We start from the raw sequence: 57,671 nt of genomic DNA on the forward strand, positions 1-57,671 counted from the left end.
CTTGAAGAGGCAACGGTCTCTGCTCTTAAAAATGGTGATGATTCGATTACTGAATATGATTTATATACTGCTTTTAAATCTATTTCATTATCAACAAGACCTTTCGTTATTAACCCTTTTGAAAATGAAAATTTCAATCTGTTAGATTTCTATGAACGAGAGAAGAGATTGGCGCAATCAAGTTAACGCGAGTTATTGGATAATGGAAAGGAGGATTCTAGGGAGGGAAATCCATGCAAAATAATAATAAGTTTAGTAATATACCTGACGGTGTTTACCATTTAAACATTGGTATCAATCTAACCGAGGGAACCGTACAAGATGATACCTTCATATTACCCATTTATTGCGAAGAAAAATATTTAGAATTAAAAAGAAATTCTAAGGAAGTACCAGTATTATACAATAAATTCACCAGTAACATGACAGTGAAATCGCTTGTTCTTAACCAGTTATCGGCTATTGAAAAGGGATTATCTTTTAATCGATTACCTATCCCCTCACTAGTCAATAGATTAACTGAACTTATAAAAGCGCACAACATCCAGTTTATTATTTTTGATAATTGCGAGGAATTAATTAATCAAAGTTCCGATCATTCATTTAAAAGTATTTTAGATTTGTTAGAATTCGAAACAAAAGGTCAAAATATTCCTGTTGTTCTTTGTGGTCAACCTTCTTTTAATAATATTTTAGGAATCAAAAATTACTTAAATAATAGATATAATGTATATGAAAAAGGACTTAACATTTCATTAAATGGGCAAAGCCTATATTTCCATGTTTCGTAAATATTAGTTATATATATAGGGTATCCCAAAAGGTTTGGGGTACCTTAAATGTTTGTTATCGTTCTTTCGTCCTTTCAATAGGACTCAACACCGGAATATATTGATGCATTTTAACTTTTTGAAGAGAAGTCCTGATTGTTATTGACTATAACAATTATTTATTGAAGTTGAAGTACTTTTTAGCCGAATGTAAATATTATGTTAAGAATGGTTCGCTTTTATTGATTATATAAGTAGTTAGTTATATGATTATAGTCGAAAATGAAAATTACAAAGAATGAATTAAATACTAAATCGTTAGGGAGGTGTAAACTGACATGCAGCAAACAACAGTAGAAATTGTGAAAGCAGCCCAAGTTTTAAAGCTTCTTGGAGATAAAACAAGACTTACCATTATCTCTGTTTTGCAAAAACAGGAGTGTTGTGTATGTGAACTTGTCGAGTTATTTGAAATGAGTCAGCCTTCGATTAGTCAGCATCTACGTAAACTTAAAGATGCAGGACTCGTTGCTGAAGAGAGAAAAGGGCAATGGATATATTATTCCTTGAATAAATCCAGTGAATTCTATCCACTTATTGAAAACATCTTGCAGCATGTACATGATCAAAATGAAAACATCGAAAAGCTAGACGGGAATAATACTAAATTACGTTTTGATTGTTAGTAAAGTGGAAGAGAAAGGGATGAAAAAATTATGAGTAAAGAAATTGGAAGGAAGCGACTTTCCTTTTTGGACCGATATCTAACCCTTTGGATTTTTCTAGCTATGGCAGTTGGAATTGGTGTCGGTAATGTTGTTCCCGGCTTTGTTGATGGATTGAACAGCTTACAGGTAGGTACAACTTCAATACCTTTAGCCGTTGGTTTAATCCTGATGATGTATCCACCATTAGCAAAAGTTCGTTATGAAGAGATGGGTAGAGTTTTTAAGGATGTAAAAGTATTGCTGTTATCACTAGTTCAAAACTGGATAATTGGTCCTGTTCTTATGTTTGTGTTAGCGATTATTTTTTTACCAGATAAACCAGAGTATATGGTAGGGTTGATTCTCATTGGTTTAGCACGTTGTATTGCTATGGTTATTGTCTGGAATGACCTTGCCAAAGGTGATACAGAATATGCAGCAGGATTAGTTGCCTTTAATGCGGTATTCCAAACCTTGTTCTTTTCTGTTTATGCATACGCATTTGTAACCGTAATTCCAAAATGGTTTGGGATTGAAGGGGCTATTGTTGATATTACGATGGCTGAGGTTTCCAAAACAGTCTTCATTTATTTGGGCATTCCTTTTATTGCTGGTATGTTAACAAGATTTATTTTAGTAAAAGCTAAAGGAAGACAATGGTACGAGAAAATCTTCATTCCTAAAATCAGCCCCATTACATTGATTGCCTTACTGTTTACGATTGTTGTGATGTTTTCATTAAAAGGGGATGTCATTGTTAGCTTGCCGTTAGATGTCGTACGCATTGCAATTCCATTGTTAATTTATTTTGTTATTATGTTCTTTGTTTCCTTCTTTATGGGGAAGAAAATTGGTGCCGGATATCCTGTGTCAACGACATTAGCATTTACAGCTGGTAGCAACAACTTTGAATTAGCGATTGCCGTGGCGGTTGGCGTATTTGGTATTCATTCAGGTGCTGCATTTGCAGCCGTAATTGGTCCTTTAGTTGAAGTGCCGGTGATGATTGCACTCGTTAGTGTTGCCTTATGGTTTCAACGTAAGTACTTTACGACACAAGCAAATCAATAATTATAAAAGGAGATTCATACTATGGGAAATAAAAAAACAATTTACTTTTTATGTACAGGTAATTCATGCCGAAGCCAAATGGCAGAAGGATGGGCAAAGAAATATATAGGCGATGAGTGGCGTGTGTTGAGTGCTGGAATTGAAGCTCATGGTTTAAATCCTAACGCTGTAAAAGCAATGAAGGAAGCTGGCATCGATATTTCAAACCAAACATCTGATATCATTGACCCTGAAATCTTAAATAATGCAGATTTTGTTGTAACACTGTGCGGTGATGCGGCTGACAGATGTCCGATGACACCACCACATGTGAAACGTGAGCATTGGGGATTTGATGACCCTGCCAAAGCAGAGGGAACAGATGAAGAAAAATGGGCATTCTTCCAACGTGTTCGTGATGAGATCGGAGACAGAATTAAACGTTTTGCTGAAACTGGGGAATAAAACAAATAATAACCAAGAGAGTTTTATCTCTTGGTTTCCTTCAAAGTTATATATAAGTATTTGCTTATGCGAATGACTATGTTTTTTAAATATAATGAATATTAATATGTGGGTGATAGTATGGAAAAGGTAATTATTTTGGGTAGCGGTCCAGCAGGACTTACTGCTGCTATCTATTTAGCACGTGCCAACATGAAACCAATTGTAGTTGAGGGGGATCAACCCGGAGGACAGTTGACTTTAACAACAGAAGTAGAAAACTTTCCGGGTTTTATAGATGGTATTAATGGTCCAGAATTAATGGAAAACATGAGAAAACAAGCGGAGCGTTTTGGAGCAGAATTTAAAAGAGGTTGGGTAACAGACGTGGATTTATCTCAAAAACTTTACCGCCTACAAGTTAGTGATTTAGGAATTATCGAGACCGAAACACTTATACTATCTACCGGTGCTTCAGCAAAACTTTTGAATATTCCGGGGGAAAAAGAAAATATTGGCCGAGGCGTTAGTACGTGTGCAACATGTGATGGTTTTTTCTACCGCGGTAAAAAGGTAATCATTGTTGGTGGGGGAGATTCGGCAATGGAGGAAGCAAATTTCTTAACGAAGTTTGCGAGTGAAGTAATTGTTGTTCATAGAAGAGATGAGCTCCGTGCTTCAAAAATTATGCAAAACCGTGCAAGAGAAAATTCGAAAATATCTTGGGAACTTAATAAAACTCCATTAGAAGTGGTAGCAGACGAAAATAAAGTAATCGGTTTAAAGGTGAGAAACAATGAAACCAATGTGGAAGAAATTATACAAACGGATGGCATTTTTGTTGCTATAGGCCACACTCCGAATACCTCATTCTTGAAAGGTCAAATAGACACTGATGAAACAGGGTATATAAACGTTATAGCTGGAACAACTAAAACAAATATAGCTGGCGTTTTTGCATGTGGAGATGTACAGGATAAAAAATATCGTCAAGCGATTACTGCTGCGGGTTCTGGTTGTATGGCGGCATTAGATTGTGAAAGATACTTAGAAGGAAATGCTGTTCAAGATTGGAGTAAATCACTATAGGCAGGAGGATTAATAATGAGTAAAATTGAAATTTTTGATCCAGCGATGTGTTGTCCAACTGGTGTTTGTGGGCCAAGTGTTGATCCGGAATTAACAAGAGTGGCAACAGCTGTTTTTTCGTTAGAAAAGTTAGGTGTTGACATTAAAAGATACAATTTAACGAGTGAACCTGATCCATATATACAAAATCCAGAAGTAAATAAATTGCTAAATGAAAAAGGACCTGATTGTCTACCTGTAGTTATAGTAAATGGTGTAGTTGCAAAGACAGGGGAGTACCCAACAAATGAGGAATTAGCAGCATGGGCTGGAGTTGAAGTAAAGGAGCTTACGCCTCAAAAGCCCAAAAATACTTTGAACATTAAGTTGAATTAAATCAAATTAAGGGAAGTGGCATTTTGTTTACTACATTTGATCCTAGTAATCTAGAGCTAACACATTATATATTTTTTACAGGAAAAGGCGGAGTTGGAAAAACGTCTACTGCTTGTGCAACCGCTGTTGCTCTTGCCGAACAGGGGAAAAAAGTGCTGATTGTTAGCACAGACCCTGCCTCAAATCTTGAGGATGTTTTTGAAATTCAGCTGAATTCTGAACCTACACCAATTAAAGGTATTCCTAATTTATATGCTTCTGACTTGGATCCTGAAGAGGCAGCAAAAAAGTATCGGGATAAAACAATTGGACCTTATCGTGGAAAGCTCCCAGAAGCTGTGATTGCAAATATGGAGGAACAACTATCAGGAGCTTGTACAGTTGAAATTGCTGCATTTGATGAATTTACAAATCTTTTAGCAAATCCAAAAGTAAAAAGCCAATATGATCATATCATTTTTGATACAGCACCAACCGGACATACACTCCGTCTATTACAGCTACCAACTGCATGGACTGGATTTTTAGAGGATAGCACACATGGCGCTTCTTGTCTTGGACCACTTTCAGGATTAGATGAGAAAAAACAATTGTATGCAGAAACAGTTGAAGCTTTAGCCGATGGGGAAAATACAACATTAGTATTAGTGGCAAGACCTGACAGTTCCTCTCTAACTGAAGCAGCACGGGCATCGCAAGAGTTAAAGGACATCGGTATTCAAAATCAACTATTAATTGTGAATGGGATGTTAAGTAATTTTGTGGAAAATGACGAAGTTTCAACAGCATTTTATACTCGACAACAAGAGGCATTAAAAACAATTCCGGAAACATTAAAGAACGTGACCACCTATGAACTGCCACTTGTCCCTTATAATTTAACTGGAGTACAGAATATAAAAAAATTGTTTTCGAATGAATTTAATGAGATTGAACAGGGAGATGAAGAAATTCCAAGTAATCTATTAGGTTTGAAAGATGTAATTGCTGATTTTGCTCAGAAACAAAAGGGTGTCATTTTTACAATGGGAAAAGGCGGAGTTGGAAAAACAACAGTCGCTTCGGCCATCGCGGTGGGATTAGTAGAAAAAGGCCATCGTGTTCATTTAACAACCACTGATCCTGCGGCACATTTATCCTTTGTTTTTGAAAATGGAAGTATGGGAGACAATTTAACTATAAGTCGAATTGACCCTCGAAAAGTGGTCGAGGATTATCGCCAAGAGGTATTAGATAAGGCACGAGAAACAGTGGATGAAGCAGGACTTACGTATCTTGAAGAAGATTTAAATTCTCCTTGCACAGAGGAAATAGCCGTGTTCCGGGCGTTTGCGGATGTAGTTGACAAAGCCCAGAATGAGTTTGTAGTCATTGATACAGCACCAACTGGACATACGTTATTATTGTTAGATGCTGCACAGTCGTATCATAAAGAACTTGCGCGCTCTACGGGTGAAATTCCTGAGTCTGTAGTAAAGCTTCTACCTCGGTTACGGAATTCAGAGGAAACAAACGTAGTTATTGTAACCCTCGCAGAAGCTACACCTGTCTTCGAAGCCTCAAGACTGCAAGATGACCTTCGAAGAGCTGGTATTGACCCAGAGTGGTGGGTTATTAATCAAAGTATGTTCGCAACCAATACCAAAGACCCAATATTAAACGGAAGGGCTAGTTCTGAAATAGGATGGATTAATAAAGTACAACATGACTTAGCAAAGAAATGTGCAATTATCCCATGGAAGCCAGAAGCAACAATTGGTTATGAAAATCTAATTGAATTATCCAAATAAGTGAGCAATAGGAGCAACAATGATGAACAATGGTAAACAACTATTGTTAATATAATTTATATCAAAAAGAAAATCACTAAATTAAGTAGGTGTCTAATATTGAATATTACAAATGAAGCAAAGGAACTTATTCAGTCTATTTTAAAAGACAATAATGCAGAAGGTATCCGTGTTTATTTTGCAGGAATGGGCTGAGGTGGTCCCAATGTGGGATTGGCTCTGGATGAGCCAGAAGAGAATGATATTGTTGAAACAATAAATGAAATTAGAGTTGCAATTGATTCAATGGTTGTTCAATTCACAGGGAACTTAACGTTAGATCGTCAGGATACTCAAGATGGTGCCGGACTTGTTATATTAGGAAATGAAAGCAATTGTTGTTAAAAATAAAAAAATTATAATGTTACTTGTGAAAAAATCTCCATTTAATTTGGAGATTTTTTTTATAGCGATTAATCAATTTTTTTTGATAAAGTTGTTGCATTTTTGGAATAGAGGAAATATAATACAATATATCAAGAATATTTGATTTAACAAAGGAGCAATTATGATGGAACATATAATTCCTTTAAATGACGAATCTGTGGAAAAGGTATTTGAAGAATATGAAGGTAAATTTAAAGCCTTAGCCGATCAGAAGCGGTTACAAATTTTAAACTTATTGTGTCAACAAGATTCTATATGTGTATGTGATTTAAGTACTTTAATCGACATGCCACAATCTAAGCTATCTTACCATTTAAAAATACTTCTTGACGCAAATTTAATCATTAAAGAAACAAGAGGTACATGGAGCTATTATCAAATTAATAATGATGAAATAAATCAATTACTTTCACCGAGTTTGTGTTGTTTATTCAGACCTAGCTGTTGTTAGGTCTTTATAAAAAGACATTAAATCAATTTTTTTTGATTAATAAATCAAGAAATTTTGATTTAATAATTGAGCAGGTTTTGAGATTAGGGATTCGTACTTAAAATTATTGGGAGGAATTTTAATGATTGATATTTTAAAAGATTTTGCGTGGATTTTATTAGAATTAACTTTTTTATTTGTTGTTATTTCTTTCATCATTAGTTTACTGCAGGGGTTTATTCCATATGAAAAAATTGAAAAAAAACTATCTGGTAAAAACAAAATTACAGCAAGCATAGTGGCGATTTTTTTTGCATTTGTTACGCCTTTTTGTTCCTGTTCAACGATACCTATAGTCGTAAACATGCTGAAAAATAAGATTCCATTTTCAATCGTTATGATTTTTCTATTTTCCTCCCCAGTTCTTGATCCAACAATTTTGACAATTATGGGTGTTGTTATGGGATGGAAGGTTGCAGTAATTTATTCCGTTGTAACAGCTGTTTTTTCAATCATAATTGGCTTCACTTTAGATAAATTTGGCTTTCAACAATATGTAAAAAAGGTTATCATGACTGGTTATGAAGGAAATATACAAAAATTCAACTGGAAATATGCCATAACAGAAACATGGTCATTAATGAAAACTGTATATCCCTATCTTTTTATAGGTGCAGCAATAGGTGCTGTAATACATGGTTTTGTTCCAACTGAATTTATTGCAAAATGGTTTGGTCACGATGCTTGGTGGTTAATACCTGTAGCAGCTATTGTAGGAATTCCTTTATATATTCGATTGTCTAGTATGATCCCGATTTCTCAAATTCTTATATTAAAAGGAATGGCTCTTGGACCTGTTATGGCTATGATGATAAGTTCAGCAGGGGCGAGTTTACCTGAGATTATCTTACTTAAATCAATATTTAGAAAGCAATTGGTCGTAGCATTTATTCTATCAGTGATAACAATGTCAACAATATCTGGCTTTATCTTTTACTTTATTTAAATGAATTCAAAGGGAAATTAAAGGAGGTGATTTTAGTGATAAACCTTTTAAAAAAAATCACATCTAAAAAAGAAAGTTCAAAGTGCTGTTCAGTTGAAATCAAAGAAGTAAAAAGTAATGAAGAAAATTCCTGCTGTGAGGCGGATAATTATGTGGGTGAAACATGCTGTAATCCTAATAACATACATGAGAATAATTGCTGTGGAAATTAGTAGTGTAAGAATCTAAATGCCGAGGTGGAGTAAAAAATGAGTGATCAAACAAAAGATCAAATCCGTCAAAATGTTCGAAGTAGGTATAAAGAAATTGCATTACAGGAAGTAAATCAAAATAGTTGCTGCTCATCTGGTTCAACATGTTGTGGTACCTCTAATGATAATAAAGAAATATCAGCTAAATTAGGATATTCAGATGTTGAATTGTCCATGGTCCCTGAAGGAGCAAATCTAGGATTAGGATGTGGAAATCCACAAGCAATTGCAGATCTAAAACCCGGAGAAGTTGTATTAGATTTAGGGAGCGGTGGTGGTTTTGATTGTTTTTTGGCCGCCCGACAAGTGACTGAAACTGGCTTTGTAATAGGTGTAGATATGACTCCTGAAATGATTAGCAGGGCGCGCGATAATGCAGAAAAGGGTGGATTTACAAATACTGAATTCAGATTAGGAGAAATTGAGTATCTTCCTGTCGCAGATAATTATGTAGATGTAATTATATCAAATTGTGTGATTAACTTATCCCTCGATAAGCCCCAAGTGTTTAAGGAAGCGTTCCGAGTACTAAAATCAGGAGGACGTATCGCAGTTTCTGATATTGTTGCAACTATTGAACTACCATTAGGAAATAAAGATGAATTGGGGGACTTTTACTCTGGGTGCGTTTTAGGTGCTTCTTCCGTGGATGAATTGGAATTAATATTACAGCAAAGTGGTTTTTCTCAAATTAGTATCGAACCAAAGGATGAGTCTAGAGAATTTATTAAGAACTGGGTTGCTGGTGCAAACATTGAGGATTATATTGTCTCAGCAGTAATTAAAGCCGTAAAACCCTAAAAGATACTAAAGCCGGTTTAATTAAAGCCGGCTTTTTTCTTAGTTTTGGAATACTTACCGAACCGAAATTTTATGCAATATGAAGATTTCAGAGGCAACCTACCTCATTTTAGATGGCATTTGTCAGCCACCTTCAACACAAGTCGCTGAAGAACTGCCAACAATTTCATTCAATTCTTTTAGAAGGATAGTTAGTTCAATAATTCCAACAAATGTCTCCAATGACTTATCAACAAGAGGTATATTGTGCTTTTCAAAAATAGTTGTAGTATTTTCCCAAACTTCAACAATTGCTTTTGGTGACATATTAGTTTGAATGACCATATAATCTTAATCTCCTTATTAATTTAATAGTAAGATTTGCAAAACCAATTCAACATATATTGGCGAAAAAAGCTGTGATTACCGATGTTATAGAAGCAATTTTTGTTTTCACTTTCCGTTATCCCCTTATAGCTTAGTTGGAAGTTGCTTTCCAATGTTCTCTTCATTCATTAAGTTTTCGATAATTGGACATTCATGGAGGGATTTTTCGTCAGGACAACACTCTTTCAATTGAAAAAGCATGTATTCTATTCTTTTTAAATCCCTAATTTTCTTTTGGACTTCTTCGATTTTTTGAACAACAAAATCATACATATCCCTACATCGATCATCGTCTTTATCAACAACTCCGAGTAGCTTATCGATCTCGGCTAAAGAAAAACCTAAATCTTGCATTCGTTTAATAAACTGTAGGCGATCCACAAACTCTTCTGAATACATCCTATATCCAGCTTTTGTGCGAAAAGGTTCAGAAAGGAGGTCCAACCTTTCGTAATATCTTATGGTTTCTTTATTGACCCCACACCTTTCTGCAAGTTCGCTTATGCGATATTTCATTTCATTCACCTCAGATAAATTATAAACCCTGTACCATAGTACGGAGTAAAGGGTAGATTTAAAAAAAATTATAACTTTTATACTCACTTCTCGTTAGTAAAAATAACACAGCTTCACATATATGAATAAATCAAAAAATATTACAGAATTAGGATTACTTTAAAAAACGATATAAAATTGAAAACTTTTATTTTATTAATTAAACATAGTTATCAAAAATTAAAATCATTTACCGTGGTAAATTTAACAAAAATTCATAAAATATGGAAAATTGGTAAAAAAATCTATATAATATGAATAACATGGAAAAAACTACATCGCTTGTTTTATGTATATAAAAACATAAGTATATATTAATATATCGATTTTCTAATATCTCCGAGTATTTTAAGCCTAAAGTAAAAAATATTACTATGGACGAATACCGATAGGGTGAAGTTAGAAATAGCTTTGCCTCCCATTTGGAAAGGAGAAGCAACGTAAAAATTTATTGAAGGGGGAAACGTTGTGAAAGAAGAAAAGTCAGTGGAACAAAATGAGAAAGAAAAAACAAAAGTAATTAGTCGAAGAAACGCAGTAAAGTTATTTGGGGGGAGTATCGCGCTAAGTGCATTATATTTAGCAGGATGCACAGCAGAAGAGACAAAAAAAGTCGAACAGAAAAAGACCGAATCGGACGGTTATCCAGTTACAAAGATTGCTAACCTGCCAGAAATTAAGGTCAACGAACCGATTACATTTGATTATCCTCTAAAAACTCAAAGTAACTATTTAGTTGATATGGGAGTTGAAGTACCCGGTGGTGTTGGTCCAAACAAAAGTATTGTAGCTTATAATCGTGCCTGTCAACATATGGGGTGTCCTTCAAATTACGATAATACGAGAAATACGTTCTTTTGCCCATGCCATCAAACTGTATATGATCCGGCTTATAATGGAAGCGTTGTCATTGGACAAGGGAAAGCATCATTACCTCGTATTCTATTAAAAGTAGAAAATAATGAGGTTTTTGCAGTTGGTGTTGACGGTTTAATTTATGGTTATCGAAACAATCTTTTGGATGGAGAAAGAGTTTAAGATTGGGGGGATATGAATGGATTTTTTTAATAGTAAAGTAACGAGAAGACAAGCACTAAAAACCATTGGTGCAGCAACGCTGGCTGGAAGTACTGCATCTTTTTTACTAGATAAAGAGGTATTAGCTGAAGAAATTACAAGAAATGGACTGAAAGATACTCAATCTTTACCGATACCGCCAGAAACAGCTAAAAAGTTTACAACCGTTTGTCAATATTGCTGTGTGGGTTGTGGCTATAATGTAACGGTTTGGCCTGTAAGTGAATCTAAAACGGATGGCGGTGCATGGCCGAAACCTGTAATGGGGGAACCATGGGCTGGTCCTGAAACAATTGCTGTAACAACAATAGAAGGTGTAGAAAGCTACGTATCTATTGTTCCTGATCAAGAGTGTGTTGTAAATAAAGGTGACCACTCGATTCGCGGTGGGAATAACGCACAGGCCATTTATTCTGATAGTAAGCAACCCTTAACAGATACAACAAACAGAGTTAAAATGCCTAAAATTAAAAAAGACGGAGCATTTGTTGAAGTAAGCTGGGATGAAGCATTAGACTTAATTGCGGATAAAATGGCTGAAACGATAAAAGCCCATGGACCGGGTGGGATTGGTATTTGGCAGGCTGACCATGAAAACCCTGAAAATAATTATGTAGGATGTAAATTTGCATTTTCACCTAAACCAGTTGGACTATATGATCCTTCGCTTCCGCCCAAAAAAGGGATTCCACATCGTGCAATTCATAATCGTCCAAAGTTTGCATCTGAAGTACCATCTTACGAGGATATTTTCGGTTCTACTGAATTTATGATGTATTCTTACGAGGATGCAGAAATTGCTGAAGTAGTTTTATTAGCTGGTGCGAATACATATGAAACAGGCTCTGTCTTATATGATCGCATTTTTAATTCAAGAAAAGATGGAAAAAAACTGATTGTTGTTGATCCACGCAAAACATTAGCATCCCGAAATGCAGAGAAAAATGGATATCATTTACAACTTGTGCCGGGTACTGATGTAGTGCTAGTAAACTCAATTATGCATCACATTATTGTGAATGGTCTTGATAACAAGCAGTATATTCAAAATAGGGTAGATTCTGCTTCATTTGATGCCTTAAAAGCAGTCGTAACAAAGGATAAATACAAACCTGAAAATGTTGAAAAAGTTACCGGAGTTCCTGCAAGCGCAATTAAAGAGGCAGCTGAACTGATAGCAAATGCAAAAGGTGTATTAACTATTTTTGAAAAAGGTGTTATTTGGCAAGGTTCACAAAATGACGAAGTTGTGGGTGTATATGCAAACTTAAATCTTATTACAGGTAATATTGGAATTGAAGGTGGTTCAATTGGTAGACAAGGGGGTCACCAAGAAGCAATCTTGAACGGTGTTCCTCATCCAGTTGTAGATTCCAAAGACCGTCCAGATGTTTGGGATTCTGTCGTAGATGGAAAGGTGAAATTGTTGTGGGTAATCGATTCTAACCCAATGTCTACAACACAGAATGTTAACCAATTCCGCAAAGGATTGGAACAATTAGATTTTATGATTATTAACGAAATTTATGAAAATGAAACGTCAGAGTTGGCAGATGTAATCCTACCATCAGCTGCATGGGGAGAATGGGATTATTTAAGAGTAAATTTAGAACGAAGGTTGAGGATGTATTCTAAATTTATGAATGCACCGGGTGAAGCAAAGCCAGATTGGGAAATTATTGCTATGGTGGCACGTAGATTAGGCGAAAAACATGGTTTAATAGATGCTAATGCGTATCAATGGAAAAACAGCTCGGAGGTATTCGAAGAGTATAAGCTAACTGGTGATGGCAAGCATATAGGTCTTGATCTAGTAGATTATGAATGGATTCGCAGTCTTGGTACTAGCGGAATTCAAATCCCATTAGTGAAACAAGGAAATGACATTATTGGAACACCAAGGCTTTATACTGAAAAATTTGCAACAAAAGATGGGAAAGCAAGATTACAACCATATGATCAAAACTGGGAAGGGGATCAACCATCATTTTTACCTGCTGAAATACGTCCAAATAATAATTATCCATACTATCTTACAACTGTTCGTTATAATGTTATTTGGCAATGCGGTTATACATTCCGGTGGATTCCACACCTTGTTCAACAATTACCAGAAGTGGAACTACAAATAAATCCAGATGATGCTAGTAAAGCAGGCATCCAATCTGGAGATTGGGTAAAACTTCATAATGAATTAGGTGAACTAGAAGTTGTTGCAGATATAACAGATGTGGTTCCAAAGGGTGTACTAGGTGTTGTTTTTGCTTACCCATATAAATATGTGAATCAACTTCAATCTAGCGTTCGTTCAAAGCGAAATGGTGCACATTTTAAAAATACTCATGCTGCTATTCAAAAGATTTCAAAAGGACCTTTTAAGAATAAAACAATGGCTGAAAGATATTAGAATTTAAGGTGGTGCGTTAATGTTATCCAATATAGGAATACCGGGGTTGATTTTGATATTAATTATTGCCTTAGTTGTTTTTGGCCCTAAAAAACTTCCGGAAATAGGAAGAGCTTTTGGTCAAACTTTAGGAGAATTTAAAAAGTCAACTAGAGAGTTAACGTCAGACATAATGGAAGAAGTGAAAGATAAACCGGAGGAAAAGAAACAAAATATTAACTAATGAAAAAGGTAAAGGTAAAGGGTTTCTTTTAACAGAGAAACCTTTTATCTTTACAAGGCTGTTCACGAAAACTACCTTTTACTTTTTAAAAGCTTTCTACTATATTGGGTAATAAATTAATCGGTATTAATAGATCGATTTCAAAATAAATAAAGGAGTGCCGGTTATGAATTCAAAAAATAGTGTAGTAGATTTCTATAATAGGCCATTACATGATTTGCGAATTTCTGTTATTGATCAATGTAATTTTCGGTGTTCGTATTGTATGCCCGAAGACGTTTATGCACATAGAACTTTTTTAACAAAAGATCAACTTTTATCCTTTGGTGAAATTGAAACAATTGTAAATTCATTTGCTATCCTTGGTGTAAAAAAATTGAGATTAACTGGCGGCGAACCTTTACTTCGTAAAAATTTGCCAGACCTAATCCGAAAAATATCCCCAATATCTGGTATTGAGGATATTGCATTAACAACAAATGGAATTATATTACCTAAGTATGCAAAGAGCTTAAAAGAAGCTGGATTAAAACGAGTTAATATAAGTTTGGATGCACTGGATGATGAAATATTTGGGAAGATGAATGGTCGAAATGTAAAAGTGCAAGATGTATTGAAGGGAATCTACGCTGCAAAAGACGCAGACCTTGAGATTAAGATAAATATGGTTGTACAGAAGGGTGTTAACGACCATCAAATTATGCCTATGGTGCAATTTTTTAAAGATAATGATATGAATCTTAGATTTATAGAATTTATGGATGTTGGAAACTCAAATGGTTGGAACATGGATCAAGTAGTCACAAAAAAAGAGATTTACCAAATGATTCAAGAGACCTTTCAATTAGAACCGGTATCAAGGCAATATTATGGAGAAGTAGCAAAACGTTACAAACATATAGATTCAAAGGCTGAAATTGGATTTATTTCTTCCGTTTCCGAAGCATTTTGTTCAACATGTACAAGAGCTCGTCTATCAGCAGATGGGAAAGTTTATACTTGTTTATTTGCAGATAAAGGTTACGATTTGCTACATTTGGTAAGAGAAGGCACTTCACAAGAATTGTTGACACACTACATCAAGCAAGTATGGAATAAAAGGGTCGATAGGTATTCAGAGGAAAGAACAAATCTAACTGCCCAAAAAGAAAAAATAGAAATGTATTATATTGGTGGTTAAAGATTAAGTTGTATCCGATTTTGAAAGGATAGATACGATTGAGTGAACAATTATTTTTAATAACAAAAGACCCTATTTCAATTGAAGAAGTTACAAACAAGGTTGTACGCCGCGAAGCAGGGGCAATTAATACATTTATTGGAACAGTGCGTGAATTAACAAAAGGTAAAAAAACACTCTATCTTGAGTATGATGCTTATCAATCAATGACTGAAAAAAGTTGGCACAAATCGTTGATGAAATAATTGAAAAATGGCCGGAAGCCGTTGTTGCGATTACACATCGAATTGGCAGGCTTGAAATTTCCGATATTGCGGTTGTTATTGCCGTTTCAACACCACATCGGGCTCATTCACATGAAGCAAGTAGATATGCTATTGAACGAATTAAAGAAATTGTGCCTATATGGAAAAAAGAACATTGGGAAGATGGCGAGAAGTGGATTGGTGATCAACTTGAAACGAAAGCATATCCTTCTGGAAAGCCTGAAAAGGAGGATTTAGGTAATGATTAAGATATTATTTTTTGCTCATCTTCAAGAGGCTATTGGTGAGGCAAGCCTTACATGGACAGAATTGCCGATAACGGTAGGAAATCTAAAACAAAAAATAACGGAAACGTATAAATTACCGCTTCAATCAGTGATGGTTGCTGTAAATGAAGAATAGGCAGAAGATCTTTTACAATTAAAAGATGGAGATACAGTTGCTTTAATACCGCCTGTAAGTGGCGGTTAAGAAGCACATAAACTAGTAAAAAACCAACTAACCAAATGGGTAGTTGGTTTTTCTGTTTATTTATTATCATTGTTTTTCGTTTTTTAGACAAAACTTCGCTTTTTCCTTACATAATATGCTTGAATTACTTATATTTTTCTATAATTACTTCGAGCATAATAAACTGTGGAAGGTATCATTTTTTCGATCAAATCAAAATAGAATAGGGTGGTGTTTAGATGTTGTCCAATATTGGAATCCCCGGCTTGATATTAATATTAATAATTGCTCTAGTCATTTTTGGACCAAAAAAACTTCCCGAAATTGGAAGGGCTATTGGTCAGTCTTTAGGTGAATTTAAAAAATCGACTAGGGAATTAACAGAAGATACTTTTGATGAAGTTAAAGAAAAACAAGATGATGAGAAATTATAATTTTATGTAAATATAATTATTCTGTATACGAGGTTGAAAAATTAAGTCTCTCTTAATTGAGAGGCTTTTTTATTATTCATTGGTTTGACATAAGTCCTTCAATTTTTCGCCATAACTTCTCTTTTTCCCTACAAAGTTTGCCGTTATTACTGATATTTTTCTGAAATACTATACATCATAATAAGCTTATAGATCAATCAATCAATCACTCATTCTTTTAACAACAAAAAAAGGAGGTACCAGAAATCTATCAAGCATCGTTCCTAAATAAATGAACAATTAAAAGGAGGTTAATCAAAATGGAAGCACAAGTAGTACATGCAGTCTGGGATTTTCGGGTTGTCATTGATTTGTTTCTTGGTGGAGTTGGAGTTGGGCTTTTCCTTTTAGCAACGTATTTTAGTTTTACTGCTAAGGAAAAACATTGGACGGTCATTAAAACAGGCTACATCTTATCACCAGTCTTTGTTGGAGCCGGAGTTTTATCTCTAATGACTGAACTTGGGAAACCGTTAAGAATGTTTTCAACTTATATCCATTTTAATCCTACTTCAATCACTTCATGGGGTGGATACATTCAAACATTGTTTATATTAGCGAGTTTTCTTATCATCTATTTCTTATTTAAAACAGGGATTGCAAGTTTTAGCAACAATACCTTTAAATTCATTCAGATTACTGGCTTGTTATTAGCGGTTGGAACAGGTATGTATCATGGTTTACTTTTAGCTTCATTAGGCCGTCCGCTTTGGATGAATGGATTAATACCAGTCTTATTTTTCCTTTCTTCCATAATTGCAGGTGCAAGTTTGTTAATCGTTCTTGGATCGGTATCATCTAAAGTATTTCATTCAGTAGAAGATGTAGCTATTGCCGAAGTTGCAGCAACTAGTAGATCTTCCAAGTCAGACCAACCATTAACTTACCTGTTTACAATTCTTCTAGTATTGCAAGTGGTATTAATGATTGTTTGGAGAGCGACCTTACAAGCTACAGGTCTTGAAGCAGTTGGTAATTATCAATTAATGATGGAACATTACGGCTCGATTTGGTGGATAGCGGCTATAGGATTAGGATTAATTGTTCCATTAGCAATAAGTATCAACGCTAGTATCCGAAAAGTAAGTTTTTCAATGGGATCTGCTGTTATTTTAATGGTAAGCACGTTAATCGGTAGTTATGCATTTAAGCACATCATCGTTTACGCTGGGCAATTAAATGTACCGAATCCATTTATGTAATATTTAATCTGGAGGTGTATTGTCATGGGTATTACAAGAAGAACGTTCTTAAAGGCAACTGCCATTACAGGAGCTGCAGTAGCAGGTATTAAAGCTAAAGAACCTGTATTGAAGGCATTTGCTGAAAATAAAAATACAAAAGCTGAGTCAAATGGTAAGTGGGTAGCAAGTACTTGTCAAGGCTGTACATCATGGTGTCCCGTTCAGGTTTATGTAGAAGATAATCGAGTGACAAAAATAAGAGGAAATGTAAATTCAAAAGCCAATCATGGGAATATTTGTCCACGTCCACATTTAGCAATCCAACAAATGTATGATCCGGATCGCATTAAAGTTCCATTGAAGCGGACAAATCCCAAAAAAGGTCGAAAGGAAGACCCGAAATTTGTACCTATTTCATGGGATGAAGCTTTAGATACAATTGCAGATAAATTGATGGAATTACGAAAAAATCATGAAACACACAAGTTTGCCTTACTACGTGGCCGTTATACAGAAGCGACAGAAATTATTTATAAGGCATTTCCGTCCATCTTTGGGTCACCAAACGGAATCTCTCATAGTTCCATTTGTGCGGAAGCTGAAAAATTCGGGGCTTATTATACAGAGGCAATGTGGGATTATCGAGATTATGATCTGGCAGAAACTCGTTATATTATTCTTTGGGGTGCTGACCCAATTGCTTCCAATCGTCAAGTCCCACATGCGATTAATATGTGGGGTCATGTAATGGATAATGCGAAGCTAGCGGCTATTGACCCACGTCTTTCCGCAACTGCTGCAAAAGCAGATGAATGGTTACCTGTTATTCCGGGTGAAGATGGTGCATTGGCTACAGCAATGGCTCATGTCATTTTAAGAGAAGGCATGTGGAGTAGAGAGTTTGTTGGTGATTTTATCGATGGAGCTAATCACTTCGTTCCGGGTCAAACGGTTGATGAAGCCTTGTTCGTTGAGAATTTAACGAATGGTGTTGTGAAGTGGTGGAATTTAGAGTTGAAAGATCGTACACCAGAATGGGCGGCAGAACGTTCAGGAATACCGGCCGAACAAATTACCAGAGTAGCAAAAGAGTTTGCAGCTGCAGCACCTCGTGTTATTTCATGGCTATCACCGGGAACAGCGATGCAAATCCGTGGTGGCTATAGTGCAATGGCAGCCCATGCTTTGAATGGTTTAGTAGGCTCTGTGCAAAATGTCGGGGGCACATTAGGTAAAACAAAGATTCCAGCGAACAAGACACCTGATTATAAAAAGTACCAAGATGAAATTGCAGAGCACGGTTATCACGAGAAGAAAATTGATAGAGTTGGAACACTAGAGTATCCGGCTCTAAAAGATGGGAAGTCCGGTGGCGGAGTCGTAACGAACGCTGTCGCTGATAGTATCATAAATGAAGATCCTTATGTATTAAAAATGGCTATTGGTTATTGGAATAACTGGGTATTCTCCTGTACAGGTGCAGACCGTTGGGAGAAAGCATTGGAGAAACTTCCTTTCTTTGTCCACATTACAACAAACCCGGCTGAAATGACTCAATATGCTGATATCGTTCTACCAGCAGCCTTCCATTTATTCGAAAGATGGGGCGTTTTATACAATAAATACAATAAACATGGCTATCTAACAATCCAACAGCCTGTAGTTAAACCATTATGGGACGTTAAAATCGATGAAACAGAAGTTATGTGGCTTCTAGCAGAAAAGTTAGCAGAAAAAGGTTTCCGTAATTTACTAGATTATTATACAAATGAATTTAAAGATCCGGAAACAGGAAAAAAACCTACATCACCTGAAGAATTTGCACTATATGCAGTGAAGTTTTATTCACAACCAGTTTGGGATCCTACTATTGAGAAAAAAGGTGACCAACTTAAAGGCTGGAACGAGCTTTTAGAAAAAGGTGTTTGGAATTCAGAACCATTTAAATATAAAGCCAAATGGGAAGATTTCGGAACAAAAACGAAAAAATTTGAATTTTATAGCGAAACTTTAAAAGAAGCATTAGAAAAACATGCAGAAAAGCATGAAGTAACAGTTGATAAAGTTATGGAAGTAACAAAATATTTAGCACGCGGGGAACTCGCATTTGTGCCACATTATGAAGAGCCATTCCGCCATGGAGATGAAAAAGAATTCCCGATAATTTTTTCTGAACATCGTTCAAGATTAAATCGTGAAGGGCGTTCGGCGAATACAACTTGGTATCAGGAGTTTAAAGACGCTGATCCGGGGGATGAGAAGTGGGATGACGTACTTAAAATAAACCCTATTGATGCCAAAAAATACGGTGTTAAGAACGGTGATAAAGTTAAAGTATCCTCTGCCTTCGGCTCCATTGAAGTTAAAGTGAAAGAATGGGAAGGCGTGAGACCGGGTACTGCTGTAAAATGCTATGGTCAAGGGCATTGGGCTTACGGAAGAACTGCTTCTCTTGATTATCAAAAGAAAATGCCACGCGGTGGTAATAATAATGAACTTCATCCATCTGATTTTGAGCGTTTGAGTGCTTCAACTGCTCGTCATGGCGGATTAACTAGAATAAAAATTGAGAAAATCTAGATAAGGAATGAATAGTAGATTCATTGATGGCTAGATTAAATCGTTGGAGGTGCTAATAAATGGCTAGATACGGAATGGCAATTGATTTGCACAAATGTGTAGGTTGCTCGGCCTGTGCAATTTCTTGTAAAAGTGAAAACAACGTTGATGTAGGTATGTTTTGGGCAAATTATAAACACCGCACGACAGGGCAGTTTCCAAATGTAAAGTATGAATATATTCCAACTTTATGTAATCACTGTGAGGATGCAGCGTGTGTTCGTGCATGTCCGACAGGTGCAATGTATAAAGATGAAAATGGTTTAACTCTTCATGATCCAGATAAGTGTATTGGCTGTAAATCTTGTATGCAGGCTTGCCCGTATGGTGTTATTAACTTTAACAAAGATAAGCCACATCGCTACTGGCGTGATGAAAATAATCTAATTACAGATGGTACAGCTTCAGGTAAAGAAATGCAGGATTTACTAGGAGTAGAAGTTCCATACTACAACCCGGACCGGGCATCTACCTATGAAGGAATCCGTTCAAAGGGTATTGTTGAAAAATGTACATTCTGTGATCACAGAGTCAAAGACGGTCTTAATCCATATTGTGTAGACTCCTGTCCGGCAGATGCTCGTACATTTGGTGATTTAGATGATCCAAATAGTGAGATTAGTAAACTTTTAGCAAAATATGAAAGTGAGACTTTATTGCCACATAAAGGTACAAAACCAAAGGTTTTCTACCTAAGAGGATATAACAGTTAATTTGCTCCCCCTCCCTTTTATATAGGTGAAACTACTCATCAGATGGTGAACAGACTTCTGGTGAGTAGTAAACCATATTTTTTTAAAAAATTAGAGGTGATTTGGATGAATTCGATACAACAGGAAGATAGAGAGGTAATATACCAAATATTATCTTCTCTTTTTTATAAACCAACGGAGGATTCCCTTCAATCTTTAGAAATTCTCCAAGAGATATTTTTTGAGACAGATCAAGATCTTTACTTACTGGCTTCTACACTATTGAAAGAATCAAAAAAAAAAAATATAGATTCACTAACTTTAGATTTTGGTAGATTATTTGTTGGATCATCTCGACCTTTAGCATCACCCTATGCCTCCATTTATTTAGAAGGAAAATGGGAAGTAATGGGGCAAAGTACGATTGATACTTTGCAATATTATAAAGAGGCAGGCTTAGAAATAAAAGAAGGCTTTCATGAGCTTCCTGATCATATCGCAGTTGAACTAGAATTTATTTACTACTTGATTTACAAATATTTGGAAGAAAAAGATGAGAAATATCTTTTAAGTCAGCAAAAGTTTGTGGAAAAAATATTAAATAAATGGGTTCCTTCCTTTACAAAGTTAATAAAGGAACACGCAGAAACTGATTATTATAAATTTATTGGTACTTTATTAGAAAAATGGGTTGAAAAAGATGCAAAGGAATTACAAAAAATTCCCTTGTAATAGGAGGTGAAGGACATGGTTCTTGCAGAAAGATGGATATCACGATGGATGGATTCTAAACAACTAACAGTAGAAAAGAATCGATGTACACATGCAAAAAATCAAAAATCTTCTTGCAACATTTGTGTGGAATCATGTCCTGCATCGGCTATTAAGATTGATGGGAAATTACAGGTGGATTTTGAAACATGCAGGGAGTGCATGATTTGTACAGCGATATGTCCTAGTGATGTATTTACTGATAAGAAGTATAAAAGCTACCTTGAACAAATGAAAGGACGTGCAATTGTTGAAATAGCATGTCAAAAGCAGGATGTTAATGATCATTTTGTAACGGTCCCTTGCCTGAGAATGTTAGATGAGACAATCTTATTATACGGTTTACAAGAAAATAAAAAAATTCACATTAGATTGAATGAATCAAAGTGTGAAACATGTCCTTTTAAAATTGCTAATATTTCCTCATTTATTGAGGAATTAATCCATAGAGTAGAGCTGATTAAACAAGAAAAGGTTGAAGTCTATATCAATAGTCAAGAATACAAAGTCGGAGAGCAACAGCAGTTTTCGAGACGGGATTTATTTTCGTTCCTTTCAAATAGAATGCAATCAAATATTGTAATACCTTTATTAGATGAAGAGGAAGTAACAAACAAAGAGAGGGAAAAAATCGCATTAAGTGAAAAGCAGCGTTTTTTTATACAACTGTTGAAAAAACAAAAACAAAATCCCGTACTTAGTAGTGATGTGGTAAAAACTGCAATGGTAATGATAACAGACCATTGTACAGGTTGCCTAAAGTGCACGTATGTATGTCCAACTGGGTCCTTATATAGTGATGAAGATGAAAATCAGATTATTATAAAGCAAAATTTACTTACATGTGTAGAATGCAAGTCATGTCAGGATATATGTCCTGAAGAATCCCTTTCTTTAGAAAGCTATTCCAGTTATTTGAGAACCTATTTAGAAAACAATGAGGAACTTATTTATTCCTTTGATAAAAAAAGGTGTACAACCTGTGGCGAGAAGTTAGATGATCTCCATTCTACAATATGTATTGAGTGCCAAAATAAACTAAAACAATCCGAATCTGTTTTATCATTTTGGTAGAAAAGAAAGGCTGTTCACAGAATAGTCTTCTTTTTGTGCTTTTTTATAAATTTATGCTTTTCATTTTTCTTTTATAATAAATGTGAATAATAAATTGTAAATTGGGGTGAATTCCATGAACTATAATCTATACAAAAGATTTAATTTAATATTTTTGACTTTGATCTTGATACTACTAACTTCATGTACACCTCAAAATGGAACGACTAAGATCAAACTATATACAAATGAAGTTCAAAATGTGTCTGAGCCTTCTAAATATGGTGAAGATACTTTAATTATTGCTATTGCCTCTGTTGTATCCCCAAAGGAATCCTTAGAAAAGTATCAAGGGTTAGTTGCTTATCTTGAAGAAAAATTAGGTCAGCCCGTGAAAGTTATACAAAAACAAACATATAGCGAAGTCAATCAACTTCTAAAAGATGGGAATGCTGATATCACTCTTACTTGCTCCTTAGCTTATCGGATAGGCAGTAAGGAAGGGTATATGGAAGGACTGGTAGCACCTGTTGTTAAAGGAGAAAGTCTGTATCAATCCTATATAATCACGAATAAAAATAATCCTTACGATAGTTTAGATGATCTAAAAGGAAAAAAGTTTGCCTTTGTCGATCCAATTTCTTACTCTGGTAGACTTTCTGTGCTGGATATGCTTAATGAAAAAGGCTATAAGGCTGATACTTTTTTTGAAAAAACTTTCTACACATACAGCCACGACTATTCATTATTAGCAGCTGCCAATAATGTTGTAGATGGTGCGGCTATAGATAGTTTGTTATTCGACCAATTACTATTGGAACAAAACCCAGATGTTCAAAATTTGAAAATAATTGGTAAAGGAGAATTAGCCGGCACACCACCAATCGTTATGAAAGATGATCTTGATCCTACCTTAAAAGCGAAGCTACGAGATGTTATTTTATCGTTAGAAGAAGATCGAAATGGCCAGAAGATATTAAAGTCGCTGGGTATTGATAAATATGCGGATGTAAATGAAAACAATTATAAGATTATCGATGATTTAATTGACCAATTTGGAGAACAACTATATGAAACAACGAAATAGGTATATAAGAAATTTCTTTGATACATTATCTAGTTTATCAATAATATTAAAAATTTACGGAATGGTTTTTATAGTCATTATTCTTATAACTGTTATTAGTTTATTTGTTGTTCGAATATCCATTACGAATACTTTAACAAATGAACTTCATGACAAAGCCAAATCGATTGCTAGTGATGTATCTGCCAGAAGTGTAGATTTAGTCATTACTAAAAATATCTATACATTAAAGAAGCTTGTTACCGATACGGTTGATCATTATCCAGACTTGGAGTATGTTTTTATTTTAGACGAGCAAGGAGACCTACTTGTTCATTCTGTAGATAGCCAAACGATTAGTAATGAATTAATAAAGGCTAATCAATTAAAAAAAGAGAATAATATTTTCTTTCAATCGCTTCAATCCTTTGAAAGTGATAGTGGAACCATAATAGATGTAGCTTCACCAGTAATGGAGGACTTTGGAGGGACTGTTCGAGTTGGTTTAAGACTTGACTCATTGAATGACACACTAAAACGCGTTACGAGTCAGATTCTTATTACAACCATAGGTGTATTAGTATTAGCAGTCCTTATCGTGTTAACTTTAACGAGAACTATTACCTACCCAATTACTAAACTAGTAGAACTAACATCAGATGTTGCAAATGGAAATTTAACAAAAAGAATTATGGTTTATCCAAATGATGAAATTGGGAAATTAACTAATTCATTTAATCATATGTTGGATCATCTTCAACAATCAGAGAATAAACGTGAAGAGTTTTTTAATACAATTCAAAATAGAAATAAGGAGTTACTGCTACTAAATGAATTATCTAATTCGTCAGTGACATCAATTGAACAGGTTAGGACACTTTTACAAGAGTTTGTTACTCACTTGGTGAAGGAACTGTCACTAAATAGTGCAACAATAAAGGTTGAAATTTTAGGGGAAGTAGAGACCTTCCATTATACGTTATTAAATTGTGATCATCATTGTATTTCAGAGGGGAATGAAGAAAAGTCAAAATGCAGATGTGGTCAGATAGATAAAGCAATTTTTAATACTTTCCCACTAGCTATTAATAACAAAAAAATTGGCTCTATCCGTATCTGTAGCCAAAACAATCTGAATGAATATTTAGTTCATATAATTCAATCCATTACCAGTCAAATTTCAATGTTGCTTGAAAATGTTCACCTATGGCATGAGTTAAAGAAAAAAGAAGAAATAAGAGTACGATTATTAGAGAAAGTAATTAGCGTACAAGAGGATGAGCGGAAAAGAATTGCTAGAGAATTACATGATGAAACAAGCCACTCACTTTCCACTATTTTATTAGGATTAAAAATTATTCAGGAATCAAAAACAGAACATGAAAGGCTGGAGCAATTAGGGCAGTTGAGAAATTTGACACAGCAAACAATGAAAGAGGTCCATAACTTGGCATGGCAGCTTAGACCAACGATACTTGATAAATTCGGATTAACAGTAGCACTTGAAAGGTATATCGAAGAATTTCAGGGTAGTAACCACATCGATGTAGACCTTGTTATTAAGGGTATGGGCAACGAACGATTAAAACCAGAGGTCGAAACTGCAATTTTTAGAATGATACAGGAAGCATTAACGAATATTGCTAAATATGCAAAAGCAACATTTGTAAGTATTATATTAATAGCAAAAGAGCAGCAAATCTCAATTGTGGTTGAAGATGATGGTATTGGCTTCGAATCTGAAAAGGTGTTAAGTCGAACACCATCTCAACATAATCTAGGATTGCATGGAATGATGGAAAGAATCCATTTATTAGGAGGTTCTCTTGATATTGAATCAGTTTTAGATGAGGGAACGACAATATTTGCGAAAATACCCATGATGAATGAAAAGGTGGGGAGTGCATGAAAGTAAAGGTTTTTTTAGTTGATGATCACCCTGTTTTCCGGTCAGGTTTAAAAAACATTTTAATTGCAGAGAACGATTATTATATTATCGGTGAAGCGTCAACTGGTAGAGAAGCCGTATTAATGATGAAAGAATTAGAGCCAGATATTATCATAATGGATGTTAGTATGCCGGATATGGATGGAATTGAGGCTACACGTGAAATCCTAAAGTCCAATAAGAAAACTAAGATATTAATTTTGACCATGTATTCGGATGAGGCTTACCTAAAAGCAGGATTAGCCGCTGGTGCTAGTGGATATGTTTTAAAACGTGCAGTTGATACTGAACTAGTTGCAGCTATCAGAACCGTTCTTAGTGGAGAGAATTATATTTACCCAACGTTAATCCCATCCCTATACAAAAACAAACTACATCACGATGAATTTTCAGAAGTAAATGAAGTGGATTTATTAAGCCAGCGGGAAAAAGATGTACTTAAATTTATTGCATTAGGTTATACTCAGAAAGAAATAGCTGATACATTGTCAGTAAGTATAAAAACGGTGGAAACATATAAAACAAGAATTATGGAGAAAACAGGTGCGGATAAACGATCTATGCTAGTTCGTTTCGCATTGAAGCATGGAATTTTATCAGTGGATGATGATTTATAATATGTATTTTCTAATAAAAAACCCTTGGAGGGAACTTTTTCCAAGGGTTCGTTTTTTTGTCACAATTAAAACAACAAAACTATAAAATTAGTTTTATAATAATTATTAGAAGGGTGGTGGGGTATTTGAATCGAAAAATTGTTTTTATAACAGCAGTTATCGTATTTGTCTTATTAATTACTTATAAAGAGTGGGATGGGATAAAAGAGAAAGCAACAGACTTAGAAATATTTGACCAAATCAAAAAACCAGCATGGCTATTATTTCATTCAAATGGGTGTCAGGCGTGTGTTGAAATGAAAGCTTTATATGATGACGTTCAACCTGATTATCAAAACGAAGTACATTTCTATGATTTATTAATAGAAGATTCGGCGAATGATAAATTAATAGAAAAATATAATGTATACCTAATTCCTACAAGTGTTTTTCTTGATAAGAATGGAGAGGTAACATATTCACAGGTTGGGTCGATTCCAGAAGATATGGTACGAGAAAAATTAGAGGAAATTGGAAGAAATTAAAGGTGAGATGAATGAATGAATTTATCATAACATTATCTGAAATTCTCAATGAAAAAGGTGCAATTCTGGCGTTAACCATTGCATTTCTTGGAGGAATCCTAACTAGCATGGGACCCTGCAACATCGCAATTATACCCTTATTTTTATCGTACTTAAATAAAATGCCAATTTCGATAAATATAAAGGAAGCAAGGGTTAAAGGCTTTCTTTTGTCGCTTTCTTTTATCATAGGGATAGCAATCACATTTGTATTATTGGGTCTTGTACTTTCTTTAATTGGAGGATTATTGGGAACTCCACAGAGAATTTTTCAGTATATACTGGCGTTTATTAGTTTATTGATGGGGTTAACGCTTCTTGAAGTTATTCGTTTCAATTTCAAAATAGGTAATTTTAGTATCGAACAATATGTTAATGTGAAAAAATTACATGGCTTTATGGGAGCTTTACTATTAGGAATGGTGCTGGGACTTACAAGCTCGCAATGCGGTACGCCAATTATGTTTGTGATTTTGAGTTTTGTTACATTAAAGGGAAAAGTCATACTTGGAGCCTTATTAATGTTCTTTTATGCTTTAGGTAGAGGTATTCCATTACTGGTGTTAGGAACACTAAGTAATTCGTTTAGAATTCACCCGAAGTTCAGTCAGTTTTCGCCACTATTGCAAAAAGGTACTGGAATCCTTTTATTACTACTTGCTTTATACTTTGTTTATTCAGCTTAAAACTATAGGATTGCATTTGATAAAACTATAAAATTAGTTTTATAATGGTATAAAAGGATGGGATGTAAAGTGAAAAATACATGGGAAATTCGAAATGATGAAGAAACGAAACAAATAGTTGAAGCATCAAAGGAACATTTGCTTCTTTTGAATGATGAAAAAGAATTAAGTGAAAAGGCTGATTTTTTTAAAGCACTTGGAGATGGAACAAGGCTAAAAATAATAGGAATGCTGCTCGTTAGTGATCTTTGTATGTGTGAAATAGTATCCGGATTAGAAGTACCATCTTCAACAGTTAGCCATCATTTGAAGGTCTTGGAACGTGGAGCTGTTATTCAATCTCGCAAAGAAGGGAAATTTACTATTTTCTCATTAAATAAAGAGGGTGTTGCTCCTTTCTTATTAAAGTAATACTTGAAAGAAGGAATATTTATGTTTAAATGGCTGGCAGATTGGCTCGTTGAGGATATCTTTGGTTTATCAGTAGCTACTAAATTTGGGGGAGCTGTTCATTTTTTTATTTATGATACAACAAAGATCATAGCACTCATTGCGGTCATGATTTTTATCATCTCATACATTCGCAGCTATTTTCCACCTGAGAAGGTAAAAGAATGGCTCCAAGGTAGAGGAAAAGGAGTTGCCTCTGTTTTAGCAGCCCTGCTCGGAGTTGTATCCCCATTTTGCTCATGTTCTACTGTTCCTTTGTTTATTGGATTTGTAGAAGCAGGGATACCGCTAGGAATTACCTTTACATTTTTAATTTCTTCACCGATTGTGAATGAGATATCATTAGTTATGTTGTTTTCGATTTTTGGTTGGAAAATTGCTGTAATATACGTCTTTTTCGGTGTCATCTTATCGATTGTTGCAGGTGTAATTATTGGTCGTTTAAAGCTTGAGAGATACGTAGAATCCTATGTATTTGAAGTCAAAATGGGCGAAACTGCTGTAACAGCGGAATTAACAGTAAAAGATCGACTACAAATTGCAAAAGACAATGTAATAGAAACTGTAAAAAAGATTTGGGTTTATATTTTAATAGGGATTGGAATTGGAGCCTTTATCCATGGATATGCTCCAGAGGAATTACTAGTGAAGTATGCTGGTGAAGGAAACCCATTTGCGGTACCTGTAGCGGTATTGTTAGGTGTTCCACTTTATTCCAATGCAGTTGGAGCATTGCCTATTGTAGAGGCCCTTATGCAAAAAGGTGTTGCTTCCGGAACAGCTTTAGCGTTTATGATGGCAATGACAGCTCTTTCTCTTCCAGAGATGATATTGCTTCGAAAATTAATGAAACCGCAGTTAATCGGGGTCTTTGTTGGTGTCGTTTCAATTGGTATTATCCTTATTGGATATGGCTTTAATATAATCTTATAGGATGGGAGTTGGCTAGTATGAACATTAAAGTATTAGGAACAGGCTGTAAAAAGTGTAAGGCATTAGAGGCTAATGTTAATGAAGCTATCAATGAGTTAGGGATTCAGGCTCAAATAGAAAAGGTGGAAGACATCCCAACAATTATGAAGTATGGTGTTATGAGTACACCGGCGTTAGTAGTGAATGAGAAGGTTGTTTCTACTGGTAAACTTTTATCTTCCGCTGAGATAAAATCACATTTATCTTAAAATCTAGTGAACAATTTTAGAACCTTACGTTTAACAAAACAAATATATTTAATCTCTGAATTCCTCGATGCTTCCCGAATTTTGGCTATAAGGTTTTTGAGTCCGGCAAAATGAACTGAGTTCGTTAAATTAGAAACAAAAAATTTATTTTGGAAGCAAATATGGGAACAAGTGAGAAGATGATGGTCTGTTGTAATGAAAATTGGTGGTATAGTATGATACAGAAGTAAAGGCCGTTCAACAGTACCTTTTTCATTAATAAAGTAATTAATAAATAGTCGGGATTTAACTAGACCTTGCCATAGACGCTCAATTTAGTTTAATACATCTTTTCTAAATTGAAACTGATGTTTAAAGTATAAAAATTAGAAAAAATATTATCCCCAATTTTAGTCAGTATAATTATTCAGTTTATTACTAAAAGCTAAAGTCGATTCATTTTGAAAGTCACCCACAGAGCATGTTTTGATTAATTTCAAAACATGTTCTTATTTTTAAATCGTAATAACATATTTTTGAATAAATATTTACAAATTTTAAATAATATGTCTAATTCTGTAACTTTAGTTTATTATAGATGTTGATAGTGATTGTCCAACAATAAATTGGGGTGAACAATTTGATAGAGGCAATAAGATTACATAATTTTAAAAAGTTTAAAGAACAAATAATAGCCTTTAACAATGGTAGAAATATCTTAATTGGAGAAAACGGTGTAGGGAAATCTTCTGTATTATTAGCTATATCCTGTGTATTAAGTGGTAGCTATTCTGTAATAGAAAAATTAGGTCTACAAACACTATTTAATGTGGATGCTATAAAAGATTTTATGAATAGTGAAAAAAAGTTTAGTGAGTTGCCTTTAGTTGAAGTTGAATTGTTTATAAATAATGATGTGAATAATCATGAAATAAATGGAAAGAAGAATTCTTTAGGTATTGAAAAGAACGGCTTAAAGATGCGAATTTTTCCAAATGAAGAACTTTCTGATTTAATAAAAGAGTCACTTGAAAGTACAAATATTTTTCCATTTGAATACTACAATGTTGAATTTAGTACCTTTTCAGATCGGTCATATAGTAGTTTTAGAAAGTACCCAGATTTTATAAAGTATTCATATTTAGATAGCTCGAAAGTAAATTCAAATTATGCGATGAAAGATTATATTAATCGTATATATGAAAGTAAAACAGATCGTTCTTTAAGATATAAAATTAATAATAAATATAGGAATATAACACAACAATTTTCAGATAATCTATATACAGAGTTTGCTTTGGAAATGACAGATGATTTAAAGATTAAACTAAATACACAAAATGAAAATAGTTTTCAAGACAATATTACTGTAGAAAAAGCAGGTATACATATCGAAAATTTAGGACAAGGAGAAAAAATCTTTATTAATACTGAATTTTTGCTTACCAATTCTTCTGAAGATTCAAAGATTGTGCTAATTGAAGAACCAGAAAATCATTTAAGCTATCTAAATATGAATAAATTGATTGATAGAATTATTGCTGCAGGTGATGAAAAACAAACATTTATCGCTACACATAGTAATATGATTGTTTCTAGACTAGATTTAAAGAATGCTGTATTTTTTAGTGAAAAAGGCATTACAAAATTAGGAGAACTGGAAATAGAAACGGCTCCAGATAACAACGTTTTAAATTTTATTCTTTCAAAACGAGCAATTTTGGTAGAGGGAGATGCTGAATACATATCATTAAATGAGTTTTATAATTATATAAAAATGACAGAGCCTTATAATGAAGATATAACAATTATCTCTTGTGGCGGTAAGACCTTTAAAAGATATTTAGAAATAGCTAGATTATTGAAGAAGAAAGTTGCGGTCATTACAGATAACGACCATGATTATAAAAAAAATATAAGTGAAAACTATGTTGATTTCATCTCAGACCAAGTAAAAATTTTCGCAGATGAAGATAACTCAAAACATACATTCGAAGTAAGTTTATACGAATATAACAAATCGTTTATAGATACTTTTTTAGCAAATGCAAATATGAACAATGGTGTCCAATCATATATGTTAAATAATAAGGCGGAGGCAGCTTTTCGACTATTATGCTTGTTTACAAATGAAAGTCCGGAAACAAATTTAAGTGAATTTAAGATACCTTCTTATATTGAGGAAGCGATTAAATGGATAACGGAGTAAATAACAAATTAGTTCTCAATGCAGTAGCAGGCTCTGGAAAAACAAGTTATATAATTGAACAATTAAATGAAACTAAAAGAAGTTTAATTATTACATATACGACAGCTAATCAAGAAAATCTAAAGGAAAAAGTAATTAAAAAATTTGGATATATACCATCCAATATATTTATATATGGGTATTTTGAGTTTTTATTAAAGTTTATTATTAAACCACTATGTCCATTTGCTGTTAAAGATATATGTTTTGAAATACCTCAAAATTACAGATATCAAAATCCATTTACAAAAAATAAAAAAAAGATATTCGCAAATAAAATGGCTAAATACATACTGGAAAATCTATTTGATTTTAAAACTAGGATGGACAGGTATTTTGATGTGATTTATATTGATGAAATGCAAGATTTAGCTTCAGATGATTTTAAATGGATGTTATCTTTGTCAGATTTGAAAATTCCGGTAATATTAGTAGGAGATTTTTTTCAATCAACATTTGCTTCTAGTAGGCGTGGAAATCATTTAAAAAACCTATATAAAGATTTTTCAACATATAAAAAATTAATTGAAAAAGCAGGATTTGATTTTGATACAACTACACTAAAAAATAGTCATAGATGTACACCAACTGTTTGTAGTTTTATAAAAGAAAAAATAGGGATAGATATAGAATCGGAGAATAATAGAACTTCAGAGATAGGGTTAATAACAGATAGTGACGCAATTAAGCATATGCTTGAAAATAATAAAATAAAAAAGCTTTTCTATAAGAATTCAAAAAAATTTGACGTAAATGGGGATAATTGGGGTAATTCCAAAGGGATGACATTTGATCATGTTTGTATAGTATTAAATGATACTACCTATAAAAAATTCGATAAGAATGAATTAAGTGAGTTAGCACCTCAAACTCTATGTAAATTTTATGTAGCTTGTACTAGAACAAGTGGGAATTTATGGTTTATAAAAGAAAAAGATATTCCAACTGATTTTAGGAGGTTTCAATTATGTTAGATTTTAATAAACTATTAGAAGATACCCTAAGTAGTGAAGTTGTTAATCCAATTGAAATTTTCGATTTGCTACCCGAAAAGCATGAAAAATATGAAGAATTACTAAGACCAGCTCAACAAAGGGTACTCGATACGTGGTTTAATGAAGAATATAGAGATAATCCAAATACTGTAATTAAAATGAATACGGGTAGTGGGAAAACTGTTGTTGGATTACTTATCTTGCAATCGTACTTAAATGAAGGAAAAGGCCCAGCAATATATATAGTTCCGGATAACTATTTGATTGAACAAATTATTAAGGAAGCTATTGAACTAGGGATTAGTATAACAAAAGACAGTACTGCTAACGAATTTTTAAATGGAGAGAGTATTTTAGTGACAAACATGCACAAAATTATAAATGGCAGAACTGTTTTTGGGATTGGCGAAATTAAAAAGCCTATTGGTTGTATGGTGATAGACGATGCACATGCTTGTATGAAAGTTGCAAAGTCTCAATTTTCTATTAATATACCAAGAACAAATGATATTTATGATAAATTTTTAACTATATTTAGTGATTGCATAAAAGAGCAATCTGAAAGTAGATATCTTGAGATTAAAGATGGTGACAAGAACTCTCAGCAGTTAATTCCATTTTGGGAGTGGAATAATAATTATTCAAAAGTTATAAGTATACTTCATGAAAAACGTAATGATAATAGTGAGGCAAACAAAAGCTTATTTTTTAACTGGCCATTATTGAAAGATAATTTGGAACTTGCTGAATGTATTATCACAGGGGAAGAATTAATAATTAATTTAGATTTTCTACCTATTGATATAATTCCTAGTTTTAATGAATGTCCACACAGAATATTTATGAGCGCTACAATAGAAGATGACTCAATATTAGTATCCCATTTTGATATAGATAAGAATCAAATTGAAAATTGCATAACACCGGGAAATGCAAATGATATCGGGGAAAGAATGATTGTAATACCGCAAGAATTGAATCCAAATATAACAGAAGATGAATTAAAACAATACTATAAGTATCTTTCTACTAAGATTAATGTCGTGGTATTAGTTCCATCTTCAAATAGGTCCAAATGTTGGAAAGACGTTGCAGATTTTATAGTCTCAAATCAAACAGACATGATAAGTACCATAGAAAAGTTAAAAAATCAACACGTTGGCCTTGTTGTGTTAATTAACAAATATGATGGGATTGATTTACCAAAATCAGCATGTGAGGTTTTGGTCATTGATGGAATGCCTGATGTTAGAAGTGAGTTTGAGAAATACGAACAAATTGCTTTAAGAGGAAGTAGGGAGGTTTTAAAGGACACTATTCAAAGAATAGAGCAAGGAATGGGGCGAGGAATTAGATCAAAAGAAGATTACTGTGTTGTGTTTTTAATGGGCAATTCTTTGGTGCAATTCCTCTATTCAAATGAAGCAAAAGAGATGTTTACTGAAGCAACTCAAATGCAACTCAATTTATCCAAGAGCTTAGACAGACAACTAAAAGGAGCTACAATTAAGGAAATTGATAGTGCAATTTCAAATTGTTTAAATAGAAATCCAGAATGGGTAAAATTAAGTAAGGCTACAATTTTGAAATTAAAATATAACACCAAAAATTCATTCAATGAAGTTATTGTAAAACAAAGAGAAGCTTTTAATGATGCTAAGAATAGGGATTACAAAGGTGCGATGGAGAAAATTCAAAAACTTATCAATTCTACATCCAATAGCAACCTTAAAGGATTTTTAAAGTATAAATATGCTAAATATGAAAACTTTATAAATCAAGTTTCTGCACAACAGACTTTAATGTCTGCGAAAAAGAATAATAGTCAATTGCTTCACCCAGTAAATGGCATAGTATATCAGAAAATGCAGTTTGACAATATACCGCAAGTTAACAAACTTTGTCAATTTAATATTGATCATTATAGTGATACAAATGAATATTTATTAAGCTTTAATGCTTTGATTGATAAACTTCATTTTGAGGAATTTTCTGCTAATGTTTTTGAACAAGCAATAAAGGATTTAGGGGAACATTTAGGTTTTATCTCTCAAAGACCAGAAAACGAATATAGGAAAGGTCCAGATAATTTATGGGCAAGTATAGATAACATTTGTTTTGTTATAGAATGTAAAAATGAAGCTACTTCTAGTACCATCTGTAAAGATTATTGTAATCAGCTTAACGGCTCAATTGTTTGGTTTGAGGAAACATATCCAGCCATTAATTCATTTACACCTATTATGATTCATCCTAACACCAAATTTGAACACGCAGCAAGTCCTGATTCTCGTATCAGAATAATAAATACTCAGAAGCTAGAACTGTTGCGAGGTCGATTAAGAGAATTTGCAAGCCAAGTAGCACAGTCGAATTATGATTTAAATACTGCTGCGGGATTGTTAAAAATGTTTAAACTTGAACCGGAGTTATTCATTCAAGAATATACTGTGGAATTTAAATAGTAATCTCAATGTACAATAACGCCTTATAACTTGAAGTTGCCAAACGATTTTTTATGAAAGGAATTTTTTCCGGACAATTATGAAAAAACGACTTAAATTTTACATCTGGGTTAATTCATTCCGGAGAATTATGAAAAAAGATGCTTTGAAAACGCCGTTAGAGCAACAAGTCATTCCGGATAATTATGAAAAATAACAGGTGTGATTTTTCATAATTATCCCGAATGGTTTTTCTAATTCGGGTGTCCGTTTAGTACTAAATAAGCGAGTAGTTCATTATGAACTAAGGAAAGCCAATGCAATTTGCCTCATAGGCAGCATTGGCTTTTTGAATTGACAAAACAATTTGAATGCAGCTGTTATGCCATCCTTAGAAAATGCGTCGTCTCCGGCTTAAAAGGAAAATTGCAGCAATTAAAAAGAAGGGAATAAATCTTCTTCGAAAACCTGAACGAATAAACATTCCTCCCCGTGGATCCACTCCTTCAATGATTCCTCTATGAACTCTTCCATTACGCTCTATGACCTCAACAGCTTGGCCTCTATGTCTCATAACTAAATTATGCATTTCACCCCTCCTTCCTAAAATGTAATATCAGTTAGAAGTAGGCGTTCACCTCCTATGGATTATCAGGAAACCGCAAAAGCGATCCTTAATCATAATCTATGTTTACTAAATTGGATTGACATGGACAAACACTTGATAGGTATTAAAATTCCATATTTGACTAATGGAAGAAGGCGCTGGTTACTTTCTATTAATTTAAAATGATCTTAATGTCTAAAATAATTTCCACACTTGTCCATTTCGAATAAGACGAGTTATTCATAAACTATAGTAACTTCTACAAAGGTGGTGATACTTATGGGTCAATCTTATGGCGGCGGAATGGGCACCAATTTTGCATTAATTGTGGTGCTTTTCATTTTATTGATAATTGTTGGAACAGCTTTTGTTCACGGGGGTTATTAAGTCCTGCTTAAAAATCCACATTCCTCCACTTGACACCTCTTGGAAGCACTGATGTTGGGTGCTTCCTTTTTTTCAAATGCAGAGGATTCAGAATTTTAATTAATATGACTAAAAAAGTAATGCTTATGGGTTCAATATCTAAAGTACAAGCCGCTTTCTAGATTGGAATAAACTGAATATCATCCTCTCATTTTTTCTGGATGATTATGAAAAATACCAAAAGGTACGATGTTTACTTAAAAAGAGAACCAGTACATAATGGCCCCATAATGTACTGATTCTCTATATTGTTTTTTTATTAAAAAGCTTTACATTGGATGGATCGTTTACATCTTTTCCGAAAAAGGTTTTACGTGTCATTTCCTCTAACTTACGAACAGCCTTATTAAATTCATCATTGTCCATTTGTTTTGTTGCTAGAAGGGAGCATAAAATCGCGTACCCAATGGCCGTAGTATCAACATGCACATCTATTTTTAAATCTACATCGGAATTACCGCTTTGACCTACTTCAGTTGAGTTCGAATTGCGGATATGAATCACTTTTTGTTCATCTGACTCTAAATTTATATTCATAGATTCTTCTTGCATAAAAACATCTTTCCTTTTAAACTCTATTCATACCTTTTAAAGAGATAGTGGGAGAAATCCCACTATCTTTATTTTGGTTTTATATCAATTTCGAACTGTTGGTCTTGATCATTATCTTGATCAGCTTCTTGATCTGTTCTTACCCTAGCTTTGCTTTTGCTATTTAAGGTAACATTTACCGTGGAATTTCCGGAATTCATGACTCGTGCGATATTTGTGTTTTTGTCTGTATTTCTAACATCTGCTTCAGAATCTGCAGTTGAATTAGAACGATTTCGAAAATCAGTAGTATTCCTAAATTCGTTATCATTCTCAAATTCAACGTCTACATCTACATTTTGATCATTTCTTTGATCATTTCTTTGATCATTTATTTGATTATTTCTTTGAGTATTTCTTTGATTATTTCTCTGCCTTTTTGAGGAACGGAAAAAGCTTTGATTTCCAGTGCTATCGTATTCTTTTGAATCCATAATTATCCCCCCTTTCTTAATGGTTTAATTCAATGTATTCCGCTCACTATTATTCGTATAAGCGAAAAACCGAGTCTATTAGCCTGTTTTTTTGCATATTATTGGATATTAATTAAAAAGTCCAGCTTCCCTTGCTGCTGCAAAACTTTCTCTAGCAAAAACAAACGGGTCCCCAACATTTTCCCAATGCATATACATTAAACGTGGTTCATCGAAAAGCCAGTGGTTATGGACGGCCGTTACTATAATACCTCTGCTACGCAATGCTGATAAAAAGGGGTTAATTTCTTTTTGAAGGATAACCGTTTCACCAAGATTTAGAGTTCTGCCATTTCGATTATTTTCAAAGGAGAGTGCAAATGGAAGTGCAAGTGGGGAGCGTGTTCGGCGACCTAAAATTGTAGCATTGATATTTCGGAGTCGCTGAACTAAACAGACTGGGGTAGATGTAATAACCTCGCCTCCGATAATATTTGCAAGTTGTTGGCAGGTGGATGTACTGAAACCTCTATTTGCATTTCGGGCAGTCATAGGATTTTTACCACTCCTACCCATCATTTGATTTTGCACCTCGGAACCTAATTCAAATTCATCATTGAACTCATCATTTAGATCAAAATTGTCATTCCTATTTGATACACTTACGAAATTCTGATTTCCTAAGTCATCATATTCTTTTCTTACCACAAAATATCATCTCCTTGTCTAATTTCCCTAACAGTTTATTCTGACAAGCAAGGAATGTATGGATATATTTACGAGGAAAAATGCCTTTTTTTGGGGGCCAGATAGTTTTGGGCTAGTGAGTCAGACCCCGTGGCTCCAAAACAATATGGCCGTGCTGTAAAGTGGAAAATTACACAAAATTAAAGGAAAAAGAATATTTTTATAGAAAAAGTATAAAAAGAAGTTTGGTCTTAAGTGTACTCTACTGCAAAGGGGTGGGTAACATGTTAAATAAGGAAACTACTATCGAGCTTAAAAAAGAATTATTGGTTGATGTATATGAAAATATGATTTATGCCATAAGCGTGACGGATGCAAGAAATAAAATACAATTAATTAATCCAGCCTTTACCGAATTAACGGGATATAGCGAGGATGATGTGATCGGTAAAAATCCTAGCATCCTAAGTTCGGGGATCCATGAAAAACATTTTTACAAGGAAATGTGGCGTAGTCTCAACAAAAAAGGTTTTTGGAGAGGTGAGATCTGGAATAAAAGAAAGGATGGAGAACTCTTTCTCGAAGAAATCACGATCAAGGCGATAAAAAATAACAATGGTAAAATAAAAAATTACGTCTCTATTTTTATCGATATTACGGAACGGAAAAAGCTTGAGGAAAAACTAAAATTCCAAGCGTATCATGATGATTTAACAAAACTTCCGAATCGGAAATATTTTTATTATGAATTGAATCAAGTGATTCAAAGGACTGACGGTAAGGATAAACTATGTGCAGTGATTTTTTTAGATTTAGATCACTTTAAAGATATTAATGATACGCTAGGACATAGTGTAGGCGATGAGTTGTTGATCGCTGCAGCCAACCGTTTGAGGGAAAGGCTACAAAATAAAGGAGTCGTGACTCGGTATGGCGGCGATGAATTTGCGATCATCCTTTATAATTTACAAAATAAGTTCGAATGTATCAGCATTATGAATCGAATCATGGATAGTTTTTCGAAACCGTTTACACTTCATGGGTTTGAATTGTTTATTACAACGAGTGTTGGGATTAGCCTGTATCCGAATGATGGGGATGATGGCGACACTCTTATAAAATATGCCGATTCAGCGATGTATCATGCAAAGCAGGAAGGCAAGAATACTTATAAATTTTTTCAAAAGAGTTATATGAAAAAGTCGATAGAGAGATTGATTCTTGCCAGTGATTTGCGAAAAGCAATTGAAAATGATGAGCTTTTATTATATTATCAGCCGAAATTCTCGTGTAAAACTGAAAAGGTAAATGGATTTGAGGCGTTAATTAGATGGGACCATCCAAAGCATGGGATGATTTCACCCAACTGCTTTATTCCATTAGCTGAAGAAACAGGAATGATTGTTCATATTGATCAGTGGGTGTTATATCAAGCCTGTCTTCAATTAAAAGAATGGCAAGCCCAAGGATTGAAGCCTGTAAAAATTGCCGTAAACCTATCGATGCTGCAGTTTCAGCAAAAAAATTTTTTGAATATTGTAAGGTCCATTTTAAAGGAAACAGGTATTGACCCTTCCTATCTGGAAATTGAACTCACGGAAAGAGTAATCATGGACGACCCTGAAATTGCTTTGAAAAATATTAAGAGGCTAAAATCGATTGGTGTTCAGATTTCAATGGATGACTTTGGGGTCCATTATTCTTCGTTAAGTTATTTGAAACTGTTACCATTGGATCGCTTGAAAATTGACCGGTCTTTTTTACAAGACATGTTAGCAAATAAAGACGATCAAACGATTGTAAAAGCGATGATTCAATTGGCTCATAATTTGGAGATGACAGTGGTTGCGGAAGGTGTGGAAACAATCGAACAATATAATTTTTTAAAATCAAATCATTGTGATGAAGTGCAAGGCTTCTATTTTGACAAGCCCTTACCTGCTACTAATATAATTAAATATATTTCCTAGAGTGGTAACGGGGAGGCAACTATTGTTAATGGAAAAGGTAATCAAACTTGTTATTCGAGAATTATTATGATAATTTGAAAATTGAGACTACACCTGCTATTGCATTTTGTTAGTTTCGAATGACCTGGAAGGGGATCTTTACCTACATGACAAAAGTTATACTTGCTGTACTGGCACCCTTTTTAATGATTATTTTCTTAACAAGAGTCACCTTTAATCATTACATTAGCACCCTATTAACTATTGGAATTATATTTGCTATTTTTAAAGGATATGGAGAGCCATCGTTTGTCACAGCCACTTGGATCGTTTCCGTCATCGCCGGCTTTCTCGTTTCAGCCAGAATGATGAAAAAATTAAAAAACACCAATAAAAGAAAATACGATCGCTAAGCATGGAGTAACGCAATTGCCCCATGCTTTTATTTTTGTCTGTGGCGGTGTGTGCAAAGCGCCTTGTTTATCCTTAATATTGGAAATATTGTTAGATGAGCAGCAATAGGGTTCATTTCATCGAATAAACTGCCGCAATACGTGGATAAACTTCAAAACTCAGGAATGAATTACTAAAATCAACGAATATTCGTTCGTTAAAATTGGATATTTCATATACACGTATGTTACAATAAGTACACAAATTAGTAGACGAACGGGATATATACATAGCAAACTACGGAACAATACCGATATATAAATCTCATGCTTGAACGGAGGTAATTTACCAGTGCAAAATAATGTATTTGATCTCAAGTCGAAATATAAGCCAGAAGGAGATCAGCCGCAAGCGATTGCGAAGTTGGTAGAAGGTGTTAGACAGGGGAAAAAGTATCAAACCTTGCTTGGTGCAACGGGAACTGGAAAAACATTTACGGTTTCGAATGTTATCAAGGAAATCAACAAACCAACGCTAATCCTGGCTCACAATAAAACATTAGCGGGTCAGCTCTACAGTGAGTTTAAGGAATTTTTCCCAAACAATGCTGTTGAGTATTTTGTGAGTTACTACGATTACTTCCAGCCTGAAGCATATGTACCACACACCGATACCTATATCGAAAAGGATGCCAGCATCAATGATGAGATTGATAAGCTGCGCCACTCGGCAACATCTTCACTTTTTGAACGGAATGATGTCATTATCGTGGCTAGTGTTTCGTGTATTTACGGCTTGGGTTCGCCGGAAGAATATCGTGACTTAGTTGTTTCGCTCAGGGTAGGAATGGAAAAAGAACGGGATCAGCTACTTCGCGACTTGGTTGATGTGCAATACTCAAGAAATGATATTAATTTCCAGCGCGGGACATTCCGTGTTCGTGGTGATGTTGTTGAGATTTTTCCGGCATCACGGGATGAGCACTGTATTCGTGTGGAGTTTTTTGGTGACGAAATTGACCGTATTCGTGAAGTTGATGCGCTTACTGGCGAAATTCTCGGTGACCGTGAGCATGTTGCGATTTTCCCGGCTTCCCACTTCGTTACACGTGAGGAAAAAATGAAAATTGCGATTGAGAGAATTGAAGCAGAACTTGAAGAAAGATTAACGGAGCTTCGTGAAAATAATAAACTTCTGGAGGCTCAAAGGTTGGAGCAGCGCACCCGTTATGACCTCGAAATGATGAGGGAAATGGGTTTTTGTTCAGGAATCGAGAACTACTCGCTGCACTTAACGTTAAGGCCTCCGGGATCAACTCCATATACATTGTTTGATTATTTTCCAAAGGACTTCCTACTCATCGTGGATGAATCACATGTTACCCTTCCGCAGGTTCGTGGCATGTACAACGGTGACAGGGCACGTAAACAAGTGTTGGTCGACCACGGCTTCCGTCTGCCAACCGCCTTGGACAACCGTCCATTAATGTTCGATGAATTTGAAAAAGCGCTGCACCAAGCCATATTTGTATCAGCAACTCCTGGCCCATATGAGCAAGAGCATACGCCAGAGGTGATCCAACAAATCATTCGCCCAACCGGACTTCTTGATCCAGAAATTGATGTCCGTCCAATCGAAGGTCAAATTGATGATTTAATTGGAGAAATCAATGCAAGGGTTGAAAAAAATGAGCGCGTCCTTGTGACGACGTTAACGAAAAAAATGTCCGAAGATTTAACGGATTATTTAAAAGACATTGGCATTAAAGTTGCTTATCTGCATTCTGAAATTAAAACGCTGGAACGAATTGAGATTATTCGGGATCTCCGTCTTGGAAAATATGATGTGTTAATCGGCATCAACCTACTTCGGGAAGGGCTCGATATACCAGAGGTTTCGCTCGTTGCCATTTTAGATGCGGACAAAGAAGGCTTCCTGCGCTCCGAACGTTCATTAATTCAGACAATCGGCCGGGCGGCACGTAATGCCAATGGGCACGTAATTATGTATGCTGATAAAATAACAAACTCAATGCGAATTGCGCTGGATGAAACAAAACGGCGCCGAACCATTCAAGAAGAATTTAATGAAAAGCATGGCATTACACCAAGAACGATTCAAAAAGAAATCCGTGATGTCATCCGTGCCACAATGGCTGCTGAAGAGCAGGAAACATATGTGGCTGAAAAACCAAAAGCTAAGCTGTCCAAGCAGGAACGTGAAAAGTTAATTATGAATGTTGAAAAAGAAATGAAGGAAGCGGCAAAAGCACTCGATTTCGAACGTGCTGCCGAGCTTCGTGATTTATTGTTGGAATTGAAGGCTGAGAGGTAATGCAGTTTAGTCAGTTTTAATTGAAAGAAAGGAGCCCTACCCCATGGCAGTTGAAAATATAGTAATAAAAGGTGCCCGTACACATAATTTGAAAAATATTGATATCACCATTCCGCGTGATAAACTTGTTGTCCTAACAGGGTTGTCGGGCTCGGGGAAATCGTCGTTGGCCTTTGATACGATTTATGCGGAAGGCCAGCGCCGTTATGTTGAATCCTTATCTGCCTATGCCCGCCAATTTTTAGGGCAGATGGATAAGCCGGATGTGGATACCATTGAAGGATTATCACCGGCGATTTCGATTGATCAAAAAACAACGAGTAATAACCCGCGTTCAACCGTCGGAACGGTTACGGAAATCTATGATTATATACGTTTAATGTATGCCCGGGTTGGCCATCCGGTTTGTCCAAACCATGGCATCGAAATTCAATCACAAACGATTCAGCAAATGGTTGACCGTGTTCTTGAGTTTCCTGAACGGACGAAGCTGCAAATCCTGGCACCGCTTGTCAGAGGGAAAAAAGGCGAGCATGTAAAGATATTTGAAAATATCAAAAAACAAGGCTATGTACGTGTCCGTGTAGACGGAGAAATGATGGAAGTCAGCGATGAAATCAAGCTTGAAAAAAATAAAAAGCATTCGATTGAAGTGGTTATCGACCGTGTTGTTGTGAAGGAAGGCATCACTTCACGTTTAGCTGATTCGATCGAAGCAGCGTTAAAGCTTGGGGATGGCTACGTTATCGTCGATGTGATTGACCAGGAAGAACTCCAATTCAGCGAGCATTATGCCTGTCCTGAATGCGGCTTTTCGATTGGCGAGCTTGAGCCAAGAATGTTTTCATTTAACAACCCATTTGGGGCCTGCCCAAGCTGTGACGGTTTAGGAATGAAGCTTGAGGTTGACCTCGATGCAGTCATTCCGCACTGGGATAAGACTTTGCTTGGGCATGCGCTCGCACCTTGGGAGCCAACGAGTTCACAGTACTACCCGCAGATGCTGAAAAGCGTTTGTGAGCATTACGGCATTGACATGGAAATTCCAGTGAAAGATATTCCGAAACATCTTTTTGATAAAATTCTCTATGGCAGCGATGGAGAAAAAATCCTATTCCGCTATGAAACGGATTTTGGTCAAACGATGGAAAAACAAATTGAATTTGAAGGCGTCGTTCGCAATGTGGAGCGCCGTTACCACGAAACCTCATCGGAATGGACCCGTGAGCAAATGGAGCAATACATGGCGCATAAGCCTTGTCCGACTTGTAAAGGGCATCGTCTGAAAAAAGAATCTCTTGCTGTATTAATTGATGGAAAAAACATTGGTGAAATTACAAATTATTCGGTTGAGGAAGCCCACCAATTTTTCGCAACGATTCAGCTTTCGGAAAAAGAAATGAATATTGCTAGACTTGTTTTAAGAGAAATCAACGAACGTCTAGGATTTTTAGTTAATGTTGGCTTGGATTATTTAACACTGTCACGCACAGCGGGGACTCTATCAGGTGGGGAAGCACAGCGTATTAGGTTGGCAACGCAGATTGGTTCAAGGTTGACAGGCGTGCTTTATATTTTGGATGAACCATCCATCGGTCTGCACCAGCGCGATAATAACAGGCTGATCCAAACGTTAAAGGATATGCGCGATATCGGCAATACACTCATCGTTGTTGAGCATGACGAGGACACGATGGCTGCTGCGGATTATTTAATCGATATCGGTCCAGGTGCTGGTGTTCACGGCGGGGAAGTGACCGCGATGGGGACGCCGGAGGAAGTTATGGCCGATCCAAACTCCCTTACAGGACAATACCTATCCGGAAAAAAATTCATCCCATTGCCAGTCGAACGCAGCAAAGGGAACGGAAATTTCCTTGAAGTTGTAAAAGCAAAAGAAAACAACTTGAAAAATGTCTCGGTAAAAATTCCGCTTGGTACATTCGCTTGTGTGACCGGTGTTTCCGGGTCAGGGAAAAGTACCCTTGTCAATGAGATTATCTATAAATCACTAGCCCACCAATTAAATAGGGCTAAGGTTAAACCGGGTGAGCATAAAGAAATGAAAGGCATCGAGGCATTAGATAAAGTCATTGATATTGACCAGTCACCAATTGGCCGCACGCCGCGCTCAAACCCGGCAACCTACACAGGAGTTTTTGATGACATTCGTGATGTCTTCGCGCAAACAAATGAAGCCAAGATTCGCGGCTATCAAAAGGGCCGATTCAGCTTCAACGTCAAAGGTGGACGTTGTGAAGCTTGCCGTGGTGATGGAATCATTAAAATTGAAATGCATTTTTTACCAGACGTGTATGTCCCATGTGAAGTTTGTAGCGGAAAACGCTATAATCGAGAAACATTAGAGGTTAAATATAAGGATAAAAATATTTCAGATGTATTAGATATGACGGTGGATGATGCTTTAGAATTTTTTACAAATCTACCAAAAATCAAAAGAAAGCTGCAGACGATCGCCGATGTTGGCCTTGGCTATGTTAAGCTCGGACAACCGGCCACAACCTTATCCGGTGGGGAAGCCCAGCGTGTGAAGCTGGCATCAGAGCTTCACCGCCGTTCAACCGGCCGTTCTCTATATATCCTAGACGAACCAACAACAGGCTTGCATGTGGATGATATTGCAAGATTGTTGAAGGTACTGCAGCGCCTTGTGGAAAATGGCGATACGGTCCTCGTCATTGAGCACAACTTAGATGTCATTAAAACAGCCGATTTCATAATTGATTTAGGTCCTGAAGGCGGGGACAAGGGGGGCACGATTGTCGCAACCGGAACCCCTGAAAAAATTTGTGAAGTCGAAGCTTCTTATACAGGAAAGTTCTTAAAACCTGTGATTGAGCGGGACCGGGCAAGAATGGAAGAGCGCCTGCAAATGCTGGAAGCAAAATCGTAACGAAAAACTAAAGTCTACCTAATAAAAACATCAGAGAGGCCACCAACCTTTCTGGTGTTTTTTAAAATTCATACAACAGGTTTTTTTAAAGAAGTTACAAGTTTTTCCTATTTTCGAAATATTTATAAAAATACAGTTGGATAAGGTGTATAATTTTGGTATGATGATATTCGTTATTTTAAAAAATATCAATATCAGATTTAAATAGATTGGAAGTAGAAAAAAGTATGGGTTTTGGAAACAAAATAAAGCTTCGCTATGCCATTGGCATTCTAGTGCTTATGTCGGTAATCCTGACTGCCATTGTTGCTTGGTACTCGTCGATGAGTGCGTTAAAAAGATCTTTGACAGAAAATTATTTAGAAAGCAATTCCAATTACGCCCGCAAGCTTTCATTAAGTACAGGTGACCTAATCGGGCATATGCAGCAAAATTTAACTGCAATCGGTGAAACCTTTGGTAAGTCGACCTATAATCAAGCTGATTTGGACGCGTGGCGGGCAGCAAATAATAAATATTTCAATTCCTTATTCATTACCGATTCAAATGGAGTGATTCAATTAATAAGCCCTGCTGTTATTCAATTTAATAAGGGCTACGAGGTGAAGGCCAATATTAAGGTTGAATCTGAAGCTGTTCAGCGCTCATTGACCCTGAAAAAGCCACTGATTTCTGAACCATATAAGGCGTTATCAGGCCAACGGATCTTGCTCATGACAGCGCCCATCTTTGACGAAGCAGGTCAATACAAAGGGCTGATTGCCGGCACGATTTATCTGGAAAGTGATAATGTTATTAAAAATACGATGAACGATCATCAATACGCAAACGGTTCATACGTATATGTCGTTGATCAGAAAGGGCGAATTATTTTTCATCCGGATGCTAAGCGAATCAATGACAATGTTATGGAAAATCCAATTGTCGAGAAAGTGATCAGCGGTAAAAGTGGGCAGGAAAAAGTAATGAACACGGAAGGGAATCAATTTTTTGCCGGGTATGCTTATGAAAAAAAGACCGGTTGGGGAATCATTTCGCAGACTCCGATTTCAGTCATTGAGGAGCCGCTTGAAAGCTTATCTAAAAGCATGATTATCCAAAGCCTGCCGCTGCTATTAGTCATTCTTATTTTAGCTTGGGTGCTTGGAAGTATGATCACTAGACCAATAAATAAACTCGCGAAGTTTTCCGAAAATGCCCTGCGTGAAAATAGCTTCGTTCCTTTTAAAAGTTTAAAAATAAATACTAGTATTTTTGAGGTTCACTATCTGTACCATCATATTAACAATTATTTCAATCTTTTAAATAAACAAATTCAAATTGATGGACTGACAGGCTTATATAATCGAAAAACATTTGATTCCGTTATGAAAGAATTTATTGCAAAAAAAGTGCCATTTTCACTTATCCTTCTTGATATCGACCACTTCAAAAAGGTCAACGACACCTATGGGCATCTTGTCGGGGACGAAGTATTAAAATACTTGGCAAAAATGATTGAAAGTATTGCCACTCCATGTAAAATTTGCTTCTTTCGCTATGGAGGCGAGGAATTTGTAATTTTAACTAAAAGTGAAAATGCGAATATTGCCTTTGATGTGGCTGAGAAGTTAAGGATTGATGTGGCAAGAACGCCAAGCCCAACGGGAAAACCGATCACCATTTCTTTAGGGGTAACGTCGGTATCGTTTGAAGACCAAGCACCTGAAGAAATAATTAGTAGGGCCGACGAAGCTCTTTACGAGTCAAAAACAACAGGAAGAAATAAAACCACCGTTTTCAATAGCAAATATAAAAATATAGTTTAACCATTAACCAATACTGTTAATGAATTCGCAGCATGGCTTACTTACACAAAGTTTGGCCATGCTATTTTATTGCTATTATATTGATAGCTAATGATGTCTACTCTTCTCCAAGAATCCACCCTTCTCCGTCTTAAGACTGATTTTGTAATAATTTAAGGATTTGGCGAAACTAAATAGTTTTAAATTCGTATATTTTATAGAATCGAAAAGGAGATGAAATTCCAATGGAAACAAATCGATTGGTGTCCTCACTTTGTTATTTCAGTATTTTCTTTGCGGGTTTTATTTTTCCAATTGCCGTTTACTTTATTGTAGACTGCCCAGAAGTTAAAATGCACGCCAAAAAGGCTTTAATATCACATTTGATCCCATTTATTACGATTCCGCTCGTGTTTTTCCCACTTATTTTCACAGGGGGAGAACCAACATTATTGGCGGTTGGCGGCATCATGACATTTTTAATTATCGGAGTGATTAATCTAGGGATTTTAATTTGGAATGTTGTGAAAGGTATTAAAGTGTTAGTTAATTAAACGTTTATTTAACTTTATCAAACTTAAATGGAGGAATGTACGATGAATGAAGAACGCAAACAAATTTTACAAATGGTAGAGTCAGGAAAAATAACAGTAGAGGAAGCTCTTAAATTAATGGAAGCAATGGAAAAAACGAAGCAGGATCCGGAACCGAATAATGGAAGTGGCGCAAACCAAACAAAACAGGAACCAGAAACAAGTTTTGAGCCATCCACTTTCGTAAACTATGATTCAAATTATTCAAGCGCAAGCGGGGAACAAAAAGGTTATAAACGCCATTCGTTTATAGACAAATTTACTGATTTTATCGATAGTGCTTTGCAAAAGATTAAAGATGTTGATCTCGATTTCAACTTTGGAACACCCGTGGAAGTGAATCATATTTTTCAACATAAAGATGTGTATTTATCGAATATCAATTTAGATATTTCAAATGGAAATATTAAAATTATTCCTTGGGAGGAGCGGGACGTTCGGATCGAGTGCAATGCGAAGGTTTATAAATCTGATTCGTTTGATGACGCCAAAACCTATTTCTTAAAAAGTGTCCGCTTCTCCATTGATGGCGAAAGCATGAAATTTTCAGTTGAACCGAAACAAATTAAAATGAGTACGGTGCTTTACATTCCAAAAGCTGTGTACAATGAAATGCAAATTCGAATGTTTAATGGACATGTTACCGGGGAAGGGCTTCAAGCGAACAAGCTAAAAGTAAATACCGCAAATGGAAATATTGATTTTTCTCGTTTACAAGGACAAGATTTTGAATTTGAAACAGCAAACGGGCATATAAAAATAGTAGACAGCTTTTCACAAGAAATCGAGGCGGAAACAATCAACGGCACGATCAATGTTCACGGTGCTTTTGAAAAAGTCGATTTACAAAGCTTCAGCAGCAATATTATTTGTAAACTGCAAGATTCAAAGAGCAAGATTGTTTATTTGAACACTAAAACGGGAAGTATCGATTTATTTTTACCAACAGATCTTGAGGTAAAAGGAAAAATTAAATCCAATATCGGCGGCTTCAAATGCGAACTGACAGATTTAGAAATTTTGGATGAGAAAAAAGATGTGATTCAAAAAGAGTTGAATTTCATCGCCAACAGTGGCAAAACAGACAAACTATATATTGAAGCAAGCTCCAATGCTGGTTCGATTTTAGTGAAAAATTTATAAGCACTGAATTCAAATTTTGAAAAAATGAAAGGATGCATGGTGATGAGTAAAAGGTTATATAGGTCGCGCTCGAATAAAAAGGTAGCGGGCATACTAGGAGGGTTAGGACAATATTTTGGAATCGATCCAACAATATTACGTGTGTTATTTATCCTCCTTTTAATTGGAACAGTAGTATTTCCATTTGCGCTTATTTATTTAATTTTAATTTTTGTTATTCCATACGATGATGGCGTGATTGAAGGATGAGATGGCTTGCCCAAATACTTGTTAACAGCTTAGTCCTGATCGTGGTAGCTGGGTACTTTGATTCTTTTTATATTGAAGGTGTCGGTGCCGCCGTCCTAACTAGTTTAATCATTTCGGTGTTGAATGCGATTGTGAAGCCGATATTAATTCTGTTGACTCTACCCGTTACCGTTTTAACATTTGGGCTCTTCCTCTTTGTCATCAATGCGATTACTTTGATGATGGCCGACAGTATCATGGGCTCGGCTTTTGAGATTGATGGATTTGGTGCGGCAGTTATGGCAGCTATTTTTATCTCAATTTTGAATCTGCTTATTCAAAAGGTCGTCATTGAGCCGCTTAGTAGGAAGGATGACCGATAACGGAATCGATCTGGAATAGCGTCAGGAAAATGCGGATTTATAAGCCTATTTTCCTCACGATCCCCCTATCTGAAGTAAAGTGAAACGTTGCTACCGTCCAGGGTAGCGGCGTCTTTTTTTATAAAATGCGAATTTCCGGGTAAGTTCCCTGAATTTCCGGGTAAAGCATCCCACCATCGCAAAAAACGAACTTCTTCCGCAAAATTCCCGCCCCACACAACAATAAATTTCGTGTTTACCTAAAAAAATGCTAAAATAAAAAAATAGTATGAACGGATTGTGGAGGAAGCTTTATATGGTAAAAGTGCGCACGAAAGATGTTATTGATAAATTTAAATTTGAGCTGATTTGTGGGGAAGATGGGATTAACCGTCCGATTACGACTAGTGATTTGTACCGACCTGGAATTGAACTGGCAGGCTTTTTTGATTTTTACCCCGCTGAGCGTCTCCAATTGCTAGGAAGAACCGAGCTGTCCTTTTTTTATGATTTAGATCCAGAAGTACGTCGAGAACGAATGGAGCAAATATGTACTGATATGACGCCAGGGATCATTATTTCGCGAGGTCAGGAGCCTCCGCTTGAGCTTATTGAGGCGGCGACGGAAAATGATGTGCCCGTGATTCGTTCCCATTATAAAACAACGCGTTTATCAAGCCACCTCACCAATTACCTTGAAAGTCTATTGGCGCCGACTACCGCCATTCATGGTGTATTAGTCGATGTTTATGGGGTAGGTGTGTTGATAACAGGAAAAAGTGGTGTCGGTAAAAGTGAAACGGCGTTGGAGCTCGTAAAGCGCGGCCATCGTTTGATTGCCGACGACTGTGTTGAAATTCGTCAAGAGGATCAAGATACGTTAATTGGAAGTTCACCAGAATTGATTAAACATTTACTGGAAATCCGTGGTCTTGGCATTATTAATGTAATGACCTTATTCGGGGCAGGAGCCGTTCGTAATTATAAAAAAATTAGCTTAGTCATTAATCTCGAATTATGGGACCCAACAAAGGTTTATGACAGACTTGGTCTAGATGAAGAAAAAATAAAAATAATTGATGCCCATATTCAAAAGCTCACTGTACCGGTACGCCCTGGACGGAACTTAGCTGTTATCATAGAGGTGGCGGCGATGAATTTCCGGTTGAAGCGAATGGGCGTTAATGCGGCTGAGCAATTTTCCAACCGTTTAACCGATGTAATTGAAGAAGGGGAACATGATGATATTTAACTTTATTCAGTAGAACTGAATAAAGTTAATGCCTCCGGCGGATGCCACAGATTTTCAGTGGTAGTTTTTCGAGCAAGCTCGAAAAAAATCTGGGCGCAAATACGCCAAGGCGCATTTGATTAAAGGGAGTGAAACAATGGAATCTGAAATCCAGCATCTTGATCGTGTGTTTTTAGCAATAGGACCATTAACGATATACTGGTACGGCGTGATCATTGCTGTTGGTGCAATGATTGGGTTATGGATCGCCCAACGAGAAAGCATCCGAAGAGGGTTACCGAAAGAAACATTTATGGATATTGTATTATATGCCATTCCAATTGCGATATTATCAGCGCGGGCTTACTATGTTATTTTTCAATGGGGTTATTATTCACAGCATCCAGGAGAAATTATAAAAATATGGGAAGGCGGTCTGGCCATTCATGGTGGTTTGATTGGTGCCTTCATTACAGGCTATGTTTTTGCTAAAAAGCGTGGATTATCATTTTGGCAGCTTGCGGATATTGCGGCGCCAAGTATTATCCTTGCTCAAGCGATCGGTCGTTGGGGAAATTTTATGAACCAAGAAGCCCATGGTGGGGAAGTGACGCGTTCGTTTTTAGAAGGGTTGCATCTGCCGAAATTTATTATCGATCAAATGTATATTGAAGGGGTCTACTATCATCCGACGTTTCTATATGAGTCGCTTTGGAGTTTACTTGGATTTGTCGTTTTAATATCACTAAGAAAAGTGAATTTAAAGCGTGGAGAAATCTTTTTAAGTTATCTGATTTGGTATTCCATCGGTCGTTTCTTTGTCGAAGGTTTGCGAACAGACAGTTTAATGTTAACAGAAAGCCTTCGAATGGCGCAGTTTATTTCCATCGTTTTGATCGTTATTGCGGTAGTGGCTTGGTGGTATCGCCGTTCCAAAGGCTATGCGAAGGTACGCTATTTAGACCAGGAAAACCGTCAGGGAAAAACATATTAAGCATTTTAGGGGAGAGCATCATTGAACACGATAAAAAAGGGTTTGGCGGTTGGCTTAAAGACAACCTGGATTTTAGGTAAAATCATTTTTCCAATTACATTACTCGTTACGTTGCTGCAATATACGCCTGTTTTACCTTGGATTGTCAACTTGATTGAACCTTTTATGGGTGTACTAGGATTATCAGGGGATGCGGCCATCCCATTAGTTTTGGGGAACGTTCTTAACTTATATGCGGCCATCGGCGCGATTTTAACGATGGAGTTAACAGTTAAAGAAGTGTTTATTTTAGCGATTATGACATCGTTCGCCCACAACTTGATCATTGAATCAACGGTTGCTGCCAAGGTTGGTGTAAAGCTTTGGGTTGTGGTAGCCGTAAGGATTTTTCTTGCCGTAGCATCAGGGATTATTATTAATCTTGTTTGGCACGGCGGCAATGAGATCGCTCAATACGGTTTCGTTTCCAATACAGCAAACGAGCAAGTCAGCGGCTTCGGACCCATTTTATTACAAGGGCTTGAAAAAGCATCGCTTGGCATTTTGCAATTAGCTATGATCGTTATCCCATTGATGATTATGATTCAATTTTTAAAGGATTTTAAATGGATCGACCGTTTTTCAAATTGGATGGCGCCATTTTTAAAACTATTAGGAATGAAAGAAAATACATCTACAACATTAGCTGCTGGCATTGTATTCGGACTTGCTTATGGTGCAGGAGTGATGATTCAGGCAGCAAAAGAGGACGGCGTTTCCAAAAAGGATTTGTATTTGGCCTTACTCTTTTTAGTATCATGCCATGCCGTTATTGAGGACACATTACTTTTTGCACCACTTGGAATTCCGATTTGGCCGCTATTGCTCATCCGTTTAACAGTAGCTATCTTACTAACGATGATTGTTTCCATTGTTTGGAGACGGGTCGAGGTAACTAGTAGAAAGGAAGCAACTTATGAAAATTGATACACTATTATTTGATTTAGATGGAACATTGATCAATACAAATGAATTAATTATTTCTTCTTTCATGCATACACTTGAGCATTATTTTCCCGGTCAATATCAAAAAGAGGACGTTCTCCAGTTTATGGGGCCGCCGCTTATGGATAGCTTTAACAAGCTTGATTCAGCAAAGGCGGAGGAAATGGCACAGTTTTATCGGGATTATAATCACAAGAGGCACGATGAACTAGTGACGGAGTTTGATGGTGTTTATGATACGATTAAAACCCTTCATGAAAAAGGCTATAAGCTTGCGATTGTGACAACGAAAAAGCGATATACAGTTGAGATGGGTTTGAAGCTTACAAAGCTTGATCAGTTTTTTGATGTCGTTATCACGTTAGATGATGTCACCCATGCCAAACCAGATCCAGAGCCGCTTTTAAAAGCGTTGGAGCAGCTTGGTTCAAAGCCGGAAAATGCAATTATGGTCGGCGATAATAATCATGATATTGAAGGCGGAAAAAACACTGGGACACTCACAGCCGGTGTGGCATGGGCGATAAAGGGCCGTGAATATATAGAAAGTTTTCATCCTGATTATGTGCTTGAAAACATGTCTGATTTACTCGATATCCTCGGAGGCTTCGAAAGGTGAGCAGAAGGACAACGCGTTTCAGTGTGACAGAGGCAAATTCCTTATGGCATGTGTACAAAACCGTTCCTTTTTGGAAGGTTGTCAAAAATTTCGTTGTCATTCAGCTCGCCCGGTACACGCCGTTTCTGCCGTTGAAAAATTGGCTTTACCGGACTTTTTTACATATGGAGGTCGGACAAAGTACATCGTTTGCCTTAATGGTTATGCTGGATGTTATGTTTCCTGAAAAAATTAAAGTCGGGAACAACACAGTCATTGGCTACAATACAACGATTCTTGCTCATGAATACTTAATTAAAGAGTATCGACTAGGGGAAGTACAGATCGGCAGTGGGGTCATGATTGGGGCCAACTCAACGATTTTGCCAGGTGTGATCATTGGTGATGATGCGATCGTGTCCGCCGGTACGCTCGTTCATAAAGATGTGCCAGCTGGTGCCTTCGTTGGCGGCAATCCGATGCGGGTGATTTATACGAAAGAGGAAATGGAAGCACGGGAGATGGAAGCAAATAATTAGTTTAAATAGATTGTATGATTTACGGCTCGGGGTCATGGCTTGGTAGACTCCGAGCCAATTTTTTTATTAGAATCTACCTAAAGAGGCTTTGTCTGATTTTAATTGCTGAAATATTTCGAAAGCAGTAGAAATTTTTATTGGATTTTCTGGTAAAATTAGTGGTAGATGCTTTGCTTTAACCTTATTCATCAGAAAGTCACTACTGAATAAAGTTAAGCCTCCGGCGGATGCCTCGGATTTTTAAAGGTAGTTTTTCGAGCATAAGATCAAAGACTAAGAACGCCACGACCTGTGGCAACGTCTTTGTGACCCACATCGTGTGGGCCTAAAAATCTGGGCGCAAATACGCCAAGGCGCATTTGATTCTTGACGCATTTTAATTTTAGTTGTAATATACTAGATAACTTTAATTTATTAGCACATTAGCGAACTAAAGGATTCGGTATTATTTAATAAAGGGTGAGTCAGGGAAATGTCAAAGCTATTTATGTTCGAAAAGCCGCTTGGGATGAGAGATACATTGCCTGAGCTTTATGAGACGAAAAAGCAAGCAAGAAATAAAATGTTAGAAGAAATTCAAGCTTGGGGCTACCAATCTATCCAGACCCCAACATTAGAGTATTTTGAAACAGTTGGCGCGGCTTCAGCGATTTCTAACCAACAACTTTTTAAATTGCTCGACCAACAAGGTCATACATTAGTGCTTCGTCCTGATATGACAGCACCGATTGCCAGGGTGGCTGCTTCAAGAATGAAAAGTGAAGGCTATCCGTTACGTTTAGCTTATGATGCCAATGTATACCGTGCCCAGCAGCGTGAGGGCGGACGTCCGGCTGAGTTTGAGCAAGTTGGTGTTGAGTTAATCGGTGATCAAACATCTAGCGCTGATGCAGAAGTGATTGCTTTAATGGTGGAGGTCTTGAAAAGTGCCGGCCTCGAGAATTTCTCAGTGGCGATCGGACATGTTGGTTTTGTGAATGCCTTATTTTTAGATATTCTCGGAAATGAAGAGCGAGCCAATGTTCTTCGCCGTTTTTTATATGAAAAAAATTATGTTGGCTATCGTGAGCACGTGAAAAAATTGCCGCTGTCTTCGATTGACAAACAACAGCTATTACAATTGCTGCAGTTCCGTGGGGATCACCGTGTCATTGCTGAGGCTCGTGAAATTACAGAAAATAGTGCCGCTAGAAAGGCTATTGAAGAGCTTGATCAATTGTGGAGCCAATTAGAAAGCTATGGTGTAACAGACCATATTAAAATCGATTTAAATATTGTCAGCCATATGAGCTACTACACAGGAATTTTGTTTGAAGGCTATGCGCAAAATCTAGGATTCTCTTTATGCAGTGGTGGCCGTTATGATCAATTGCTAGAAAAATTTAATCGTCCTACAGCAGCTACAGGCTTTGCGATTCGCGTTGACCGTTTAGTCCAAGCTTTAGGTGGGACACAGGATTCTACTCCGATTTCACTTATCATTTTCAGCCATGAGCGCAGACAGGAAGCAATCGAAATGGCACGCACGAAGCGGAAGAATGGGGAAAAAGTAGTTCTTCAAGATATTGCTGGAATTGAAGATGTAGATTTATTTACAAGCCGCTACCAAGATGTAGCTTATTGTATTGGAAAGCCTGGAAAGGAGAGCGGGCAATGAGTATTAGTTCAACGATGTTAACAATTGCAATGCCGAAAGGGCGTATTTTTGAAGAAGCAGCCGAACTCTTAAGACGGGCTGGTTATAAGCTTCCTCCGGAATTTGATGATTCCCGGAAACTAATCATCGATGTACCGGAGGAAAATATAAGGTTTATTTTAGCAAAGCCGATGGATGTCGTGACTTACGTTGAACATGGGGTGGCCGACCTCGGAATTGCCGGAAAAGACGTTATGCTTGAGGAAGACCGTGATGTATATGAAGTACTGGATTTAAAAATAAGTGCTTGTTATTTAGCGGTTGCCGGCTTGCCAAACGCAAAGGCCGTAAGTGTGGCACCGAAGATTGCGACTAAATATCCAGCTGTTGCTTCTCGTTACTTCCGTGAACAAGGGGAGCAGGTAGAAATTATTAAGCTGAACGGCTCCATCGAGCTTGCACCATTAATCGGACTGGCAGAACGTATTGTCGATATCGTTTCTACAGGCCGTACGTTAAAAGAAAATGGCTTGGTGGAGCTTGAACGCATTGAAGATATTACGTCCCGCCTCATTGTAAATCCAGTCTCCTACCGGATGAAGGATCAATTTATCGATGATATGGTTGAGCGCTTATCAGCATGTCTTGAAGGAGTGAACTAATATGAAGATAGAACGTGTTACAGAAGGATTATCATTAAAACGAGACCTAGACTCTGGAACAGAACAGCAGCGCAATGCCGTTCTTGAGATTCTTGAAAATGTAAAAAAGAATGGAGACCAAGCACTCCTAGACTACACTGCTAAATTCGATGGTATACGGCTTGATTCTTTAAAAGTGACGGCAGAGGAGATCGAGGAAGCCTACAAATTAGTACCGGAAGATGTTGTCGGTTATATTCGTGAAGCAGCAGAAAATATTCGCAGCTATCATAGCCGTCAAGTTCGCCAATCATGGATTACAACTGAAGCCGATGGTACAATTTTGGGGCAAAAAATAACACCGTTGGATGCAGTTGGTGTCTACGTTCCTGGTGGGACGGCAGCTTATCCATCATCCGTATTGATGAACGTTATTCCTGCACAGGTTGCTGGTGTTGGGCGGATTGCGATGGTGTCGCCTCCTGGTAAGGATGGCAAGCTGCCTGCAGGTGTGTTAGTTGCAGCAAATGAAAGTGGTGTTCGTGAGATTTATAAGGTTGGTGGTGCCCAAGCGATCGGTGCATTAGCCTACGGAACAGATACGATTAAAGCAGTTGATAAAATAACCGGACCAGGCAATATTTATGTCGCATTAGCGAAGCGTGAAGTATTCGGCGATGTTGATATCGATATGATTGCGGGCCCTAGTGAAATTGTGGTTCTGGCTGATGGTGAAGTAGGGAATCCGGATTATATCGCGGCAGATTTATTATCACAAGCTGAGCATGATAGGAGAGCATCAAGCGTTCTTGTTACGCCATCAATGGAGCTTGCCGAAAAGGTATCTGAAGAAGTAGAGAAACAGCTCGCTAGTTTACCACGAGTTGAAATCGCAAGTGCTTCCATTCGCGATTACGGTGCTATTTATGTTACCGAAACAATGGAGCAGGCGATTGAGGCAGTGAACGAACTTGCACCAGAACACTTAGAGATAATGACAGTTGACCCAATAGGTATTATCGGACAAATCCGCCATGCCGGTGCAATTTTCTTAGGTGAAAACAGCTCTGAACCAATTGGCGACTATTTTGCCGGACCAAACCATGTGCTACCAACAAACGGGACAGCGAGGTTCTCCAGTCCATTAAATGTAGATGATTTTGTAAAAAAATCTTCGATCATTTCGTATAGTAAAAAGGCAGTAATGGATAACGGTCATAAAATTGCAGCGCTCGCAAGGCTCGAAGGCCTAGAAGCCCACGCCCGTGCGGTGGAGCAGAGGCTAAAATAAATATAAACAACCCAATACTTGGAGGGATACCGAGATGACACGTGAAGCAAGTGTTGAAAGAAGAACGAATGAAACTGATATTAAGCTTTCCTTTGCTGTTGATGGTGAAGGGCAATCCAATCTTGAAACGAGTGTGCCGTTTTTAACGCACATGCTTGATCTTTTTACAAAGCACGGTCAATTTAATTTGACGATTGACGCCGTTGGTGATGTTGAAATTGATGATCACCATACAACGGAGGATATCGGCATTTGCTTAGGACAAGCCCTTAGAGAAGCGTTGGGTGATAAAAAAGGAATCAAGCGCTACGGCAATGCGTTTGTTCCGATGGATGAAGCCCTAGCACAGGTTGTGGTTGACCTAAGCAACCGTCCGCATCTTGAATTCCGTGCTGAGTTACCGAGTGCACGTGTCGGCACCTTTGATACAGAGCTTGTCCATGAATTCCTTTGGAAATTCGCGCTTGAAGCCCGAATGAATTTACATGTCATCGTTCATTACGGACATAATACACACCATATAATAGAAGCTATCTTTAAAGCATTTGGACGCGCGTTGGATGAAGCAACGATGATCGATCCTCGTGTCAAAGGTGTTCCTTCAACAAAGGGAATGCTGTAAGTTTACAAAATGCTACCAATTATTTGCTGAGTGCGGGCTCTCATCAAGTGGGACACAGAACCCGACCCTCTGGCTC

General features: G+C 36.3%; 59 protein-coding genes, 2 pseudogenes and 1 riboswitch (1 of these 62 cut by a window edge). Of the genes and pseudogenes, 55 read left to right on the forward strand and 6 right to left on the reverse strand.

Going from position 1 to position 57,671, the window contains the following annotated elements; translation table 11 throughout:
• The 13 genes from P9E47_RS00705 to P9E47_RS00765 form a co-directional block, all read left to right on the forward strand.
• On the forward strand, nucleotides 1-186 hold the final stretch of the coding sequence (locus P9E47_RS00705; protein WP_326162253.1) for a TniB family NTP-binding protein. The gene continues 783 nt to the left of window position 1, outside the view; only the last 186 of its 969 coding nucleotides appear in the window; the start codon falls outside the window, past its left edge; the stop codon is at nucleotides 184-186.
• A gap of 47 nt (nucleotides 187-233) precedes the next feature.
• Nucleotides 234-791: an AAA family ATPase gene (locus P9E47_RS00710; RefSeq protein WP_326162254.1), complete on the forward strand. Its 558-nt coding sequence runs from the start codon at nucleotides 234-236 to the stop codon at nucleotides 789-791.
• 317 nt (nucleotides 792-1,108) lie between these two features.
• Nucleotides 1,109-1,456 (forward strand): ArsR/SmtB family transcription factor, encoded by a 348-nt coding sequence (locus P9E47_RS00715; protein ID WP_326162255.1) that lies wholly within the window; start codon nucleotides 1,109-1,111, stop codon nucleotides 1,454-1,456.
• 30 nt (nucleotides 1,457-1,486) lie between these two features.
• Nucleotides 1,487-2,548 (forward strand): ACR3 family arsenite efflux transporter, encoded by a 1,062-nt coding sequence (gene arsB / locus P9E47_RS00720; RefSeq protein ID WP_326162256.1) that lies wholly within the window; start codon nucleotides 1,487-1,489, stop codon nucleotides 2,546-2,548.
• Nucleotides 2,549-2,569: 21 nt separating this feature from the next.
• Nucleotides 2,570-2,992: an arsenate reductase (thioredoxin) gene (arsC, locus tag P9E47_RS00725; protein WP_326162257.1), complete on the forward strand. Its 423-nt coding sequence runs from the start codon at nucleotides 2,570-2,572 to the stop codon at nucleotides 2,990-2,992.
• Nucleotides 2,993-3,112: 120 nt separating this feature from the next.
• Nucleotides 3,113-4,060 (forward strand): thioredoxin-disulfide reductase, encoded by a 948-nt coding sequence (gene trxB, locus P9E47_RS00730; RefSeq protein WP_326162258.1) that lies wholly within the window; start codon nucleotides 3,113-3,115, stop codon nucleotides 4,058-4,060.
• Nucleotides 4,061-4,075: 15 nt separating this feature from the next.
• Nucleotides 4,076-4,435, forward strand: a complete 360-nt coding sequence (gene arsD, locus P9E47_RS00735) for an arsenite efflux transporter metallochaperone ArsD (protein ID WP_326162259.1) — start codon at nucleotides 4,076-4,078, stop codon at nucleotides 4,433-4,435.
• 23 nt (nucleotides 4,436-4,458) lie between these two features.
• The gene (arsA, locus tag P9E47_RS00740) at nucleotides 4,459-6,225 is read left to right on the forward strand and encodes an arsenical pump-driving ATPase (protein ID WP_326162260.1); all 1,767 of its coding nucleotides are present in this window, start codon (nucleotides 4,459-4,461) and stop codon (nucleotides 6,223-6,225) included.
• 99 nt (nucleotides 6,226-6,324) lie between these two features.
• A complete protein-coding gene (locus tag P9E47_RS22885) occupies nucleotides 6,325-6,609 on the forward strand; it encodes an iron-sulfur cluster assembly accessory protein (RefSeq protein WP_407697154.1) in 285 nt (94 codons plus the stop codon).
• Between the two features lie 166 nt (nucleotides 6,610-6,775).
• Nucleotides 6,776-7,102: an ArsR/SmtB family transcription factor gene (locus P9E47_RS00750; RefSeq protein ID WP_407697155.1), complete on the forward strand. Its 327-nt coding sequence runs from the start codon at nucleotides 6,776-6,778 to the stop codon at nucleotides 7,100-7,102.
• Between the two features lie 121 nt (nucleotides 7,103-7,223).
• Complete coding sequence (locus tag P9E47_RS00755) at nucleotides 7,224-8,087, forward strand: permease (protein WP_326162263.1); 864 nt, start codon at nucleotides 7,224-7,226, stop codon at nucleotides 8,085-8,087.
• 35 nt (nucleotides 8,088-8,122) lie between these two features.
• Nucleotides 8,123-8,299 (forward strand): hypothetical protein, encoded by a 177-nt coding sequence (locus tag P9E47_RS00760; protein ID WP_326162264.1) that lies wholly within the window; start codon nucleotides 8,123-8,125, stop codon nucleotides 8,297-8,299.
• 36 nt (nucleotides 8,300-8,335) lie between these two features.
• Nucleotides 8,336-9,139, forward strand: coding sequence for an arsenite methyltransferase (locus P9E47_RS00765; protein WP_326162265.1), 804 nt, complete (start codon nucleotides 8,336-8,338; stop codon nucleotides 9,137-9,139).
• A gap of 123 nt (nucleotides 9,140-9,262) precedes the next feature.
• On the opposite strand, the gene P9E47_RS00770 is transcribed toward P9E47_RS00765, so the two are convergent.
• A complete protein-coding gene (locus P9E47_RS00770) occupies nucleotides 9,263-9,463 on the reverse strand; it encodes a hypothetical protein (RefSeq protein ID WP_326162266.1) in 201 nt (66 codons plus the stop codon).
• Between the two features lie 126 nt (nucleotides 9,464-9,589).
• Nucleotides 9,590-10,021, reverse strand: coding sequence for an Hg(II)-responsive transcriptional regulator (gene merR / locus P9E47_RS00775; protein WP_326162267.1), 432 nt, complete (start codon nucleotides 10,019-10,021; stop codon nucleotides 9,590-9,592).
• 364 nt (nucleotides 10,022-10,385) lie between these two features.
• Nucleotides 10,386-10,510: riboswitch (molybdenum cofactor riboswitch) on the forward strand.
• A gap of 18 nt (nucleotides 10,511-10,528) precedes the next feature.
• On the opposite strand from merR, the gene P9E47_RS00780 reads away from it, so the two are divergent.
• The 23 genes and pseudogenes from P9E47_RS00780 to P9E47_RS00890 all read left to right on the forward strand — a co-directional run bounded on the left by P9E47_RS00780 (nucleotide 10,529) and on the right by P9E47_RS00890 (nucleotide 34,653).
• Nucleotides 10,529-11,098, forward strand: coding sequence for an arsenate reductase (azurin) small subunit (locus tag P9E47_RS00780; protein WP_326162268.1), 570 nt, complete (start codon nucleotides 10,529-10,531; stop codon nucleotides 11,096-11,098).
• A gap of 16 nt (nucleotides 11,099-11,114) precedes the next feature.
• Nucleotides 11,115-13,544, forward strand: coding sequence for a molybdopterin oxidoreductase family protein (locus P9E47_RS00785; protein ID WP_326162269.1), 2,430 nt, complete (start codon nucleotides 11,115-11,117; stop codon nucleotides 13,542-13,544).
• Nucleotides 13,545-13,563: 19 nt separating this feature from the next.
• Nucleotides 13,564-13,767, forward strand: a complete 204-nt coding sequence (tatA, locus tag P9E47_RS00790; protein ID WP_326162270.1) for a twin-arginine translocase TatA/TatE family subunit — start codon at nucleotides 13,564-13,566, stop codon at nucleotides 13,765-13,767.
• 166 nt (nucleotides 13,768-13,933) lie between these two features.
• On the forward strand, nucleotides 13,934-14,947 hold the full coding sequence (gene moaA, locus P9E47_RS00795) for a GTP 3',8-cyclase MoaA (protein ID WP_326162271.1): 1,014 nt from the start codon (nucleotides 13,934-13,936) through the stop codon (nucleotides 14,945-14,947).
• 38 nt (nucleotides 14,948-14,985) lie between these two features.
• Nucleotides 14,986-15,461, forward strand: a pseudogene (locus P9E47_RS00800) (molybdenum cofactor biosynthesis protein MoaE).
• Nucleotides 15,454-15,684: pseudogene (locus P9E47_RS00805) on the forward strand (MoaD/ThiS family protein). The pseudogenes P9E47_RS00800 and P9E47_RS00805 overlap by 8 nt, the downstream one beginning before the upstream one ends.
• Before the next feature lie 218 nt (nucleotides 15,685-15,902).
• On the forward strand, nucleotides 15,903-16,097 hold the full coding sequence (tatA, locus tag P9E47_RS00810; protein WP_326162272.1) for a twin-arginine translocase TatA/TatE family subunit: 195 nt from the start codon (nucleotides 15,903-15,905) through the stop codon (nucleotides 16,095-16,097).
• Nucleotides 16,098-16,396: 299 nt separating this feature from the next.
• A complete protein-coding gene (gene nrfD / locus P9E47_RS00815; RefSeq protein WP_326162273.1) occupies nucleotides 16,397-17,338 on the forward strand; it encodes an NrfD/PsrC family molybdoenzyme membrane anchor subunit in 942 nt (313 codons plus the stop codon).
• A 24-nt stretch (nucleotides 17,339-17,362) separates the two neighbouring features.
• Nucleotides 17,363-19,900 carry a molybdopterin-dependent oxidoreductase gene (locus tag P9E47_RS00820; RefSeq protein ID WP_326162274.1) on the forward strand — a complete coding sequence of 846 codons (2,538 nt, stop codon included), beginning with the start codon at nucleotides 17,363-17,365 and terminating at the stop codon, nucleotides 19,898-19,900.
• Between the two features lie 59 nt (nucleotides 19,901-19,959).
• Complete coding sequence (locus P9E47_RS00825; protein WP_326162275.1) at nucleotides 19,960-20,652, forward strand: 4Fe-4S dicluster domain-containing protein; 693 nt, start codon at nucleotides 19,960-19,962, stop codon at nucleotides 20,650-20,652.
• 105 nt (nucleotides 20,653-20,757) lie between these two features.
• Nucleotides 20,758-21,363, forward strand: coding sequence for a TorD/DmsD family molecular chaperone (locus P9E47_RS00830; RefSeq protein ID WP_326162276.1), 606 nt, complete (start codon nucleotides 20,758-20,760; stop codon nucleotides 21,361-21,363).
• A 15-nt stretch (nucleotides 21,364-21,378) separates the two neighbouring features.
• Complete coding sequence (locus tag P9E47_RS00835) at nucleotides 21,379-22,476, forward strand: 4Fe-4S dicluster domain-containing protein (RefSeq protein WP_326162277.1); 1,098 nt, start codon at nucleotides 21,379-21,381, stop codon at nucleotides 22,474-22,476.
• A gap of 115 nt (nucleotides 22,477-22,591) precedes the next feature.
• The gene (locus P9E47_RS00840) at nucleotides 22,592-23,542 is read left to right on the forward strand and encodes a substrate-binding domain-containing protein (protein ID WP_326162278.1); all 951 of its coding nucleotides are present in this window, start codon (nucleotides 22,592-22,594) and stop codon (nucleotides 23,540-23,542) included.
• Nucleotides 23,526-25,430 carry a HAMP domain-containing sensor histidine kinase gene (locus P9E47_RS00845; RefSeq protein ID WP_326162279.1) on the forward strand — a complete coding sequence of 635 codons (1,905 nt, stop codon included), beginning with the start codon at nucleotides 23,526-23,528 and terminating at the stop codon, nucleotides 25,428-25,430. The genes P9E47_RS00840 and P9E47_RS00845 overlap by 17 nt, the downstream gene beginning before the upstream one ends.
• Nucleotides 25,427-26,086 carry a response regulator transcription factor gene (locus P9E47_RS00850; RefSeq protein WP_326162280.1) on the forward strand — a complete coding sequence of 220 codons (660 nt, stop codon included), beginning with the start codon at nucleotides 25,427-25,429 and terminating at the stop codon, nucleotides 26,084-26,086. Before P9E47_RS00845 ends, P9E47_RS00850 begins: the two co-directional genes overlap by 4 nt.
• 56 nt (nucleotides 26,087-26,142) lie before the next feature.
• Nucleotides 26,143-26,610, forward strand: a complete 468-nt coding sequence (locus P9E47_RS00855) for a thioredoxin family protein (protein WP_326162281.1) — start codon at nucleotides 26,143-26,145, stop codon at nucleotides 26,608-26,610.
• Nucleotides 26,611-26,621: 11 nt separating this feature from the next.
• Nucleotides 26,622-27,335: a cytochrome c biogenesis CcdA family protein gene (locus P9E47_RS00860; RefSeq protein ID WP_326162282.1), complete on the forward strand. Its 714-nt coding sequence runs from the start codon at nucleotides 26,622-26,624 to the stop codon at nucleotides 27,333-27,335.
• 69 nt (nucleotides 27,336-27,404) lie between these two features.
• Complete coding sequence (locus tag P9E47_RS00865) at nucleotides 27,405-27,746, forward strand: ArsR/SmtB family transcription factor (RefSeq protein WP_326162283.1); 342 nt, start codon at nucleotides 27,405-27,407, stop codon at nucleotides 27,744-27,746.
• Between the two features lie 21 nt (nucleotides 27,747-27,767).
• Nucleotides 27,768-28,718 carry a permease gene (locus P9E47_RS00870; RefSeq protein WP_326162284.1) on the forward strand — a complete coding sequence of 317 codons (951 nt, stop codon included), beginning with the start codon at nucleotides 27,768-27,770 and terminating at the stop codon, nucleotides 28,716-28,718.
• Nucleotides 28,719-28,735: 17 nt separating this feature from the next.
• On the forward strand, nucleotides 28,736-28,966 hold the full coding sequence (locus P9E47_RS00875; protein ID WP_326162285.1) for a thioredoxin family protein: 231 nt from the start codon (nucleotides 28,736-28,738) through the stop codon (nucleotides 28,964-28,966).
• A gap of 619 nt (nucleotides 28,967-29,585) precedes the next feature.
• A complete protein-coding gene (locus P9E47_RS00880; protein WP_326162287.1) occupies nucleotides 29,586-31,154 on the forward strand; it encodes an ATP-dependent nuclease in 1,569 nt (522 codons plus the stop codon).
• Entirely contained in the window at nucleotides 31,139-32,167 is a 1,029-nt protein-coding gene (locus P9E47_RS00885; RefSeq protein WP_326162289.1) for a hypothetical protein, read from the forward strand. Before P9E47_RS00880 ends, P9E47_RS00885 begins: the two co-directional genes overlap by 16 nt.
• The gene (locus P9E47_RS00890) at nucleotides 32,161-34,653 is read left to right on the forward strand and encodes a DEAD/DEAH box helicase (RefSeq protein WP_326162290.1); all 2,493 of its coding nucleotides are present in this window, start codon (nucleotides 32,161-32,163) and stop codon (nucleotides 34,651-34,653) included. The genes P9E47_RS00885 and P9E47_RS00890 overlap by 7 nt, the downstream gene beginning before the upstream one ends.
• A 370-nt stretch (nucleotides 34,654-35,023) precedes the next feature.
• On the opposite strand, the gene P9E47_RS00895 is transcribed toward P9E47_RS00890, so the two are convergent.
• Nucleotides 35,024-35,221: a hypothetical protein gene (locus tag P9E47_RS00895; RefSeq protein WP_003330744.1), complete on the reverse strand. Its 198-nt coding sequence runs from the start codon at nucleotides 35,219-35,221 to the stop codon at nucleotides 35,024-35,026.
• Between the two features lie 321 nt (nucleotides 35,222-35,542).
• Between P9E47_RS00895 and P9E47_RS00900 the strand changes: the two genes are divergently transcribed.
• Nucleotides 35,543-35,626, forward strand: coding sequence for a YjcZ family sporulation protein (locus tag P9E47_RS00900; protein ID WP_407697156.1), 84 nt, complete (start codon nucleotides 35,543-35,545; stop codon nucleotides 35,624-35,626).
• Between the two features lie 282 nt (nucleotides 35,627-35,908).
• Here P9E47_RS00900 and P9E47_RS00905 read toward each other — a convergent pair whose 3' ends face one another.
• The 3 genes from P9E47_RS00905 to P9E47_RS00915 all read right to left on the reverse strand — a co-directional run bounded on the left by P9E47_RS00905 (nucleotide 35,909) and on the right by P9E47_RS00915 (nucleotide 37,377).
• Nucleotides 35,909-36,217, reverse strand: a complete 309-nt coding sequence (locus P9E47_RS00905; RefSeq protein WP_003330745.1) for a hypothetical protein — start codon at nucleotides 36,215-36,217, stop codon at nucleotides 35,909-35,911.
• 68 nt (nucleotides 36,218-36,285) lie between these two features.
• Entirely contained in the window at nucleotides 36,286-36,690 is a 405-nt protein-coding gene (locus P9E47_RS00910; RefSeq protein WP_326162291.1) for a hypothetical protein, read from the reverse strand.
• A 108-nt stretch (nucleotides 36,691-36,798) separates the two neighbouring features.
• The gene (locus P9E47_RS00915; protein ID WP_003330748.1) at nucleotides 36,799-37,377 is read right to left on the reverse strand and encodes a DUF1259 domain-containing protein; all 579 of its coding nucleotides are present in this window, start codon (nucleotides 37,375-37,377) and stop codon (nucleotides 36,799-36,801) included.
• 263 nt (nucleotides 37,378-37,640) lie between these two features.
• On the opposite strand from P9E47_RS00915, the gene P9E47_RS00920 reads away from it, so the two are divergent.
• The 18 genes from P9E47_RS00920 (at nucleotide 37,641) to hisB (ending at nucleotide 57,595) form a co-directional block, all read left to right on the forward strand.
• A complete protein-coding gene (locus P9E47_RS00920) occupies nucleotides 37,641-39,326 on the forward strand; it encodes a putative bifunctional diguanylate cyclase/phosphodiesterase (RefSeq protein WP_326162293.1) in 1,686 nt (561 codons plus the stop codon).
• 146 nt (nucleotides 39,327-39,472) lie between these two features.
• A complete protein-coding gene (locus tag P9E47_RS00925) occupies nucleotides 39,473-39,718 on the forward strand; it encodes a DUF2198 family protein (RefSeq protein ID WP_003330751.1) in 246 nt (81 codons plus the stop codon).
• 331 nt (nucleotides 39,719-40,049) lie between these two features.
• Nucleotides 40,050-42,032, forward strand: a complete 1,983-nt coding sequence (gene uvrB, locus P9E47_RS00930; RefSeq protein WP_003330752.1) for an excinuclease ABC subunit UvrB — start codon at nucleotides 40,050-40,052, stop codon at nucleotides 42,030-42,032.
• Nucleotides 42,033-42,075: 43 nt separating this feature from the next.
• Nucleotides 42,076-44,946: an excinuclease ABC subunit UvrA gene (gene uvrA, locus P9E47_RS00935; RefSeq protein ID WP_326162294.1), complete on the forward strand. Its 2,871-nt coding sequence runs from the start codon at nucleotides 42,076-42,078 to the stop codon at nucleotides 44,944-44,946.
• Nucleotides 44,947-45,173: 227 nt separating this feature from the next.
• Nucleotides 45,174-46,754 (forward strand): sensor domain-containing diguanylate cyclase, encoded by a 1,581-nt coding sequence (locus P9E47_RS00940; RefSeq protein WP_326162295.1) that lies wholly within the window; start codon nucleotides 45,174-45,176, stop codon nucleotides 46,752-46,754.
• A 224-nt stretch (nucleotides 46,755-46,978) separates the two neighbouring features.
• Complete coding sequence (locus P9E47_RS00945; RefSeq protein ID WP_003330755.1) at nucleotides 46,979-47,287, forward strand: DUF4870 domain-containing protein; 309 nt, start codon at nucleotides 46,979-46,981, stop codon at nucleotides 47,285-47,287.
• A 42-nt stretch (nucleotides 47,288-47,329) separates the two neighbouring features.
• Complete coding sequence (locus P9E47_RS00950) at nucleotides 47,330-48,469, forward strand: DUF4097 family beta strand repeat-containing protein (protein ID WP_003330756.1); 1,140 nt, start codon at nucleotides 47,330-47,332, stop codon at nucleotides 48,467-48,469.
• Nucleotides 48,470-48,511: 42 nt separating this feature from the next.
• Entirely contained in the window at nucleotides 48,512-48,718 is a 207-nt protein-coding gene (locus P9E47_RS00955) for a PspC domain-containing protein (RefSeq protein ID WP_003330758.1), read from the forward strand.
• Nucleotides 48,715-49,080 (forward strand): phage holin family protein, encoded by a 366-nt coding sequence (locus P9E47_RS00960; protein ID WP_003330759.1) that lies wholly within the window; start codon nucleotides 48,715-48,717, stop codon nucleotides 49,078-49,080. The genes P9E47_RS00955 and P9E47_RS00960 overlap by 4 nt, the downstream gene beginning before the upstream one ends.
• Before the next feature lie 295 nt (nucleotides 49,081-49,375).
• On the forward strand, nucleotides 49,376-50,311 hold the full coding sequence (gene hprK, locus P9E47_RS00965; RefSeq protein ID WP_326153755.1) for an HPr(Ser) kinase/phosphatase: 936 nt from the start codon (nucleotides 49,376-49,378) through the stop codon (nucleotides 50,309-50,311).
• Nucleotides 50,312-50,447: 136 nt separating this feature from the next.
• Nucleotides 50,448-51,284, forward strand: coding sequence for a prolipoprotein diacylglyceryl transferase (gene lgt / locus P9E47_RS00970; RefSeq protein WP_003330761.1), 837 nt, complete (start codon nucleotides 50,448-50,450; stop codon nucleotides 51,282-51,284).
• A 21-nt stretch (nucleotides 51,285-51,305) separates the two neighbouring features.
• Complete coding sequence (locus P9E47_RS00975; RefSeq protein WP_326162297.1) at nucleotides 51,306-52,250, forward strand: nucleoside recognition domain-containing protein; 945 nt, start codon at nucleotides 51,306-51,308, stop codon at nucleotides 52,248-52,250.
• A complete protein-coding gene (ppaX, locus tag P9E47_RS00980) occupies nucleotides 52,240-52,887 on the forward strand; it encodes a pyrophosphatase PpaX (protein WP_003330763.1) in 648 nt (215 codons plus the stop codon). Before P9E47_RS00975 ends, ppaX begins: the two co-directional genes overlap by 11 nt.
• The gene (locus P9E47_RS00985) at nucleotides 52,884-53,405 is read left to right on the forward strand and encodes an acyltransferase (RefSeq protein WP_003330764.1); all 522 of its coding nucleotides are present in this window, start codon (nucleotides 52,884-52,886) and stop codon (nucleotides 53,403-53,405) included. The genes ppaX and P9E47_RS00985 overlap by 4 nt, the downstream gene beginning before the upstream one ends.
• 472 nt (nucleotides 53,406-53,877) lie before the next feature.
• The gene (locus tag P9E47_RS00990) at nucleotides 53,878-55,062 is read left to right on the forward strand and encodes an ATP phosphoribosyltransferase regulatory subunit (protein ID WP_003330765.1); all 1,185 of its coding nucleotides are present in this window, start codon (nucleotides 53,878-53,880) and stop codon (nucleotides 55,060-55,062) included.
• Entirely contained in the window at nucleotides 55,059-55,703 is a 645-nt protein-coding gene (gene hisG / locus P9E47_RS00995; protein ID WP_039957157.1) for an ATP phosphoribosyltransferase, read from the forward strand. The genes P9E47_RS00990 and hisG overlap by 4 nt, the downstream gene beginning before the upstream one ends.
• A 1-nt stretch (nucleotide 55,704) precedes the next feature.
• Nucleotides 55,705-56,973: a histidinol dehydrogenase gene (gene hisD, locus P9E47_RS01000; protein WP_003330767.1), complete on the forward strand. Its 1,269-nt coding sequence runs from the start codon at nucleotides 55,705-55,707 to the stop codon at nucleotides 56,971-56,973.
• 34 nt (nucleotides 56,974-57,007) lie between these two features.
• Nucleotides 57,008-57,595, forward strand: a complete 588-nt coding sequence (gene hisB, locus P9E47_RS01005) for an imidazoleglycerol-phosphate dehydratase HisB (RefSeq protein ID WP_003330768.1) — start codon at nucleotides 57,008-57,010, stop codon at nucleotides 57,593-57,595.
• Nucleotides 57,596-57,671 lie beyond the last annotated feature (76 nt).

This window comes from Schinkia azotoformans (genome assembly GCF_035811335.1).
GTDB classification, from domain to species: Bacteria; Bacillota; Bacilli; order Bacillales; family Bacillaceae_J; genus Schinkia; species Schinkia azotoformans.

Bases quoted from the DNA above. Each gene is read 5' to 3' on its own strand.
- P9E47_RS00905 (WP_003330745.1), bottom strand. From the start codon at position 36,217: ATGCAAGAAGAATCTATGAATATAAATTTAGAGTCAGATGAACAAAAA.
- P9E47_RS00990 (WP_003330765.1), top strand. From the start codon at position 53,878: ATGTCAAAGCTATTTATGTTCGAAAAGCCGCTTGGGATGAGAGATACA.
- tatA (WP_326162272.1), top strand. From the start codon at position 15,903: ATGTTGTCCAATATTGGAATCCCCGGCTTGATATTAATATTAATAATT.
- P9E47_RS00900 (WP_407697156.1), top strand. From the start codon at position 35,543: ATGGGCACCAATTTTGCATTAATTGTGGTGCTTTTCATTTTATTGATA.
- P9E47_RS00840 (WP_326162278.1), top strand. From the start codon at position 22,592: ATGAACTATAATCTATACAAAAGATTTAATTTAATATTTTTGACTTTG.
- lgt (WP_003330761.1), top strand. From the start codon at position 50,448: ATGGAATCTGAAATCCAGCATCTTGATCGTGTGTTTTTAGCAATAGGA.
- uvrA (WP_326162294.1), top strand. From the start codon at position 42,076: ATGGCAGTTGAAAATATAGTAATAAAAGGTGCCCGTACACATAATTTG.
- merR (WP_326162267.1), bottom strand. From the start codon at position 10,021: ATGAAATATCGCATAAGCGAACTTGCAGAAAGGTGTGGGGTCAATAAA.
- moaA (WP_326162271.1), top strand. From the start codon at position 13,934: ATGAATTCAAAAAATAGTGTAGTAGATTTCTATAATAGGCCATTACAT.
- P9E47_RS00770 (WP_326162266.1), bottom strand. From the start codon at position 9,463: ATGGTCATTCAAACTAATATGTCACCAAAAGCAATTGTTGAAGTTTGG.
- P9E47_RS00960 (WP_003330759.1), top strand. From the start codon at position 48,715: ATGAGATGGCTTGCCCAAATACTTGTTAACAGCTTAGTCCTGATCGTG.
- P9E47_RS00870 (WP_326162284.1), top strand. From the start codon at position 27,768: ATGTTTAAATGGCTGGCAGATTGGCTCGTTGAGGATATCTTTGGTTTA.
- P9E47_RS00950 (WP_003330756.1), top strand. From the start codon at position 47,330: ATGAATGAAGAACGCAAACAAATTTTACAAATGGTAGAGTCAGGAAAA.
- arsB (WP_326162256.1), top strand. From the start codon at position 1,487: ATGAGTAAAGAAATTGGAAGGAAGCGACTTTCCTTTTTGGACCGATAT.
- P9E47_RS00715 (WP_326162255.1), top strand. From the start codon at position 1,109: ATGCAGCAAACAACAGTAGAAATTGTGAAAGCAGCCCAAGTTTTAAAG.
- P9E47_RS00845 (WP_326162279.1), top strand. From the start codon at position 23,526: ATGAAACAACGAAATAGGTATATAAGAAATTTCTTTGATACATTATCT.
- P9E47_RS00920 (WP_326162293.1), top strand. From the start codon at position 37,641: ATGTTAAATAAGGAAACTACTATCGAGCTTAAAAAAGAATTATTGGTT.
- P9E47_RS00890 (WP_326162290.1), top strand. From the start codon at position 32,161: ATGTTAGATTTTAATAAACTATTAGAAGATACCCTAAGTAGTGAAGTT.
- P9E47_RS00755 (WP_326162263.1), top strand. From the start codon at position 7,224: ATGATTGATATTTTAAAAGATTTTGCGTGGATTTTATTAGAATTAACT.
- P9E47_RS00910 (WP_326162291.1), bottom strand. From the start codon at position 36,690: ATGGATTCAAAAGAATACGATAGCACTGGAAATCAAAGCTTTTTCCGT.
- P9E47_RS00825 (WP_326162275.1), top strand. From the start codon at position 19,960: ATGGCTAGATACGGAATGGCAATTGATTTGCACAAATGTGTAGGTTGC.
- P9E47_RS00820 (WP_326162274.1), top strand. From the start codon at position 17,363: ATGGGTATTACAAGAAGAACGTTCTTAAAGGCAACTGCCATTACAGGA.
- P9E47_RS00940 (WP_326162295.1), top strand. From the start codon at position 45,174: ATGGGTTTTGGAAACAAAATAAAGCTTCGCTATGCCATTGGCATTCTA.
- P9E47_RS00895 (WP_003330744.1), bottom strand. From the start codon at position 35,221: ATGCATAATTTAGTTATGAGACATAGAGGCCAAGCTGTTGAGGTCATA.
- P9E47_RS00925 (WP_003330751.1), top strand. From the start codon at position 39,473: ATGACAAAAGTTATACTTGCTGTACTGGCACCCTTTTTAATGATTATT.
- P9E47_RS00765 (WP_326162265.1), top strand. From the start codon at position 8,336: ATGAGTGATCAAACAAAAGATCAAATCCGTCAAAATGTTCGAAGTAGG.
- trxB (WP_326162258.1), top strand. From the start codon at position 3,113: ATGGAAAAGGTAATTATTTTGGGTAGCGGTCCAGCAGGACTTACTGCT.
- nrfD (WP_326162273.1), top strand. From the start codon at position 16,397: ATGGAAGCACAAGTAGTACATGCAGTCTGGGATTTTCGGGTTGTCATT.
- P9E47_RS00750 (WP_407697155.1), top strand. From the start codon at position 6,776: ATGGAACATATAATTCCTTTAAATGACGAATCTGTGGAAAAGGTATTT.
- hprK (WP_326153755.1), top strand. From the start codon at position 49,376: ATGGTAAAAGTGCGCACGAAAGATGTTATTGATAAATTTAAATTTGAG.
- P9E47_RS00830 (WP_326162276.1), top strand. From the start codon at position 20,758: ATGAATTCGATACAACAGGAAGATAGAGAGGTAATATACCAAATATTA.
- arsC (WP_326162257.1), top strand. From the start codon at position 2,570: ATGGGAAATAAAAAAACAATTTACTTTTTATGTACAGGTAATTCATGC.
- P9E47_RS00885 (WP_326162289.1), top strand. From the start codon at position 31,139: ATGGATAACGGAGTAAATAACAAATTAGTTCTCAATGCAGTAGCAGGC.
- ppaX (WP_003330763.1), top strand. From the start codon at position 52,240: ATGAAAATTGATACACTATTATTTGATTTAGATGGAACATTGATCAAT.
- P9E47_RS00875 (WP_326162285.1), top strand. From the start codon at position 28,736: ATGAACATTAAAGTATTAGGAACAGGCTGTAAAAAGTGTAAGGCATTA.
- hisD (WP_003330767.1), top strand. From the start codon at position 55,705: ATGAAGATAGAACGTGTTACAGAAGGATTATCATTAAAACGAGACCTA.
- tatA (WP_326162270.1), top strand. From the start codon at position 13,564: ATGTTATCCAATATAGGAATACCGGGGTTGATTTTGATATTAATTATT.
- P9E47_RS00710 (WP_326162254.1), top strand. From the start codon at position 234: ATGCAAAATAATAATAAGTTTAGTAATATACCTGACGGTGTTTACCAT.
- P9E47_RS00955 (WP_003330758.1), top strand. From the start codon at position 48,512: ATGAGTAAAAGGTTATATAGGTCGCGCTCGAATAAAAAGGTAGCGGGC.
- arsD (WP_326162259.1), top strand. From the start codon at position 4,076: ATGAGTAAAATTGAAATTTTTGATCCAGCGATGTGTTGTCCAACTGGT.
- P9E47_RS00850 (WP_326162280.1), top strand. From the start codon at position 25,427: ATGAAAGTAAAGGTTTTTTTAGTTGATGATCACCCTGTTTTCCGGTCA.
- P9E47_RS00860 (WP_326162282.1), top strand. From the start codon at position 26,622: ATGAATGAATTTATCATAACATTATCTGAAATTCTCAATGAAAAAGGT.
- P9E47_RS00785 (WP_326162269.1), top strand. From the start codon at position 11,115: ATGGATTTTTTTAATAGTAAAGTAACGAGAAGACAAGCACTAAAAACC.
- P9E47_RS00945 (WP_003330755.1), top strand. From the start codon at position 46,979: ATGGAAACAAATCGATTGGTGTCCTCACTTTGTTATTTCAGTATTTTC.
- hisG (WP_039957157.1), top strand. From the start codon at position 55,059: ATGAGTATTAGTTCAACGATGTTAACAATTGCAATGCCGAAAGGGCGT.
- P9E47_RS00835 (WP_326162277.1), top strand. From the start codon at position 21,379: ATGGTTCTTGCAGAAAGATGGATATCACGATGGATGGATTCTAAACAA.
- hisB (WP_003330768.1), top strand. From the start codon at position 57,008: ATGACACGTGAAGCAAGTGTTGAAAGAAGAACGAATGAAACTGATATT.